The following is a 41,136-nucleotide window of genomic DNA, read 5'->3' as shown; positions in this document are numbered from 1 at the left end:
GGTGTGTCGAAGAAAATGTTCTACGGCACCAACCCGCACGGCGACACCGAAACCCTCACCGACGCCACCACCGGCGCCACGACGTCGACGTACCGCTACACCGCCTACGGCCAGCCCGACAAGATCGGCACCACCGGCGACGACAAGATCAAGGACAACGACCCGGCCGCCAACGCCGACATCGTCAACCCGTACCGGTTCAACTCCAAGCGGTTCAACGGCGCCACCGGCACCTACGACATGGGCTTCCGCGAATACAACCCCAGCCTCAACCGGTTCCTGTCCCGCGACTACTACGACGGCGCCCTCAAGGACCTCGCCCTCGGCACCGACCCATGGAACACCAACCGGTACATGTTCGCCGGCGGCAACCCCATCACCGGTGTTGAACTCGACGGCCACTGCACGATGGCCGACGAAGGCGGCTGCGACACCGACGCCAACTACACCGGCCCCATCCAGCCCCAGACAGCCACCGCGACGCAGACGCAGGCCAGGGAGCCTTCGGAGCCGGAGGCACGACCCCACCCGGACCGCTACTTCGAGATGGCGCGATGCAACGGCGGCCCTAGCTGTGTAATGCCCGAGGGCTACGTCGGCAAGTACGGGGCGTACCGCCCTATTCCGGACCATGGGATTCCTGAGGCGCTCCTCACAGTCTTGCCGTTGCCCTCACCCACGAAGGTGCGCGTGCTCGGCCAGTTCGGCAGGACCCTCCTCGGCAGATTCTTCGGCAGGCCCGCGCGACCGACCGAGGTTCCCCTTATTCTTCGGAACAAGGCTATCGGGGATGCCGCTTCCGACGCGATTGCGGCTCGGTTCCCCGGGGCGAGGCGAGAAGTGACCCTCCAAGCGGCGAGCGGGCCGCGGCGGTTGGACGTCCTGACTCCTAGCGGGCAAGCTATCGAGTCGAAGGTCGGCCGCACGTCGCTGGACGATCGCACACGTCAGGAGCTTGCAAGAGATGTGGAGTTGTTGAAGGATCCCGACAGTCCCGTAACGTCGGTGGTCTGGGAGTTCGCGGTGAGCCCGACTACGGGATTGGCCGGGCCAACGGCGCCGTTGGCTGAGGCGCTCAGGAAAGCAGGTATACCATGGGTGTTTGGGTGATAAATCGATGATGACTGTCCTATGGGGGGACTACTCGGCTTTCGATCCGGGTGTATCCAGTCCGTTGCATGAGGTGTCCAAGCGTCAGGCTCGTGCCGCCTTCAATCGGTTGATGGCGGACAAAGACGAGCGGGTGGCTGAATTGAGACGCCTCTTGCAGCTTAATGGAATCGACCTGGAACCCTCAGACTTCGGTCTTCAAAAACTCAATGATTGGTTCCGCGCAGCGGTCGAGGGCGATCCCGCCACAGGGCGCCTGCGCTCGATCTGGTACGGGGTAGTCAATGACCTAGCCCTATTTCTTGGGGATGTCATGATTCAGCGATGTCCGACGCTACATTGGACTTTCTACGATAAAGGCGCCAAAGATCTTTCGTTCCAGCGTCACGTGATCATGGGATTCTCCAAAGTGCCCAATCCAAAATACAATGTCGACATTGACTTTCTGCTCGGAAGCTATGCCCATCGAATCGTCGCCAATCAAGAAGAGGAGCGTGACGCCTTCGTGAGGTGGGTGAGGGGCGCCCAGGAGAAGGCCTGAAATTGGGTGATCGGCACGACGGCGGCGACGATGTGATCACCGGCGCGGCAGCTGAAGCAGGTGTCGAAGACCGGGGTGGAGAGGGGCGACAGCGAGTCGTACGTGTATGACGCGGCCGGTAACGTCATCGTGTAAGCGTCCTGCCCGGTCAACGCCAACGCGACGACAGCAGCGACGTACACGATCAACCACTCCACCGGCGCGGCGACGAAGACGGTCGACCAAAAGGCGTGCACCGCGGCCACGCCGTGGATTAACCTGGGCAGCTACAGCTTCCCGAACGGTGTCGCCAAGACGATCACCCTGAAGCCGTCCACCACCGGCGTGGTCGTCGCCGACGCGATCAAGCTCGTCTCGACCAGCCCGGTGGAGTCGCGGTCGTTCACCTACGACTATGACCAGAACGGCCAGCAGACCGAGCTCAAGGACACCAACCCGAACGCGCAGGCCGACACGTTCAAGATCACCACCGACGGCCTCGCCCGCACCACCCAGGTGCAGGAGTTGAAGGCGACCCAGAACCGGGCCACGACCGACTACACCTACGACCTGAACTCGAACGTGTTGTCGACGCACGCCCAGCGCCCGGCCGGCACCAACAACCTCCAGGTGTCGCCGCTATACCGGCTACACGTGGGATGTCCGGAACCTGGTGGACACCGTCAAGGCGGGTGAGTCGCCGACCGGGTCTTTGGACACGTGGAGTTACACCTATGACCCGCGCGGTCTGCGGTCGACGGTCACGAAGCCGAACGGGAATGTGACGACGCAGACGTATCACGAGGATGGTCTGCTGCGGACGTTGGTGGAGCGGACCAAGCCGGTCAGCGGTAACCAGTTGGTGTCGTCGCATTCGCTGCGGTTCAACGCTGACGGTGACCCGTTCCCAGGATGTCGAGAAGGTCCTCAAGGCCGGCACGTCGGACTACCTGGACCAGGCGTCGAACTACACCTACACGCCGGCGCGTCAGTTGAAGCAGGTGTCGAAGACCGGGGTGGAGAGGGCGACAACGAGTTCGTTCTACGGCACCAACCCCCACGGCGACACCGAAACCCTGACCGACGCGACGACCGGCACAACCACGTCAACGTACCGGTACACCGCCTACGTGCCAGCCCGACAAGATCGGCACCACCGGCGACGACGAGATCAAGGACAACGACCCGGCCGCCAACGCCGACATCGTCAACCCGTACCGGTTCAACTCCGCTCGTTTCGACGGCGCCACCGGCACCTACGACATGGGCTTCCGCGAGTACAACCCCGGCCTGAACCGGTTCCTCACCCGCGACATGTTCAACGGCGCCCTGACCGACCTCGGCCTCGGCACCGACCCCTGGAACGCCAACCGCTACATGTTCGGCGGCGGCAACCCCATCAGCCGGATCGAGTCCGGCGGCCACAGAAATGAGATGGACTACCACGGCCGCAAGGATCGCTCGGGTGGGAAAGCGGTGACCCAGAGGCTGGGTAGCCGCGATGTGACCGCGGAGGACGCCGGCGACTTCTCCGCGGCGTATGACGTGGCGGCGTCGAAGCACATCGGTGAAGGAGGCGGCCAAGGTCACGCGGAGATCGTTGAGTGCAACGATATGGAGACCTGGAAGGTAGAGAACGGCCGAAAGGAGACCTGCGGCCAGAGTGATGTCCGGTTCTCCAAGCTGTTCGCTGAGGAGATGTGCCGGCAACCCGGCATCGTGTGCGGCCCCTACAGCCCTACCGGCCCGACAGTAGTGGGCCTCGGCCACGACAGCGGAGCAGTTCGGCTCACGGGTGGACCGGAGGCACCGACCGGCCGCCGCGCCACAGGCGGTGGTGGTTGTTTCCGTAGCTTCAGCGGCGAAACCAACGTGTTGATGGCGGACGGATCCGTGAAGCCGATCAGCGAGGTCAAGGCCGGTGACATGGTCATGGCCACCGATCCGGACACAGGCGAGCGGGGCCCCCGGGAGGTGACCAAGCTCTGGGTCCACGAAGACACGGTTGTCAATCTCGAGGTCGACGGTACGGCCATCACCACCACCGAGGACCACCCGTTCTGGAACGCCACCGACGGTGAGTTCCAGCGCGCGGACGAGCTCGACCGAGGCGATCAGTTACTCGCCGCGGACGGGCGGACCGTGCGCGTCGGTGGCATCCACCCCGGATCCCAGCGTGCCGCGACCGCCTACAACCTCACCGTCGACGACATCCACACCTACTATGTACTCGCTGGCAACACGCCGGTTCTCGTCCACAACACTGCAGGGTGTTCGGGCGACAGATGGACAAGCCGTCGGAACCTCGATGATCACTATGATGCCCACGGCGAGCAGATGGGTTTTGCAACGAAATCCGAGTATGACTATGCTGCCCGTGATCTGATGTGCACCTGTGAGGGGCGGCGTCCCGGGATGCTGATCAAACAAGATGGCACAACTCGGTACTATTTCGATCCAAAGACCGGCGAGTTCGGCATTACCGTCGACAGGGGGATCGTCACATACTTTAACGCTGACAAAGCGTACTTTAATGGACAGCCTGGAACGTTGGTGCCATGATGATTAAGCGCTACCCGTGCCCGTGCTGTGGTCATCTCGTGCATACCGGTTCGCCTGGTTCCTATCATGTCTGCCCTGTCTGCCTTTGGGAGGACGACCAGGTGCAACTACGGTGGCCGCTCTACCCGGGTGGTGCGAACGAGTTGTCCCTTGTGGATGCCCAGCAGACGTACAGGGCGATCGGAGTCAGCGCATCTCGCCTTTCAGGAAGTGCTCGGCCGCCAACGGGAAACGAACCGATCGACGAGAATTTTCGCCCAATAGATCTGAGCGTTGATAGCTTCGAAGAAACATTGGTGCAGGAGGTGCCTTGGCCTGAGGATCGCTCCGTCCTTTACTGGTGGCGGCCAACGTTTTGGAGGCAGGATAAGGATCAGTCGCCAAGTAGCGCCTGATCGGAACGACCCGGCGCCTGGTACGCGTGCAGCCGGCAGACCCAGGGTCGCGGTGCCCTACTCGTATGGTGCGGGCGTTGAGAACCTCGTCTTGGTTGATACTCCGGTCAACACGACCACCACGAAGAAGTCGTTCTACGGTGTCAACCCCCACGGTGACGCGAGACCTTGACCGACGCCACCACGGGCGAACCACCTCGACGTACCGGTACACCGCGTACGGACAGGCCGCCAAGGTGGGTACCACCGGCGTCCTGGCGACTGAGCCTGACACCGGCGAGCGGGGCCCCCGGGAGGTGACCAAGCTCTGGGTCCACGAAGACACGGTTGTCAATCTCGAGTTCCACGGTACGGCCATCACCACCACCGAGGACCACCCGTTCTGGAACGCCACCGACGGTGAGTTCCAGCGCGCGGACGAGCTCGACCGAGGCGATCAGTTACTCGCCGCGGACGGGCGGACCGTGCGCGTCGGTGGCATCCACCCCGGATCCCAGCGTGCCGCGACCGCCTACAACCTCACTGTCGACGACATCCACACCTACTATGTACTCGCGGGAAAGACTCCGGTGTTGGTGCACAACACCGGGCCGGGTTGCAGGGGGATCGCACTCGGACTTAGCGAGGTCGCTAACAACCCGATGGCCCTTCATGAATTTGCGGATTCGCTTGGCGCTAGGTCGTACCATGATTGGCCCTCTCGCGGCGACAAATGGGTCAGCGAGTTCAAGGGCTATGTCAATGACGGGAAGACTTCGATCCACTTCAACTTGAATGGCATCGACGATCCGGTTGCGGCCGCTCGCACCGGCAGGGGGTGGATCCGATCTTCGATGGGCATGCGACTGCGTGGGAGCTAAGCTACATCCAGGCCAACCCGAGCGCGTGGTCTCGCGTGACCTTCTACAGAAACGGAAATCCCGTTGCCAACCCATTCGATCCCTGACGAGGAGTCGCCACAGCCAACTGCGAGGCTTCCCATCTCCTTCGATCGGAAGTTCCGGACCTGGCGATACGGTGTCAGCCATTCGGAGTTCAAGCTGCGAAGCGTCGATCCAGCTTCGGTGCGCGAGTTCATTGAGGTGACATTCTATGGCGTCGTTGGAATGAAGCTGAAAACGGTGTACCAGCCGCTCACCATTTCCATCGCGGAGCCGGTGCAGGTTGAGGAGATGTTGAAATTCTCCGACGTGCAGGAATCTAATTCCTCGCGGGTTCGCTGCTTGGCGCTGAAATCGGACAGCGGTGACGGCCTTGTGGCATGCCTCAGTTACAGCATCTGGTCGCACCCCAGGAGTTCAGATTATGACATGTCGGGGGTCCAGCATCGGGATTCTGTGTTAATTATCAGAGGGTAGCGAGGAACCCCGCCGGAAGATATCCGGCGGGGTTCTTTGCGTCTTGACGGCAGCGGTTGACGGCAACGTCAGTGGACAAGGTTCCTTCGGGTTTTTTTTGTATCGCAGGAACTCGCTTGGGTCCCTTCGCCCGAATGTGCGACTGCGCTCGGTGATGGAGAAAATAGGTATCGGATTCTCGTGAACAGGTACGGCGGCGACATGGGCTAGGTAGATAATCACAACTACAAGAACATCAGGACACATGAGCCGACGTGTTATTGAATTCGGTGATTGTATGTCAGGTTGGCCTGGGCCAGGCGACTCTGGCCTGTGGCCGACCTTGTAGGCCTGCGTCGCCGTCGGTAGTGAACGGCGTTCGGCCATGCGCTAGGACATTTCCCTGCCCATTTCGCCTGCGTGGGAGCCGACGAGTTCGACACGCTCCATTTCGTTGTGACCAGCCAGCGTGCCGCTAGTGTCTTGAGTCAATAATTCTGTGTTGGTTGGTAGGCTGTGGCGGTGCCGAGCCCGAAGGTTGATCCGGTGGTGTTGTCCGATGAGGAGCGGTCGGCGCTGGCCGGGTGGGCGCGGCGCCGCTATACCGGCTACACGTGGGATGTCCGCAACCTGGTGGACACGGTCAAGGCGGGTGAGTCGCCGACCGGGTCGCTGGACACGTGGAGCTACACCTACGACCCGCGTGGGCTGCGGTCGACGGTCACCAAGCCGAACGGCAATGTGACGACGCAGACGTATCACGAGGACGGCCTGCTGCGGACGCTGGTGGAGAAGCGTGGTCAGCAACTGATCACGTCGCATTCGCTGCGGTTCAACGCTGATGGTGACCGTTCCCAGGACGTGGAGAAGGTCCTGCAGGCGTAGATCGGCAGGGGGATGTTGTCGGCGCTGAGGATGCGCCACCCCCGGCGATGGCTATCGGTGTAACAAACACCGGTACAGGAGCGTCCAGGCCCTGCTAACAGTTGACCTGGCCATCGGTGCTGGCGGACCGATCTGACCATTGTGCGCGGGGCCTCATGTCCGATCCTGGCGGTATCGCAGCGACTCCCGACCACCTGACCGGATGCCTGGCCGGACCGCCCCATATCGAGGGGCGGTCCGGGGCCGAGTCAGGTTCGACCGACGGCCAGGCCGTCGATTTGGATGAGTTTGCCGCTTGAGGCACTGACGAATTTGAGGGTGCCGCTGAACAGGGTGGTTTGGACCGGGAGGCCGAGGACGACCTGGCGGTGGGTGGTCGGGTAGGCGAGGTTGACAGTGGTCAGGTACTTGTTCCCGGCGTACACCGCGACGGAACCACAGGTCGGGCAGCGGGTCGCGATCAGGAAGAAGCGCTTGCCCTGCACGGTCCGTGTCAGCGACTTGCCGTACGTCGTCGTCTGCGTCGTCGTCCCGTAGTAGAACGTCGACCCGGTCGCCCGCGTCCAGCCGGTCGAGGCCAACGTCAACGACCGATCGTCCAGCGGCCGCGAGAAACACCGCTCAGCACTCCACTGACCGACGTTCCCGAGCTTGTCCTTCGCCCGCACCGAAACGCAGTACTCGTACCCCGCCGCAACCGTGAGATTCATCGACGTATCAGTCGTATTCGTCCAGGGCAGCACATAGTCGCCATACGGCCCAGCAGACGTCGCCCGGCGGTAGCGCACGTCGTACGACGCAACCCCATTGGCATCCGTCGCCGACACCGCCAAGCTCGCCGTCGCGGCCACCGAAGACTGATAAGTCGGCGCCACCATCCGCGCCACCGGTCCCGTCGTGTCCGCGGTCAGAATCCGGTACGCCTTGGTGACCCGGCCGTCAGGCTCCGTCGAAGTGATCGTCACGAGGTTGTCCCCGGAGCTCAGGTTCGGCGCGGTGTACGGCGACTGGCACGGACTGACCGTGTTCCCGTGGACCGAGCAGGTGAACGTCGTCCCCGGGAGCAGCGCCGAGCCGTCGAACGCGACCGAGGCCTCCCGGCCCACGACCGCCGGCGTCGGCGCGATCGTCACGCCGAGCCGCTGCCAGGCCAGGTCCAGGTCGCCGCCGCGCAGCAAGCCGGTCGGGAGCGCCAGCGGAGTGAGGTACAGGATCTCGCTGTCCAGGCGGTACAGGCCGCCCGCGCCCGTCGCAGCGACCACGACACTGCTGTCCGGGTCCCAGCTGAGCGAGCGGATCGCCCCCTCCAGTGGCTTGCTCGACGTCACCTGGTCCGTGCTGAAGTCGACGTACTTCACGGTGTCCCCGGCGCCGAATGCGACCTTGCGGCCGTCGGGTGAGACCCGCGCCGGCATCCCGTCCGCGGCGGCTGTCGGCGCCGGCAGGGTGGCGACCCGTGCACCGCCCGCCGCTGCCCGCACCCGGGTGAACCGATCGTCGCCGTCGAATCGACGGTCGACCACGACGAGGGTGGTGCCGTCGGGCATCCAGCTCGGGCTCGCGAGGTCGCAGGCGACCTTCTCCGGGGTCCCACCAGTGGCCGGGATCACGTACACACAGGGGGTCCCGTTTTCCGGCGCCTGGAATGCGATCCGGGTTCCGTCCGGCGACCACGACAGGTGCGTGATCGCCACCTGGGGTGTCCACAGCTTCACCGGCTCACCGACACCGCCCGGCTCGACGCGTTGCGTCCACAGCGACTTGTCGGAGCTGGTCGCCACCCATGCAAGCGTCCGTCCGTCCGGCGCGGCAGCGACGGGCCCCTTCGGTTCGACTGAGTTGCCCAGATCCTGCTGTACGACGTACCCGCCGAGACTCGCTGCCAACAGCTCGGTCGACACCCTGTCGGTGAGGGCGATCTGCGCTGTCGGTCGAGGCAGCGCCCGGCGTTGGCCGACCGGTCCGTCACCGAGCTCATTGACGATCGACAGCGCGTATTCGGTTCCAGCCGTCGGCTCGAGCTCGTTCCACGACATCGTCGGGCGATTCGGATCGGCATCGACCCACTTCGTGGTCTCCGCGCCGTCGACGTACCGGTGGACGTAGTAACCGCGGACCGGGGTGCCACCGGCGGTCTTCCAGGTCGGCCACGAGACGGTGACACCTCGGTAGGTTCGGGGGACGCCCGGGGCGGCTGGAGCCGGCGGCAGGGAGGTGCCGATTCCGGTCATGAGCACCTGGTGCGACGACAGCGCGGTGGAGTCATCGATCGTCAGCCTCGCCGCGAAATCGCCCGCTCTCTCCGGCTCGAAGGTCAGCGTGAGCAGGCATGAAGAGCCGGGCGGCAAGTACTGGTCGCAGTTCCGCGTGAGCTTGAACTGCGCGGTGGCGGTATTGAGCGTCATGTTGCCGAACTGCACCCGCTCGCTGCCGGTGTTCTTCAGCGTCAGGGTCAGGTCCTTGGAGGTCCCGACCATCACCTGGCCGGCGTCCAGGGTGTCGGGCGTCACGGAGAGAGCCTGGTAGTCGACCGCGCTCTTGTAGCGGATCTCGAACCACGCGACCGGGGTGGCGTCGGCACAGGTTCCCGCCGCCAGCCAGGCGGCGAGCGTCTCGAGTTGGAGGTCCGCGGTGTACGTCACCGCGGTGACGCGGAGCGTCGCGGCCGAGGTGCAACTGCGGTCGCCTTGCGACAGCGTGACGGCAGTCGGGGACGGCAGGTCGTAGTACCCGGGACCGGCGACGAAGGCCGGCAGCTTCACCTTCAGTGAGCCGGCCGTCAGGGTGCGTGCGCCGTCGGCGGGCGCTGAGGCCGTGACCGGGCTCGCTGTCTCGTCCTGGAGCCAGGTCGTGCCCCGGCCGCGGTTCGCGTCGAGCGACAGTACGTCGATGTCGCCGACGGTCGGGGCTTCGGCTGCGCGGGTGGCTTTGACCTCGGGGCTGGTGGTTGGGGTGTCGGAGGTGGCGACGACGCGGTAGTCGGCGGTGGCGCCGGGGGCGATCGTCTCGTCGATCCAGGTGGTCGTCGCGTCGGACAGAGCGCCGCTGATGTCTTGCCAGTCGGTGGTCTGTTTGCGTTCGACTCGGTAGCCGGTGGCGTTGTCGATGTCGGTCCAGGTCACGCCGATGCCCTGGCGGGTCGGGAAGACCTGGGCGACGGGGGTGGTGGCGGACTCTTCGCCGAAGGAGGCGTGGGCTATGAAGGGGATGGTGATGGCCGCTAGGGCTGCGGCGAGGGCATAGCGGAACAGGGCGGATCTGCGGGCGCGGCGCATTGGATCTCCAGGCAGGGGATTCCGGCGCGCCCCGAACACACCGGCGAGAAAGGAAACAGATATCGCGATTCCGGGCCTGACCGCAACCTACTTGCAGGTTTATGCAGCGAGGCGGGATTGGGCCAGGCGGGTGTGGAGGGCGAGCATGCGGTCTACGCAGGTCTGCCAGTCGTAGAGTTCGGCTCGGCGGCGGGCGGCGGGGCGGCGGCCGGGGAGTTGCGCCAGGGCGAGGGTGGCGTCGGCGAGGTCGGACGGGTTCGCCGGGGCCCAGCGGCCGCAGGATTCGTCGACGAGTTCGCGGGCGCCGCCGGTGTTGGCGGTGACGACCGGGGTGCCGGAGGCCAGGGCTTCCAGGACGGCCAGGCCGAAGGTTTCGCCGGGGCAGACGGACAGGGCGAGGTCGGCTTCGGCCAGGTGACGGGCGAGGGTACGGCGGCCGTCGACGTACCCGTGGAAGGTGACGGGGGCCGAGCCTGCGATCGCGATCAGCTCGTCGAGGTGTGGGCCGGAGCCGTAGACGTCCATTCGCATCCGAATGCCCCGGCGGTGGAGCTCAGCGGCGGTGGCGACGGCCAGGTGCGGGCTCTTCTCGCGGGACAGGCGGCCCGCGTGGACCAGCTTGAGTACGCCGTCATCCGCCGGCTCGGCCAATGACGGGTGGAAGGTGTCCAGGTCGACGCCGAGCGGGATCCGGACCAGCGGTGTGGTCACCTCGTCGAACTCGGCCGCCGCGTAGCGGGACGTCACCACGACAGCGTCGTACGTGCGGCTGAGCAGCTTGTAGAGGGCGCCGACTCCGGCGGCAACGCCGAGCTGGCGGCCGGTGCGGAGTGAGAGCATCGCGTCCAGGCGCTCGTGGCTGAACAGGATCGCGCCGATGTCGTTCTTGCGCGCCCAGCGGGCCACCGGCAACAACGTCGACTTGTCCGAGATCTCCACCGTGGTGGGCCGGAAGCGCTCGAGGATCTCGATGACGCGCCACGGGTCGGTGATCAGCCGGTAGCCGCCGCCGACCTTCGGCGCCTTCATCCGGATCACGGTGCCGGCCTCGGTCTCGATCACGGTGTCGCGTTCGCCGGGGGTGATCACGATCCGTTCGGCGCCGGCGTCGGCGTACCCCTGGCCGAGGTGCTCGATCGCGGTCCGCATCCCACCGGAGGTCGGTCCGACGAAGTTGGCCAGCTGGGCGATGCGCAGTTGCGTCATGCGGCCCGCCGTACGGCCGCCGCCTCGCGGAGGACCTCGGTGTAGTGCCGGTCCACAAGGTCGTCGACCACCGCCGGCCAGGTCCGGCTCTGCACCCGTTCCAGGCCGTTGGCAGCCATCCGGCCGCGGGCGGTGGGGTGGTCGAGCAGGGTCTTGACCGCGTTCCGTAGCGAGCCCGGCTGGCCGGGCTCGAACAGCAGGCCGTTGGCACCCGGACGGATCAGGTCGAGTGGACCGCCCGCCGCCGGGCCGACTGTTGCGACCCCGGAGGCCTGTGCCTCCTGGATGGTTTGGCAGAAGGTTTCGTGCTCGCCGGTGTGCACGAACACGTCCAGCCCGGCGAAGATCGACGCCAGGTCGGCGCCGCGGCGCATCCCGAGGAACGTTGCGTTGGGCAAGGAGTGCTCCAGGGCGGCGCGGTCCGGACCGTCGCCGACGACCACGATCCGGCAGTCCAGGTCGGTCAGCTCGGCGAGCCGCCGTACCTTCTTCTCCGCGGCCAGCCGGCCGACGTACCCGACGATCGGCTTGCCGTCCGGAGAGATCTCCCGGCGCCACGCCTCGTCGCGGTGGCTGGGATCGAAGAGGTCGAGGTTCACGCCGCGGCCCCACAGGTGCACCCGCGGTACGCCGCCCTGCACGAGCTGCTGCACCGACGCAGTGGACGGCGCCAGCGTGCGGTCGGCGCGGGAGTGCACCCGCCGTACCCAACGCCAGACCCCGCGGTCGGCGGCCGCGAACCAGGGGTACTGGCGGGCGAAGCCGGCGATGTCGGTCTGGAAGATCGCGACTGTCGGCAGGCCGAGCTTCCGCGCGCTGCGCAGGCCGTAGGCGCCGATGATGAACGGCGAGGCCAGGTGCACCAGGTCCGGCCGGAACTCGGCCATCGCCCGCTCGATCGAGGGATCGGGCAGCCCGACCGGAAACTCCTTGTACCCCGGGATCCCGAAGCTCCGCGCCCGCAGCACGGGCACGTCGCGGTAGGTGTCGGGACCGGGCCCGGCGGCAATGATCAGCAGCTCGTGCCCGCGGGCGAGCAGCCGGTCGGCGACATGGCGAACCGTGTTCGCCACGCCATTGATCTGCGGCAGGAAGGACTCAGCGACCATCACGATGCGCACGCTCCGAAGGTTCCCCAGCGTGCATGAACCCTCGGCGACACTCTCGTGACACCGCGTCGATTCCCTGTCGACGCGTACAGAGACGTGAAGTGTCCTTCAGGTTGCCACCAAGCGCCCGTTCGTTAGTGCCGTGCGAACACTGGGATTTCTGTCCGCCCACACCGATACCCTCGCGAGCGACACAACCGAGAACGGATCGAGGTCCCGACGTGCCCGTAGACCTGAGTGCCTCGCTGCCGGGAGATCTGCCGCCGGGCCGGTTGGTGAGGGTGGCCGACGGGCCGGAGCTGTTCTGGCTGAGCGACGCCTCGCCGGACCTCGACCTGTACCGCCGGCTGCTCGCGGCGCATCCCGGCAGCGGGCTGTGGCCGGTGATCACCGCGGCGGACCCCTGGATCGACGGGCTCGTGCCGGAATCCGTGGCTGACGCCGATGCGCTGGATCTTCTGACGGTGATGCGGGGCTTCTGGGCCGACGTACTCCCGGTCGAGGGTGAGGAGGAGCTGTTCGGCGAGGACGGCCTCGCGGACTTCGAGCCGTTCGGCCGGGAGTTCCCCGGTCTGGCCGCCGCCGGGACGCCGATGGCAGAGCCCCAGCAGGTCGCCGACTGGTTCGCCGGCGAACTCGACCTCGGCGCCGCGCCGCGTCTGATGCTCGCGCCTGCCGCCCGCGGCGCGGATGTGCCGGCAGTCGTCGGCTGGACTGGCCCGACCAATCACACGAACCAGGTCGCACCTCTGGTGACGATCCTGCGCAGTTGGGAGGACCGCTTCGGCGTACGACTCGTGGGCCTGGGCTTCGACACTCTCGAACTCAGCGTCGCCGCTCCGCCGACGACACCTGAACACGCGGTCCAGGTCGCGGCCGAGCACCTGATGTTCTGCCCGGACAACGTGGAGCAAGGACCAGGAAGTCTTCGTGAGTACGCCGCAGCGATCCTCGGGGTGAATTCCTGGTCCTTCTGGTGGGATTGATTCGTCAGGAACCTGGTGGAATGGCGAGGTAGGCCTTCAGGCTGCCGCAGTCTTGGCTCGCCGCCTGTTGGGCGGACTTGGACAGCGGAGTGGTCACAGTCTGCAGGGTGGGGATCGTCATGACGCCAAGCTCGGTCGCCGCCAGGGCCTGTTGTGGTTGTCCGTCGGGTGGTTGGTTCCAGTGGATGCAGACGATCCCGACGGTGATGTCCTCGGTGTTCAGATTTCGCACCTCGACGGCGGTGAACGGACCGAACTTCGTCGTCGGGCGCCGGTACCCGTTCATGGCCTGCGGATCGGCGACCTCGATCGGGATGACGTAGTTCACGGGGACCACGTCCCGAACCTTCACCCGGACGTCGGCCAGTCGGGCGACGTCGGCACCGCTGAAGGCGAGAACGTCGAAACCCTCTCCCTGGGACGAGACGACCACCTTGCCCCGATCCGTTCCGTAGGCCGTCCGCACGGTGATGCCCGGCACCGGTGCCCCGGTGCTGTCCAAAGGCGTGATCTCCAGGGTCGGGGCGGCGGCGGACGGGCCTTTGTTGAGGATCGTCAGAACCTGGTCCATGTACCCCGACGGCCCGTGCCGCTGATAACTGATGAACAGCTGGTCCGGCTTGGTGGTCATCGGGCGCTCCGGAGCCCTCGAGCAGCCGGTGATGCCAACGGCAATCGTGAGAAGTGCCAAGCTGCCCAGGATCAGGCGACGCATCGTCATCGGCTGAGGGTAGTGGTGACGGTCGCTGCGGGGTACCAGTTCTCGAAGTCTTTGTACTGGGCGGTGAACGTGGTGGTGCCGCGGGGCAGGGCGTACGTGGCGGTGAAGGTGCCTGCGGAGGTCAGCTCGGGGTTGCCGATCGAGCGGGGCGTCGAGCCCGCCGGAGTGGCGAAGAGCTGGAGGAACTGCTGGTTGGTGGAGCTGCCCGGGCGGGACATCGGCGAGGTCCAGGTGACGGTGACGTAGGCGGTCGACTTCTCCTTGCCCGAACCGGTCCGTGCCGTGACGTTGATGTCGGTGACCGGTGCCTTCGGAGTGTGGGATGGGCCGAACGAGTGCAGCAGCTGGACGTTCTGGTACGTGTCGTCGTACGTGATCGCCCACGCCCGGGTGCCGGCGGAGTTCAGCAGCAGCGTGCCCTTCCAGATCTCGTCGCTGCGCCGGAAGTCCACCGCGTACGTCGGGGTGGTGCTGCCCTTGGCGTAGAAGAGGACGTCGGCGTCGTTGGAGCCGGTGCTCGAACGAGCCACCGCGACCGTGGAGCCGTCGGCGGACCACGCCGCGTCGGCCGGGTAGACGCCGCTCGGGTAGGTGGTGGAATCGGCGAGGTCCGGCAGCTTGTACGAGTGGTGCTCGTACGGGTAGCCGGTCGTCTCGATGACCTCGGTCCCGTCGGGGCTGACCGTGTAGTCGATGAGATTCTCCCCGGTCTTCTCGCGTCGCCCGACGATCGCCGGTGTCGCGCCCGAGACGTCGATGACGTACGTCGTGACCGGCGAGATCCCGGTGTCCCCGGCGACCAGGAGGCCGTTGGCGGCGCCGGAGATGATCGGGTGGTAGTCGGGCCCGTCGGTGTAGACGATCGGGGTCGTTCCGGGCGCGGACCAGATCAGCAGGCCGGACTTGCCGGTGCCGCAGTCGAGGAAGGCGGCGACGACCTTGCCCCCGGTCGGTTCGGCGGCGTAGACGCAGGCGCCGGGTGGAGCGTCGTACGTTGCCGAGGGCACCAAAGTGTCCGCGTCCAGGGCGGTCACCCGATCGTAGTCGTGGGTGACGAGGAGCTGCTGACGGTCGGCGCTGAGGATCACGTCGGAGGCGCCGGTCACGGCCGCGACCTTGGTTTGCAGTACGCCGTCCAGATCGGTCACGACGAGCGGGAGTTCGCTCCCGGCGCCTTGGGCGAGATAGAGCCTGCCGCGGGCCTCGTCCAGCTCCATCGCGCGGAGATCCTGCACCGGCAGCTGGGTCCCGACGCTCTTCGCAAGCACCGGCTCGTCGGCCGAGCTGGGGTCGGCGATCACCACACCGACAGCGGACAGAGTGATCAGGGCGAGGCCACCGAGGGCCAGTCCACGCGCACGCATTCGAGTACTCCGGGGTTCGGCGGAAAGTCCTTCCCCCGAAGCCGGGTCAGCCTAGAAGGAATTCACCCGACGGCCAAATCGACCGGACGACTGTGTCGGAGCCCACGCGCCGCGTGCGCGATGTCACCCAGGCGGTGCATACCAGTGCGGGTGTGGTTCGGCCTACCGTTGGGGGATGAGTCGTCGGAGTGAGTCGGGGTTCGAGGTCGCGCCGGTGTACGGCCCGGAGGCGCTGGACGGGTTCGCGGCGGACGCGAAACTGGGGGAGCCCGGGCGGTTCCCGTTCACCCGCGGGGTCTACCCGACGATGTACACCGAGCGGCCCTGGACGATGCGTCAGTACGCCGGTTTCGGTACGGCGGCCGAGTCGAACCAGCGGTATCACCAGCTGATCGAGCACGGCACGATGGGCCTGTCGGTCGCGTTCGACCTGCCCACCCAGATGGGCTACGACTCCGACGCCCCGATCGCGCACGGCGAGGTCGGCAAGGTCGGGGTGGCGATCGACTCGATCGACGACATGCGGGTGCTGTTCGACCGGATCCCGCTGGACCAGGTGTCCACCTCGATGACGATCAACGCGCCCGGCTCGGTGCTCCTGCTGCTCTACCAATTGGTCGCCGAGGAACAGGGGGTCCCCGGCGACAAGCTCACCGGCACGATCCAGAACGACGTACTGAAGGAGTACATCGCCCGCGGCACCTACATCTACCCGCCGAAGGAGTCGCTGCGGCTGATCAGCGACATCTTCGCGTACTGCAAGGCGGAGCTGCCGCGCTGGAACACGATCTCGATCTCCGGCTACCACATGGCCGAGGCCGGAGCCACGCCCGCGCAGGAGATCGCGTTCACGCTGGCGGACGGGATCGAGTACGTCCGGGCCGCGGTCGAGTCCGGCCTGGACGTGGACGAGTTCGCACCCCGGTTGTCGTTCTTCTTCGTCGCCCGGACCACGTTGCTCGAAGAGGTCGCGAAGTTCCGCGCCGCCCGCCGGATCTGGGCCCGGGTGATGCGCGACGAGTTCGGCGCGAAGAACCCCAAGTCGATGATGCTGCGGTTCCACACCCAGACCGCCGGCGTCCAGCTCACCGCGCAGCAGCCCGAGGTCAACCTGGTCCGGGTGGCGATCCAGGGCCTGGCCGCCGTACTCGGTGGAACGCAGTCCCTGCACACCAACTCGTACGACGAAGCCATCGCGCTGCCCACCGAGAAGGCGGCCCGGCTCGCGCTGCGCACCCAGCAGGTGCTCGCCTACGAGACCGATGTGACCGCGACGGTCGACCCGTTCGCCGGTTCGTACGTCGTCGAGTCGCTCACCGACGAGGTGGAGGCAGCCGCGCTCGAGCTGATGGAGCAGGTCCAGGAGTACGGCGGCGCGGTCGCGGCGATCGAGAAGGGCTTCCAGAAGCAGGAGATCGAGCGGTCGGCGTACCACATCGCGCAGGAGATCGACTCGACCGAGCGCGTTGTGGTCGGGATGAACAAGTTCAAGATCGCCGAGGAAGAGCCGTACGAGCCGCTCCGGGTGGATCCGGCCATCGAGGCCCAGCAGGTCGAGCGGCTGGCCAAGCTCCGGGCCGAGCGGGACCAGGCGGGCGTGGACGAGGCGCTGGCCGAGCTCCAGGCGGCGGCTCGGGGGTCGGAGAACTGCCTCTACCCGATGAAGAAGGCGCTGCGGGCCCGGGCCACGGTGGGTGAGGTGTGCAACGCCCTGCGCGACGTGTGGGGCGTGTACGTGCCGGCCGACACCTTCTGATTCTCGCCCGGTCTGGACCGCTCGGCCGCTAGCGTTGGGCGACTGCCGGTCGAGAGAGGGCTGCCGATGCGTCGTGTCTACGGGGGTGTCACCGCGCTGCTGACCGCCGTACTGCTGGGCGGTTGCGGCGGTGGCGACGACACCGGCGGTCTCCCACCGCTCTCGCAGGAGTCCGGCACCCCGTCACAGAGTGTGACCACCATGTTCCCGGCCTTGTCCACGTCGACCGCTGCAGGGTCACGCCGGCCCGGGCAACCTGGCCCGCCCGTCCGGGGCGGAGATGGACCGGGTGACCGCGGAGTCGAAGGCCGGTAAGGCCTACCGCTGGTACAAGGTGGAATGCCAGGAAGGCGTGGACCCGAGCCTGACGGGCTACACCAGCCTCGGTGGCACGGCGTACGGCCAGCGGATCTGGCTCGCCTACCGGGCCTTCCTGCCCGGTCAGGTCCCGGAGCCGCTGATTGCGGTCGAGGACCTCGCCGAGACGCTGTGGGACGAGGCGCAGCAGCAGATCCTCGCGCCGACGCTGGACCGCAACCCGAAGATGACCGGGACCAACGCCGCGACCGTGGTGAACCTGCCGACCTGGTTCTGGGTGACCAACCCGGGCAACTCGCTGGCCGACGACGGCACGCTGACGCTGACCGCGTCGGTTCCAGGGACGCCGGTGAACATGACGCTGGTCGCGAGGTCGAGTGACGTGTCGATCACCTCGGTGGCCGGATCCAACACCTGCCCGGTCGCTCAGGCCAAGTACGCGTACGGCGCGGGCAAGTCCGACGCCAACGCCTGCACGGTGACCTTCGACCGGGCGAACGCGGGCTGGCCGGTGACCGCGACCGTCACCTGGACGGCCAACTGGACCGGTAACGACGGCACCGGCCCGCAGACCGGTACGGCGTCGCTGACCCGCTCCACCACGATCAACGTCCCGGTCGTCGAGGTCCAGGTCCCGAACCGCTGACCCTCAGTCCAGCAGGGCGCAGGACGCCAGCACCGTCATCCCGACGGCGATGGCGTCCTCGTCCGGGGTGAACCCGGGCGTGTGCAGGTCGGCTGCGTCCTCCACGTCGGGCGAGCGCACCCCGAGCCGGGCCATCGCGCCCGGAACGTGCTCCAGGTACCAGGCGAAGTCCTCGCCGCCGAGGCTCTGATCCGTCGGAGCCACCGCATCGGGCCCGACTGACAACTCGACCGCCCGCTGCAGGACGCCGATCGTGTCCGCGTCGTTCATCACCGGCGGCACGCCATGCGTGACCTCGGTGCTGACTTCCACGCCGTACGGCGCGATCAGCTGCCCGGCCAGCGTGGGAATCAAGTCGGCGGCCAGCTTCCAGGCGTTCACGTCCAGGCAGCGCAGCGTGCCCTCGGCCTCGCCGCGGGACGGGATCGCGTTCGCGGCCGAGCCTGCGGTGATCCGGCCCCAGACGAGTGACATCCCGGCCCGCGGGTCGACCCGGCGGGACAGGGCAGCCGGCATCTCGGTGACCAGGGTGGCGAGCGCGTAGACGAGGTCGCCGGTCAGGTGCGGCCGGGAGGTGTGGCCGCCGGCGCCGGTCAGCCGGACCAGGACCCGGTCGGAGGCGGCGGTCAGGGCGCCGACCCGGAGGCCGACCTGACCGACCGGGAGCCGCGGATCGCAGTGCAGGCCGTAGATCCGCCGTACCCCTTCCATCCCGCCGGCCGCGATCACGCCGAGCGCGCCGCCGGGCATGACCTCCTCGGCGGGCTGGAAGATCAGCCGGACCCGGTGGTTCAGCAGGCCGTCGGCCGCCATCTGGGCGAGGACCACGGCGGTGCCGAGCAGGACCGCGGTGTGGACGTCGTGACCGCAGGCGTGGGCCACACCCTCGTAGGTGGAACGACAGGGCGCGTCGCTACCGTCCGTGACCGGAAGCGCGTCGATGTCGGCCCGCAGGGCCACGCAGGTGTCGCCGGAACCGATGTCGCAGATCAGTCCGGTCCCGGTCGGCAGCACCTGCGGGGAAAGCCCGGCGTCCACCAGCCGCTGCCGGATCAGCTCGGTTGTCCGCACCTCGTGCCAGCCGAGTTCCGGGTGGGCGTGCAGATCGCGACGTACCGTCACGATCTCGTCCCGGACCGCGGCGACCCGGCTCTGCAGATCGCTGAGCAGCACCTGCTGCGAAATCGTCATTGCGCGATTCTCGCATTTGCACCGCGAGACGCCGGTCCCAGGCTCCGAGACCGGACCGATCCGGTCAGGCCCAGCTCACCCGGCGCGTTGGCAATCTGGCGGAGCGTCACGGCGGAAACTACGATTGAGTAACGAGCATTTCAGTCACGCATTGTCAGTGGCTGCGCGGTTTGCCCGGGTCTATGGTGTCGCTGCGAACGCCTGCACGGGGCGGTCTGGAACGAGGAGGCATCTTGCGGCACACGACGAAGCTGGTGGCACTTGCCGCCACCGTGGCGCTGGTGGTGGCGGGCTGCGCGAAGAAGGAAGAGACGGGCGCCGCCACGAGCGACGAGCTGTGCGCCGACAAGTCGGGGGCGGGACCCAAGGTCGGCCTGGCCTACGACATCGGCGGTCGCGGCGACAAGTCCTTCAACGACCTCGCTGCGGCGGGTGTCAAGAAGACGCTGGACGAGCTGGACGCCACCTGTGAGGAGTCCGAGGCCGCGCTCGACGAGCCCGACTCCGCGAAGGAAGAGCGGCTGCGCACGCTGGCCGAGGCCGGCTACAACCCGATCGTGGCGGTGGGCTTCGTCTACACCGAAGAGGTCAACAAGGTCTCCAAGGAGTACCCGGACATCAAGTTCGCGATCGTGGACGGCTTCGGTGAGGGGCCGAACATCACCAACCTGGTGTTCTCGGTCGAGCAGGGCTCGTTCCTGGTCGGTGTCGCCGCGGCGCTGAAGTCGAAGGCCAAGAAGGTCGGCTTCATCGGCGGTGTCCGGGGTCCGATCATCGACCCGTTCGCGGCCGGCTACCAGGCCGGGGTGAAGGCGGTCGACCCGAGCATCACGGTCGACATGAAGTGGCTGTCCGACAAGGCCGACGCGACCGCGTTCGCGAACCCGGCCGGTGGCAAGACCGCCGCCACCGCGCTGTACGACGCCGGTTCGGACGTCGTCTTCCACGCCGCCGGCCTGTCCGGTGGCGGCCTGTTCGACGTAGCCGCCACGAAGCCGGATGGCACCTGGGCGATCGGGGTCGACGCCGACCAGTACCAGACCGCGACCCCGGAGCAGCAGAAGCACATCCTGACGTCGTCGCTGAAGAAGGTCGACGTCGCGGTGTTCGACTTCGTGAAGGCGTTCAAGGACGGTACGGCGAAGGCCGGCTACGACCTGTACGACATCAAGCGGGACGGGGTCGGGTACGCCACCAGCGGCGGTTACCTCGACGACATCACCGCGCAGATCGACGAGTACAAGGCCAAGCTCGTGTCCGGTGAGCTGAAGGCGCCGTCGAAACTCTGACGACTGAAATCTCGGGCTCGGGCCGGCGACGCGGTAGCGTTCTGGCCCGAGCCCGAAGCTCGTCCGGCGACAACGGGGTCGCCGCGCAGATCTGGGAGCGTGCGACATCGACACCATGACTCAGACGATGGCCGTCCGGCTGAGGGGAATCGGCAAGAGTTTTCCCGGCGTGGTGGCCAATCACGACGTGGACATCGACGTACGTTCCGGCACCGTGCACGCCCTGGTGGGGGAGAACGGCGCCGGCAAGTCGACGTTGATGAAGATCCTGTACGGCGTGCAGAAGCCGGACGACGGGTCGATCGAGATCAACGGCGACCAGGTCGTCCTGCACTCACCGGCCGACGCCATCAAACAAGGTGTCGGCATGGTCTTCCAGCACTTCATGCTGGCCGACAACCTCACCGTGCTGGAGAACGTCGTCCTCGGCGCCGAGACGCTGTACGGCATCGGCGACAAGGCCCGGGCCAAGATCAAGGAGTTGTCCGACGCGTACGGTTTCGGCCTGTCGCCGGATCACCTGGTCGAGGACCTCGGTGTGGGCCAGCGGCAACGGATCGAGATCCTCAAGGTTCTGTACCGCGGCGCCAGGATCATCATCCTGGACGAGCCGACCGCCGTCTTGGTGCCGCAGGAGGTCGACGCGCTGTTCGGCAACCTGCGCGGGCTCAAGGCCGAGGGCTACACCCTGCTGTTCATCTCGCACAAGCTGGACGAGGTGCTCGCGGTCGCCGACGACATCACGGTGATGCGGCGCGGCACGACCGTCGCGTCGGTGCACCCGAAGGATGTCACCGCGCGGCAGTTGGCCGAGCTGATGGTGGGCGCCGAACTGCCGTCGCCGAGCACCGAGGAGTCGACCGTCACCGAGGACGTCCAGCTCACGATCGAGAACGTGACGCTGGCCGGCGCCGGCGAGCGGAGCCTGCTGGACGACGTGTCCCTGCGGATCCACCGCGGCGAGGTGCTCGGCGTCGCCGGGGTCGAGGGCAACGGTCAGACCGAGCTCGTCGAGCTGATCATGGGGATGCGTCCGGCCACGTCCGGGCGGGTCCTGCTCGGCGAGAAGGACATCACCGCGTGGAGCACCGCGGAGCGCCGCAACGCCGGCCTCGGGTACATCCCGGAGGACCGCCACCGGCATGGCCTGCTGCTGGACTTCCCGCTGTGGGAGAACCGGATCCTCGGTCACCAGGACCGGTCGCCGAGCGTGCGCGGACCGTGGATCAACCGGACCGGGGCCCGGAAGGACAGCGAGCGCATCGTCGAGAAATTCGACGTCCGGACGCCGTCGATCGAGACCACCGCCCGGGCGCTGTCCGGCGGTAACCAGCAGAAGTTCATCGTCGGCCGTGAGATGAGCGGCGACCCGGTGCTGCTGATCGCGTCCCACCCCACCCGGGGTGTTGACGTCGGCGCCCAGGCCGCGATCTGGGACCACATCCGGGAGGCCCGGCGGCAGGGACTGGCGGTGCTGCTGATCTCCGCCGACCTGGACGAGCTGATCGGCCTGTCGGACCAGATCCAGGTCATCCTGCGCGGCAAGCTGGTCGGCGAGTTCGACCCTGACACGGTCACCCCGGAGCAGCTCGGCTCCGCGATGACCGGTGCCGGAGAAGAGGAGTGATGGGCAAGCTCGACCTGCGCCGGATCGGCCTGGCGCTCGCCGCGCCGGTGCTCGCGATCGCCGTCGCCCTGGTGATCACCTGTTTGGTCCTGGTGGCGGCCGGGAGCTCGGTCTCCGGCTTCCTCAGCACGATCTTCTCGGCACCGGCCGAGCGCAACGTCATCAACATCCTGAACAACGCCTCGATCCTCTACCTGTCCGGCCTGGCGGCCGCGATCGGGTTCCGGATGAACCTGTTCAACATCGGGGTCGAGGGGCAGTACCGGGTGGCCGTGTTCACCGCGGCCGTGTTCGCCGCCCAGGGCTGGCTGCCCGGGCCGCTCAACGTGATCGTCGCGATCCTGCTGGCGATGCTGGTCGGCGCCGCCTGGGCCTCGATCGCCGGTCTGCTGAAGGTCACCCGCGGCGTCAGCGAGGTGATCTCGACGATCATGCTGAACGCGATCGCCGCCTCGCTCACGGCGTACCTGTTGCGCCAGGTCGGTGTCACCACCGGCAGCAACCTGGCCACCGAGGAGCTCCCGCGGGACAGCTGGGTGCCCGGCATCCCGCTGTTGCCCGGGGCCCCGAACGAGTTGCTCGGCCTGTCGCTGGTGGCCGTGCTCGCCGGCATCGGGTACGCCGTCCTGCTGAACCGGTCGAAGTTCGGCTTCAACCTCCGGGCCACCGGCACGTCGGCCAGCGCGGCCGTTGCCAGCGGCATCGACGTACGGCGGATGGTGGTCGTCTCGCTGATGATCTCCGGCGCCGTCGCCGGCCTGATCGGATTGCCACTGCTGTTCGGCAGCTCGCACAGCTACGGCACCACGTTCCAGGCCGGGATCGGCTTCGCCGGGATCGCGGTCGCACTGCTCGGCCGGAACAACCCGATCGGTATCGCGTTCGGCGCGTTGCTGTTCTCCTACCTGACCGAGCAGAGCAACCTGCTCGAGATCAACGCCCGGGTGTCGCCGGACATCGTGGCGATCAGCCAGGGCGTGATCGTGCTCGCCGTCGTCATCGCCTACGAGGTGGTCCGCCGGTACCGCAACGCGCTGGAGCAACGGCAGGTGGCAGCGGAACTCAGTAGCTCGGCCCCGTCCGAGGCGACCCCGGAGGCGACCCGATGACGATGGCACCCGAAGAGCTCCGGCCGGCCGGAGCTCCGTCCGAGGCACTCGTGCCGCGGCGCCGGATCAGCATCTGGATCTGGCTGCTCATCGGTCTGGCGCTGATCTCCGCGGTCCGGGTGCTGACCGGGGCGAACGAGGTGGACTCGGCCGGCACCATGCGCGAGGCGGTCAACGCCACGGTCCCGATCGCCCTGGCCGCGCTGGCCGGTCTGTGGTCCGAGCGGGCCGGCGTGGTCAACATCGGTCTCGAGGGCATGATGATCCTCGGCACCATCGGCGCCGGGTACTTCGGCTACTGGTACGGCCCGTGGACCGGCGTCGTCGGCGCGATGATCTTCGGCCTGCTCGGTGCCGCGCTGCACGCGCTGGCGACAGTGACCTTCGGGGTCGACCACATCGTGTCCGGTGTGGCGATCAACATCATCGCGGTCGGCGTCGCCGCCTTCCTGGCCGACACCTGGTTCTCCGGGCTGCAGGGTGGCGGTCCGACCCAGTCGCCACCGATCGACGCGCCGCTGTCGATCACGATTCCCGGCGTCTCGGAGGCGATGATCGACCTCCAGAACAAGCACTGGTTCATCGTCTCCGACCTTGCCTCGCTGGTGGCCGCGGTGACCACGGAGCTGTCCACCATGACGATCCTCGCGGTCGTGTTCATCGTCGGCAGTGCGCTGCTGTTGTGGCGTACGGCGTTCGGCCTGCGACTGCGGTCCTGTGGTGAGAGCCCGGTCGCGGCCGAGACCCTGGGCGTCAACGTCTACCGCTACAAGTTCATCGCCGTCCTGACCTCCGGTGCGATCGCCGGCGCGGGCGGCGCGTTCATCGCGCTGGTCTCGTCCGGGATCTACCAGAACGGGCAGACCGGTGGCCGGGGCTACATCGGCCTGGCCGCGATGATCTTCGGCAACTGGCGCCCGGGCGGCCTGGTGATGGGGTCGGCGCTGTTCGGCTACACCGACGCGCTCCAGCTCCGGGCGGGTGGCGAGGCGGTGCACGCGCTGCTGATCATCGTCGCGATCATCCTGATCGGCGTCGCCGTGCTGCAGTACCGCCGGGGGCTCAAGCTCGCCGCGGCCACCTCGCTGGTGCTCGCGGTCGCGTTCGCGATCTGGTTCTTCACCACCGACGCGGTCCCGGCCGACTTCACCCGGATGACGCCGTACGTGACGACTCTGCTGGTGCTCGCGCTGGCGACCCAGCGGCTCCGGATGCCGGCTGCCGACGGGCTCCGATATCGACGCGGTCAGGCAGGTTAGCGCTGTGCCGGGCGAAGCTTCGACCGTCGACTGGCCGGCTCTGCGGTCGGCGGCGGTCGAGGCGATGGGCCGGGCGTACGCGCCGTACTCGCACTTCCCGGTCGGCGCCGCGGCGCTCGTCGACGACGGCCGGGTGGTGACCGGCTGCAACGTCGAGAACGCGTCGTACGGGTTGGGGCTGTGCGCCGAGTGCGGGCTGGTCTCGGAGCTGATGAACACCGGTGGCGGCCGCCTGGTCGCGTTCACCTGCGTGAACGGGCACGGCGAGCTGCTGGCCCCGTGCGGCCGGTGCCGTCAGCTGCTGCACGAGCACGGCGGTCCCGCACTGTTGCTCGAGACAACAAAGGGGATCCGGCCGCTGCGCGAGCTGCTCCCGGACGCGTTCGGGCCGGAGGCCCTGGAGGAGGAGAAGTGAGCTTCGACGCTGTCGACGTGATCCGCGCCAAGCGGGACCGCGGTGAGCTGAGCGACGGCCAGATCGACTGGGTGATCGACGCCTACACCCGCGGCGACGTCGCCGACGAGCAGATGTCCGCGCTGGCGATGGCGATCCTGCTGAACGGGATGAACCGCCGCGAGATCGCCCGCTGGACCGCGGCGATGATCGCGTCCGGCGAGCGGATGGACTTCGCCCGGCTGTCCCGGCCGACCGCCGACAAGCACTCGACCGGTGGTGTGGGCGACAAGATCACGTTGCCGCTGGCGCCGGTGGTGGCGGCTTGCGGGGTCGCCGTACCGCAGTTGTCCGGGCGCGGTCTCGGCCACACCGGCGGGACGCTGGACAAGCTGGAGTCAATCCCGGGGTGGTGTGCCGCGCTGTCCAACGAGGAGCTGATGCGCCAGCTGGAGGAGGTCGGCGCGGTCATCTGCGCGGCCGGTGACGGGCTGGCGCCGGCCGACAAGAAGCTCTACGCGCTGCGGGACGTGACCGGCACGGTCGAGGCGATCCCGCTGATCGCCAGCTCGATCATGAGCAAGAAGATCGCCGAGGGCACCGGCGCCCTGGTGCTGGACGTGAAGGTCGGCTCCGGCGCCTTCATGAAGGAGCTCGCCGACGCCCGCGAGCTGGCCGAGACGATGGTTGCGCTCGGCACCGACGCGGGAGTGAAGACGGTTGCCCTGCTCACCGACATGTCCGTCCCGCTCGGCTTGACCGCCGGCAACGCCCTGGAGGTCCGCGAGTCGGTCGAGGTGCTGGCCGGCGGCGGTCCGGCCGACGTCGTCGAGCTCACCGTCGCGCTGGCCACCGAGATGCTCGCGGCCGCGGGCGTCACGGACGTGGACCCGCACGAGAAGCTTCGCGACGGTACGGCGATGGACGTCTGGCGCACCATGATCGCGGCCCAGGGCGGCGACCCGGCGGCGGAACTCCCGGTCGCGCCCGAGCAGCACGTCGTACCGGCGCCGTCGTCGGGAGTCCTGTCGAAGCTCGACGCGCTGGCCGTCGGCGTCGCCGCCTGGCGCCTCGGCGCGGGACGGGCCCGGAAGGAGGATCCGGTGTCCGCCGTCGCGGGCGTCGAGTTGCACGCCAAGCCCGGCGACCAGGTCACCGAAGGCCAGCCGCTCCTCACCCTCCACACCGACGACCCGGCTCGGTTCGACCGCGCCCTCGAGTCCCTGACCGACGCGGTCGAGGTCTCCACGTCGTACGAACCGGCCCCGCTGATCATCGACCGCATCACCGCCTGACGCCGGGCGTCAGCGCTGTGCACCCGCCGGGCTGGGTGACGTCTAGCTGGACTTGGCGGTCAGGCGGGACTTCTGCTGGGCCGCCAGCGTGGTGAGGAGGGCCGTGTCGGGACGCGGGTTGGTGCCCAGGGCACCGGTTTGGCGGACGGTCAGCTCGGCGACGAGCGCTCCGACCACGATGCTGACCTGGGCGACCGCCTCGGACTGACCGGTGCCGCCGTCGAAATCGACCCGCGCGTCACTCAGAGCATTCGGTACGCCGAACGGGCGCTCGTGCGTGTCCTGGCTCCAGAAACCCTGCTGCAGCGTCTTCGCCTTCGCCGGTGACGCCGCCCGGAACAGTTGCACGGTGAACTGCTTCTTCTTGTCCGGGCTCAGCCGGCTCGCGCGGTACCCCTCGACGAACCCGGCGTTGAGCAGCAGCGCCCGGTCCAGCGCCGGGTCGGCCGACCAGCTCTCCAGGAACACGGTCGAGGTGAACGCACCACTGGCGCTGCGCGGATCGGCGACGTACCCGCGGGGCAGCACAGCCAGTCCGGCGAGCGTGGTCTTCGCGGTCTCGTCCCGCACCGCTGCCGGAGCTTTGGTTGCCGAGGGCGTCTGTAGCGTGCCGACCGCTCCGGCGTCGTTTCCGCAGCCGGTCAGCCCGAGCAGGAGCGCGATCACTACAGCGGCAACGCCTGGCGCAGTCCGCTTCACGGTTGTCTCCGTCCGACTTCTCGCCCCGAGATCATCAGAAGGCTTTCGGGCGAGATGCCATCAGACCAAGGTGAACTCCGGGCGAACGGACTGCGAATCAGCGGGAGCGCGCCTCCGTGAGAAGCGCCTCGATCCGGCGCCGGGCCGCCTTCGGGTGCAGGGGTTCACAGCCCGCGTCCAGGCAGCGGCGGACCACCTGCGGGTCGTCACGGAGCAGCAGCAGACCGCGGCGTAGCAGCGTGAGCGGTGGCTTCCGGTGCTCTCGCAGGTCGCGCTGGAACCGCCGGACGAAGGTGACGAGCCGATGGTGCCGGACGCAGATCGCGGCGGCGAGCAGCCCGCGGTCCCGCAGCGCTCCGACGATCTGGTCGGCGAAGATGCCCTCGGCAATGATCAGCGGGGATCCCGCGCTGGAAACCGGTCGGTGCCCGACCGTCCCGTCGGCCGCGATGTCGTAGATGGGGAGGTCGGCGACACCCGCCGTACACAGGGTCTCCAGGGCTGCGACGGCCCGCTCGCCGTCCCACGACCGCGGGTCGTCCCAGTCCACGATTCCGAGTGGTGAGCGCGGCATCGCCTCGTCGTCGCCGTCGCGGTAGAAGTCGTCCAGGCGTACGACGGGCAGCCCGACCAACTCGGCCAGATGCGACTTCCCCGTCCCCGAAGGCCCCGCCAGCAACACCACACGCGCACTCACCGGCTCATTGTGTACCGAAGAACAGGAGGTAGTGCCTTCGGGAGGCTAGCCAGCGACCCCGACAGGCGGCGCCAAGGCATATACGTGCACGCCTACGTCCTGTTGTCCGGTCCGCGGTAACAGCCGAGCCTCTCCGCGCGATAACCGACCAGAGCCACCTCCGAGGAGCCGATGTGCCGAAGCTGAAACTGGGCGCCCTGGTGTACGCCTTCGTCGCGATCTGTCTGGGGTTGTCGTCCGTGGCCGTGCTCCAGCACTGGGGTGCGTACGGCGGAGTGCACGGCTGGCCTATTCCCGCGACGGCGGTCGTGGATGCGCTGTCGGCGCTGTTGCTGGCCGTAGGTGCGGTGACTCGCTGGGGGATCATCGCCGATGACGGTCCCTGGATCTGCCGGAACGGCTGGCTGGTCCTGGGCGGACTGACTGTCGCGGGGATCGTGGTGGCGGCGCTCAGCGGCCAAGACATGCCGATTTGGCCGACCGGGCCAGCCGTCTTCTTGCCGCATTTCGTGCGAAGGCTGCAGGAGAAGTACTACGAAGGGATCGCCGAGGCCGAGTTGGAGATCACTGCAGGGCGTGACGGAGGGCGGTCGCCTGGGTCTTGAACCAGTGGTTGGTGCGGTCGGTCAGGGCTGCTTCGCCGGTGGTCCAGCGTTGGTGGAACCACGGGTGGCCGGTTTCGGAGCCGCGGCGGACGTAGTCCATGCACCAGACGTGGTTGCGGGCGGTGGCGTCGATCAGGCGAGCGCGGTCGGCCTCGTCCAGGCCGTATGCATCGGCGAAGCGCCGGAGGCGTGTCAGTGTGCGGCCTCGTCGTACGTCGGCGATGTCGGCCTCGGGTCGCAGGGGTGCCCACAGCCGGACGGCGGTGGCCACGTCCCACAGCGCGGAGCCAGGCCCGGCCAGGTCGAAGTCGATCAGGGCAATCGCCACCCCGTCCCGGAACACCACGTTGTCCAGGTTCGGATCGTTGTGACTGACGAGATCCTCGACGTACTCCGCCGGCACCGGCTCGGCCCAGTCCAGGCCAGACGGCGCGAAACCCGCGACCGCGTGGTGGTACTCGCGAAGCAGTCGGGCCACGCTGTCGAGTGCCGCATCGGTCATCGACCAGGCCGGGTACGGCTGAGTCACCGTCTCGCCCGGCAGGTAGGACAGCACCTCGCGTTGCTGGGAATCCACCCCCAGGAAGGTCGGCGCACCGGTGAAGCCCACGCTCTCCAGGTGCTCGAGCAGCGCGTGCGTGGCGGTGCTGCTCGCGCGCAGGGGCCGCCGTACGGTGTCGCCCACGCGCACCACGAGCCCACGGTTGGCGGTACCGCCGAGCAGGAGGGTCTCGACCTCGGACATCGGGCGTCAGTGTGTCTCGTCCAGCAGCGCTTTCGCCAGGGGTGAGTGGGTAACGATCCCGTTGACCAGGCCGCTGCGGATCGCGGCCCGGACCGCGTCGACCTTCGCCAGGCCGTACGGGATCGCGATCACCTCGTCGATGGCATTCATCTGCTCGGCGTTGATCGCGACCACCCGGTCGGTCACCCGGCTGTGCACCGGCTGCCCGTCCGCGTCCACGAACACCCCGGAGATGTCCGCGACCACGCCCCGCTTCAGCAGTTGGTCACAGGCCTTCTCGTCCATCGCGTCGTACAGGGTCGACTGGCCGGCCGCCCAGGACCCGAGCCCGACCACGGCCTTGGTCACCGAGTCGAAGTGGCTGATCGCCTCGGCCACCTCCGGCTGCTGCCGCAACGCCCGCGCGGTGGCGGCGTCCGGCACCACGAGCGGCGCGTAGAAGAGGTACGCCGGTCCGCCGGAGAGCCGGGCCGTGTGCCGCACGAGCTCCACCGAGTTCGCCTCGACGTCCGGCCGGGTGAGTGCACCGGTGAGTTGTACGACGGGAACCCGCGCGAGCGTCGTCAGTTGTTCGGTCATCGCGGTGACCGCGCGGGCCCAGGCGAGCCCCAGGACATCCTCGGCGGTGACGATCTCGGAGAGCAGGTCCGCGGCCGCCTTGCCGAGCTGGAGCCGGAGCGCGGCCGGGTCCTCCTCGGGGGTGTCGACCACGATTGCGCGGCGCAGGCCCAGCGTCTCCTGCAGCCGGGCGGACAGGTCGATGTCGATCGCCCCCGGGTGGCTGATCTCGATCCGCACCAGGCCGCTGTTGCGCGCCTGGTCCAGCAGCCGGGCCACCTTGAACCGGCTCAGCCGGAACTCGTCGGCGATCTCCACCTTCGACCGCCCGTCGACGTAGTAGCGGCGCGCGATCGACGCCGTCAGCACCAGCTGAGCCGGTCCGAAGGTGCTGCTCGACTCCATGAAGCCTCCCCGCCTCTGCAGCCCGCTCATATGAGCATGTCTGCGCCCTAGTGTTGCACAGACCCTTGACAGGTCAAGGCCCTTCCCGGTTCACTTCTGGAGTGAGCAGCCTCCTGCTCAAATGAGCATCCCCTCGACAGCGAAGGAGCGGCTCGTGCGGAAACGGCTGATGGTGGTCGCGATCGCATTCCTGGTGAGTGCGGTCAGCGGCTGTGCCGGGTGGGGCGGCGGTGCGGGCGGCGGCGGGGCCGACAGCATCAACGTGCTGATGGTGAACAACCCGCAGATGGTCGACCTGCAGAAACTGACCGCCGACCACTTCACCAAAGAGACCGGGATCAAGGTCAACTTCACCGTGCTGCCGGAGAACGACGTCCGGGACAAGATCAGCCAGGAGTTCTCCAGCCAGGCCGGCCAGTACGACGTGGCCTCGCTGAGCAACTTCGAGATCCCGATCTACGCGACCAGCAAGTGGATCGCGCCGCTCTCGGACTACATCGCGAACGACCCGTCCTTCGACCAGGACGACGTGCTGAAGCCGATGACCGAGTCGCTGTCCGGTGAGGACGGCAAGATCTACGGCGAACCGTTCTACGGCGAGTCGTCGTTCCTGATGTACCGCAAGGACGTGCTGGCCTCGAAGGGCCTCACGATGCCGGCCAAGCCGACCTGGCAGGAGGTCGCGGACATCGCGGCCAAGGTGGACAACGCCCAGCCCGGGATGCGCGGGATCTGCCTGCGCGGCCAGCCCGGTTGGGGCCAGCTGTTCGCGCCGTTGACCACCGTGGTGAACACCTTCGGCGGCACCTGGTTCACCGAGGACTGGCAGGCGAAGGTGGACGCGCCGGAGTTCAAGGAGGCGACCAACTTCTACGTCGACCTGGTCCGGGCGCACGGCGAGCTCGGCGCACCGCAGGCCGGGTTCACCGAATGCCTGAACAACACCATCCAGAGCAACGTCGCGATGTGGTACGACGCCACCTCGGCAGCCGGATCACTCGAGGCGCCGAACTCACCGGTCAAGGGCAAGATGGGCTACGCCCCCGCGCCGGTGGTGAAGACCGACAGCTCGGGCTGGCTGTACGCGTGGGCCTGGGGCATCCAGGAGGCCAGCAAGAAGAAGGACAACGCCTGGAAGTTCATCTCCTGGGCGTCCGGCAAGGACTACGAGCAGCTCGTCGGCGAGCAGCTCGGCTGGTCCCGCGTCCCGGCCGGCAAGCGGGCGTCGACGTACCAGAACGCGCAGTACGTCAAGGAGGCCGGTGCCTTCGCGGAGCCGACTCGGCAGGCGATCGAGACCGCCGACCCGCGCAACCCGGGCACCCAGCCGCGGCCGGCGATCGGGATCCAGTTCGTCGACATCCCGGAGTTCCCGGATCTCGGCACCCAGGTCAGCCAGGACGTGAGCTCGGCGATCGCCGGGCGGATGAGTGTGGACGAAGCGCTGGATCGCGGGCAGGAGCTCGCCGACGACGTCGCCGAGCGCTATCGCTCGCGCGAAGCGAAGTGAGGGGAGCTGGTCATGTCAGTCGAGACGAAGACCCGGCCCGGTCGTGACGCCGCGGCGCCGCCCGGCTCCGAAGGCACGATGATGCGCAAGGCCGGCGACTGGGCCCGGCGGGCGCCGCTGATGCCCGCGCTGGTGTTCATGATCATCGTGACCCAGCTGCCGTTCGTGGTCACGATCATCGTGTCCTTCATGGACTGGAACGCCTACTACCCCGACGAGCGCGGGTTCGCCGGCGTCGACAACTTCCGCCGGGTGCTGACCGACGCGAACACCCGGCACGCGATCTGGGTGACGATCGTGCTGACCGCGGGTGTCGTGCTGATCAGCCTGGTGCTCGGGCTCGCGATCGCGTTGCTGCTGGACCGGAAGTTCCGCGGTCGCGGCGCGGTCCGGACGATGATGATCACGCCGTTCCTCGTCGTACCGGTGGCCGCGGCGCTGCTGTGGAAGCACGCGCTCTACAACCCGACTTACGGGCTGTTCAACGGGGTGCTGAAGTGGCTGTTCGGGGAGAACGCGCCGCAGCCGGACTGGATCAGCAACCAGCCGTTGTGGTCGATCATCTTCGCGCTGGTCTGGCAGTGGACGCCGTTCATGATGCTGATCCTGCTGGCCGGGCTGCAGAGCCGTCCGCTGGACGTGATCGAGGCCGCCGGGATCGACGGCGCGAACCAGTGGGAGATCTTCCGCTACATGACGCTGCCGCACCTGCGCCAGTACCTGGAGCTGTCCGCATTGCTCGGCTCGATCTACGTCGTACAGAACTTCGACGCCGTCTTCACCATCACCTCCGGCGGCCTCGGTACGGCGAACCTGCCCTACACGATCTACCAGACCTTCTACACCGCGCACGACTACGGCCGGGCCTCCGCGGCCGGCGTGATCGTGGTGATCGGCACCATCGTGATCGCGACGCTCGCGCTGCGGTCGGTGTCCACGCTGTTCCGAGAGGAGACCGGGCGATGAGCGGCCAGGTGACTATGGTCAAGGGACATCAGCGTCGCGGTGGCGGGTGGGCGCTGAGCGGGCTGGCCTGGATCGTCGGGATCCTGTTCGTGCTGCCGGTGCTGTGGATGCTGCTGACGTCGTTCCACTCCGAGGAGGACGCGGCGAAGAACCCGCCGGACCTCGCGGCGCCACTGACGCTGGACGGCTACCGGTCGTTCTTCGACACCGGACCTTGGCCGTCGCTGCTCAACTCGCTGACCGCGAGCATCCTGTCCACGGTGCTGGTGATCCTGCTCGCGTTCCCGGCGGCGTACGCGTTGTCGATCCGGCCGGTGCGCAAGTGGACCGACGTGCTGTTCTTCTTCCTGTCCACCAAGATGCTGCCGGTGGTGGCCGGCCTGCTGCCGATCTACCTGTTCGCCCAGTCGGTCAACTTCCTGGACAACATCTGGCTGCTGATCATCCTCTACACCTCGATGAACCTGCCGATCGCGGTCTGGATGCTGCGCAGCTTCCTGTCCGAGGTGCCGGTGGAGATCCTCGAAGCCGCGTCGGTCGACGGCGCCAACCTGACCCGGACGCTGCGGTCGGTGGTCGCGCCCGTGGTGACGCCGGGGATCGCGTCGGCGGCGCTGATCTGCTTCATCTTCAGCTGGAACGAGTTGCTGTTCGCCCGGGTGCTGACCGGCACGGTGGCGCAGACGGCGCCGGTGTTCTTGACTGGGTTCGTGACCAGTCAAGGATTGTTCCTCGCCAAAGTCTGTGCCGCGTCCATCGTGGTGTCGCTGCCGGTGCTGATCGCCGGGTTCGCCGCCCAGGACAAGCTCGTCCAGGGCCTGTCGCTGGGGGCGGTCAAGTGACCCTGCTGACCACGGACGCTTTAGGTGCTCTCGGCAACGAGGTGGCGGTGCCGGGCTACGATCGTACGGCGGTCCGCCCGGGCATCGTGCACTTCGGGGTCGGCGGTTTCCACCGGGCCCACCAGGCGATGTACCTCGACCGGCTGATGACCGACGGCAAGGCGCTGGACTGGGGCATCGTCGGCGTCGGCGTGCTCCCGCACGACCGGCGGATGTACGACGTCCTGTCGGCCCAGGACCACCTGTACACGCTGGTGATCAAGCACCCGGACGGGACGCTCGAGCCCCGGGTGATCGGGTCGATCGTCGGCTACCTGTTCGCGCCGGACGACCAATCCGCCGTGCTCGATCGGCTCGTCGACCCGGCGACCCGGATCGTCTCGCTGACGATCACCGAGGGCGGGTACCACGTCAACCAGGTGACCGGGGAGCTGGACACCTCCGACCCGGCGCTCGCCGCCGACCTGGAGCCGGGGGCGATCCCAGGGAGCGCGTTCGGCTTCATCGTCGAGGCGCTGGCGCGGCGGCGGGCGGCGGGGGTACCGCCGTTCACGGTGATGTCGTGCGACAACATCCCTGGGAACGGGCACGTGGCGCGCAAGATGCTGGCTTCGTTTGCCCGATTGAAGGATCCCGAGATCGCCGAGTTCCTCGAGACCGAGGTGCGGTTCCCGAACTGCATGGTGGACCGGATCACGCCGGTTACCGCGGACGCCGATCGGGAGGCGCTGGCGCAGCGGTTCGGGATCGAGGACGGCTGGCCGGTGGTGTGCGAGCCGTTCACGCAGTGGGTGCTCGAGGACGACTTCGGTGGCGACCGGCCGCCGTACGAGGATGTCGGCGTCCAGATCGTCGACGACGTCGAGCCGTACGAGCTGATGAAGCTGCGGCTGCTGAACGCGAGCCACCAGGCGCTCTGCTACCTCGGGTATCTGGCCGGCTACCGCTACGCGCACGAGGTGTGCCAGGACAAGCTGTTCGTCGACTTCCTGCTCGGCTACATGGACGTCGAAGGTACGCCGACCCTGCCGCCGGTGCCCGGGGTCGACCTCGACCGCTACAAGCACCAGCTGATCGAGCGGTTCGCGAACCCGGAGGTGCGGGACACGCTGGCGCGGCTGTGTGCGGAGAGCTCCGACCGGATCCCGAAGTGGCTGCTGCCCGTCGTCCGGGAGCAGTTGGCGGCCGACCGCGAGATCGAGCGGTCGGTGCTGGTCGTGGCCTCCTGGGCCCGGTACGCCGAGGCCGTCGACGAGCAGGGGCAGCCGATCGAGGTGGTCGACCGGCTGCGCGACAAGCTGATCGAACGGGCCCAGCACAACCACGAGGACCCGCTGGTCTTCATCTCCGATCCGGACCTGTTCGGCGAGCTGGCGTCCGACGACCGATTCGTCTCGCAGTACACCGCGGCGCTGAAGTCTCTGCACGAGTACGGCGCCCGCGCGACTCTCGAGGCACGCAGCTGACCCCTCCCGATGCCCGACCCCTGCTGGGTCCGGGCGCGGCACCCGCAGCCACCACCCGGTCCGGCTGCGGGTGCCGCTTGTGGACAACGCCGTACGGCGTCCGGCGCGGGCGGCTAGGGTGGGTTTCCCGCGCTCACGAGGAAGGCCGACCATGAGTGAATCAAGGCTTGTTGCCGGTGTGGACTGCTCCACCCAGGCGACCAAGGTCGTCGTGTGCGATGCCGAGACCGGAGCGGTCCTGCGGGAAGGCCGCGCACCGCATCCGGACGCGACCCAGGTGGATCCGGCCGAGTGGTGGCGGGCCTGGGAGATCGCGTCGGACGGGTTGCTCGACGGGGTCGAGGCGATCTCGATCGGCGGTCAGCAGCACGGCATGGTCCTGCTGGACGAGGCCGGTGCGGTCGTCCACCCCGCAGTGCTGTGGAACGACACCTCCTCGGCTGACGCGACCGCCGAGTTGGTCTCCGAGCTCGGTGGGCCCGGTGCGTGGGCCGACGCGGTTGGTTCGGTGCCGGTGCCGAGTTTCACGGTGACCAAGCTGCGGTGGGTGCGCGGGGCTGCCCCGGAGGCGGCCGGCCGGGCGGCTGCCGTCGTACTGCCGCATGACTGGATGACGCACCGGCTCGCGGCCGACCGCCAGGGGATCGGGGGCATCACCACGGACCGGGGCGACGCCTCAGGGACGGGCTGGTGGTCACCGGCCACCAACAGCTACCGCGCCGACCTGGTCGAGCTCGCCTTCGGGCGCTCCCTGGAGTTGCCGCGGGTCGCCGGACCGGCCGAGATCGTTGGCCACACCGCGTCCGGCGCCGCGCTCGCGGCGGGCACGGGCGACAACATGGCGGCGGCGCTCGGCCTCGGGCTGGAGCCTGGTGACGTCGCCGTCTCGTTGGGGACGAGCGGTACGGCGTTCGCGCGGTCCGCCAACCCGACCGCCGACCCGTCCGGACTGGTCGCCGGCTTCGCTGGTGCCACCGGCGACTACCTGCCGCTGGTCTGCACGCTGAACGCCGCCCGCGTGCTTTCGGCCACCGCCGAGTTGCTCGGCATGGATCTCGAGACGTTCAACGATGCCGCCCTCAACTCCTCGGGCAGTGACGGTCTGGTCCTGCTGCCGTACCTGGACGGCGAGCGTACGCCGGACCTCCCGCACTCGACCGGTCTGATTTACGGCCTCACGCGCGCCACCGCCAAGCCGGCCACGATGGCACGCGCCGCGGTCGAAGGCCTGCTGTGCGGGCTGGCCGACGCGGTCGACGCCCTCCGCGCGCAGGGCCTCCCGGTCCGCCGCATCCTCCTGCTCGGCGGCGCCGCCCGCTCTCGTGCCGTCCAGGCCCTCGCCCCGGCCCTGCTCGGCGCCGAGGTCGTCCTCCCCGAACCAGCCGAGTACGTCGCCCTCGGGGCCGCCCGCCAAGCCGCCTGGGCCCTAGCCGGCGCCGACACCCCACCCACCTGGCCCGTCCCCACCGGCAAACCCGAGCCCTCCATCCTCACCGACGCCGAAGCCACCAAGATCCGCAGCCTCTACGCCCACGTCCTCACCAACACCGAGCCCGTCCTCTCCAAGCCGTACAACCGCTAGGAGCGGACGGACCCACGCGCACGTCGTACCGGGCGTGACAAAAGCAGGCGGCGCGGCCCGGCGGGCCCGACCCCGCGATCGCAGGCCAAGGACGCCACGGCGCTGGCGCTTCGAGCTCGAAGGTGTCATGTGCCTGGTCGCGGCCGTGGCGGTCGCAGGTTTCGGCTACGGCGAACTGGAGGACCTGTACTGGCTGCAGCATCGCGGTGAGGTCGTCCAGGCGACTGTTCTCGACGAGTACGGTTTCCGGACCGCACGCATCGAGGTGCGGTTCGTGACGCGCGCGGGCGAGACCGTCACCGGCGAGACCGCCAACTACGTGGACGCCGAGGTGGGGCGGACGATCGACGTCGTCTACGACCGCGAGGACCCCAGCCGCATGCAGGCCGCCGACTGGGGCTTCGACTACTGGATCCCAGCCGCCATCTTTGGCGCCGGAACCGTCCTCTTCCTCGGCTACGGACTCAACCGGCTGTGGCGCCGATGATCGCGGGCAGGCGGTGGCGGGTTGCGCCCGAGGGAGTGATGTTCGTCTTCGTGGCTGTGATGTTGGCCGGAGTCGGCTACTCCGAGGTCGCGGACAACCTTGCGCTGGAGCGGCGGGGGGTGGTTGTCGTGGCGACCGTGTTGCACAAGGAGACGGCGCCGCGGTCCGGCGAGCCGATCGACATCCGGTTCGTGACGAGGGACGGCCAGACCGTCGAGACCACGACCGAGAACTACTCGGAAGCTGAAGTCGGGCAGCGGATCCAGGTGGTCTACGACCCGATGAAGCCCACCCGGGTGCAGTCCGCCGACCTGGAGTACGACTACCGAGAGCCAGCCATCGCGTTCGGCGGCGGGGCTGTCGCAGTCCTCGTCGTCAGCCTCTTCAGATTCTGGAGCCGGCCAGCGGAGGCCGACAGATCAACGGGCACACCAGGGTGAGCTGAGCGCGTGCTGGGACAACCCTTCCGCCACGTCGCCATGCGGAAATCCGCCAGTCGGTGTGCGCGCCATGGCGAGGCCTGGCGTCAGCAACGGGCACGGATCAGAACGGCGGGGGATCGCTCGCCGCTGTTCGGCCGTCGGCGGCCGACTGGCGTCGAAGCTCATGGGGGGACAGTTCGACCGTGGGACCGGGACCGGGTCTGCGCAGGCATTGTCCGAGGCTGGGACCCGTGTCGGGTGGTCGCGTGATGGGACCGCGGGCGAGTGGGACGGTTGTGTAGCGGTGACCGGTGGGGGTGGTCAGGGTGATGGAACCGTCGGGATGGCTGGTGCTGGTCCAGCCCCATGCGGGGGTGTCTTTGATGACGTGGTGATATTCGCAGTACGGCGCGAGCCCGGCGAGGCTGGTCGTGCCGGTTTGGGCGAATGAGGTGGTGTGGTCGCGGTCGCAGTCGCGGGACGCGCGGTTGCAGCCGGGCCACGCGCAGACGGGGTGGCGGGCGAGGAGGGTCTCGGTCACCAGCGTGCCGGGGTCGTGGCGGGTGGTCGAGGCTTCGAGGACAGCGCCGTTGACGGGATCGGTGAGGAGTCGTCGCCAGGTGCCATCGGTGGCGATGCGACGAGCCAGCCCGGCCGGGATGGGTCCGTAGCCAATCAACTCAGCGGGGTCGTCGTCCAGGCCGAGCAGGGTCGAGGCAGGGACTACGACCTCGATGTGTGGGCGGCGGCGGTGCTGGTCGGGGAGTTTGCGGCCGAGCCAGTCCAGGCCGTTGCGGAGGATGTGCTCGAACAGGTCGGCGGCCACGTCGGCGCGGCGCTGTTCAGCGGTGCGGGCGTCCTTCACGCAATCGGATGTGGCGTCCGCCGTCGCGGTTGTGCCGGCGGGGTGTGGTTCGGTGGTCGGGGCGTGGCTGGTCGCACCCCCACCGGTGGCGATGGTGGTGGTGTGGTCGGGGTCGCCTTGACCCGGTGGGGCAGGCGGGGGTGCTGTGGGTGGTTCGGCATCAGCGGTTGCGAGTCCGGGTCTGGCGTCGGTCGCTGTCGGATCTCCGCTAGTGGGGGTGTGGCGTTTGGCGAGGGTGGCCATGGCGTGGATGGTGACCCAGATCTGCTGGATCTTGTCTGCGGTGTGCACGATCCACAGCCCGGCCATGCCGTTGGCGAGGGGGACGATCTTGCAGGTGCGCTCGGCGACAGCGGCGTGGTGCTCATCGGCTTCCTCCGCCGCGCGGTGCTTCGCGACCTGGCGGCGCAGCGACTCCAACAAGTTCTTGTGGGTCTGCGCCGCGGCCCGCTTCAGCACATGCGCCTCGACGGCTCGTGCGGCCTGATCCGGCAGGTCGGCTGTGGCCTCGGAAATGGCCAGGGCCTTACCCCAGGTGAGGGCACCGCACTTCAACGCCGTACGTGTGGACTGCAATGGGCCGGTGAGGCGCAATGCGGTGGCGACGCGGCGGGCGACGGTGTCTTTGGACAGGCCCAGAGCCAAGGCGATCTCGGCGTGCCACGAGCGTTCGGGGTCGATCGGGCGGCCGCTGGCGTCGACCTGGGACGGGCGCGGCGAGGCCGCATGTTCGGCCTGGCGTTGCCGGTAGAACGAGGCCATGGCGGTGATCTTGATCGCCTCGACCCACCCCGACAGCCGGGATGCGGCTTTCACGAGTTCGATCAGTACGATCGGTGACATCGCCTGCGGCCGCGTGCTTTCCAGGGCAGTTGCCAGGTCGCCGCCGGGTGGCAGGGACACCCAGGCCGGCGCGTCGCGGCGTAGCATCTCTCGCTCGGCGTCGTCTTGGTCGATGCCGTGCCATTCCTCCCACTCCAGGTCGTCGACGCGGGAGAGACGGTTGCGCCCCAGCAGTTCGTCGAGCTCGGCGTCCACGTGGTCCTGCGCGGTAATCACCGGCGGACCACCCGGGAGGTCGGGGTCCGTGGGGTAGTAGAGGTCCTCCGGCGGGAAGTCGTCGTCCGGAGGGATCCAGTCCCAGGACGAGCAGTGCACGCACGCGCCGACGCGCTCAGCGATGGAGAGCGTCGCCGTGCAGCGGTCGGAATGGTCCAGATCGGCAACGTTGCCGCGCCCGGCGGTCAAGGCCCTGTGGTCGACTGTGCTAGGCCCGTCGTGGGCCTGTGGAAGATTGGCGGCCGCGGCGGCGGCGCAAAGGCCCGTTTCGTCGGGGACCGGGTTGGTACCGACGGTCTGGGTGGCTGCCAGCTCGCTCATTCCAGAATATTAGAACAAGCATTCGATCACCCGCAAGCCGGCGCTTCCTGTGGAGTGGGTCGTGGATTCGTTGCAGGTCTCGGGATTCGACGGCATTAGTTGCTATTGACAACTGAAACCGGATCGGAATTCGGCCGCTGCTCACTCAGAGGCGGGGGCCGAGGGGGTCCTCGTCGGGTGGGATCGGGGTTCGGCGGGTGGTGTTGGTGAGGGAGCGTTCGGGGAGCCAGAGGATGAAGGTGCTGCCCACGCCTACCTCGGAGTGCAGCGCTACCGTGCCGCCGTGGGACTCGGCGATCTGGCGGACGATGGCCAGACCGAGGCCGGTACGGCGTTGACCGGTCGACGGGACCGTGGCCGGGGGCTGGCGCTGACCGGAGCGGAAGAACCGGTCGAAGACGCGGTCGGCGTCCTCGGCCGCGATCCCCGGCCCCTCGTCGCGTACGGCGATCCACGCCCACCCGCTGCGGCTACCGACAGCCAGCACCAGCTCACTCCCACCGCGAGCCAGCCGGACCGCGTTGGAGAGCAGGTTGTCGACCGCCCGCCGGAGCGCGGACGCGTCCCCGGCCGCGATCGGTCCGGGCGACAGCCGCCGTACGACGTGAAGTTCGCGGTCGGCCGCGAGCAGCTCGTACTCCTCGGCCGCCTCGCCCGCGATCGCGGCCAGATCCACGTCCGCGTCGACGAAGGCCGGTGACGAACGCCGGGCCGACGCGAGCAGATCCTCGACCAGCCGGGTCATCCGCTGGATCGCCCGGCTGACGATCGCGGTGGCCTGGGCCCGGTCCTCGGGTGGGGTGTCGTCGTGCGCGAGTACGGCGTCCACGTTCGCCTGGATCACGGCCAGCGGATTCCGCAGCTCGTGCGACGCGTCGTCGACCAGTTGCCGCTGCGACATGAACGCCGACTCGAGCCGGCCGAGCATGTCGTCGACTGTGTCGGCCAGGTTGCGCAGCTCGTCTCGCGGACCGTCCAAGGCGATCCGGCGGGACAGGTCGGTGGCCGAGATCTCCTGCGCTGTCGTGGTGATCCGCCGTACCGGGCGCAATGCGCGACCCGACAGCCACCAACCGGTGCCGAGACTGACCAGGAGCAGCGCGCCCATGCCCGCGGCCGAATAGTTCCGGAGCGTCTGCAGCGTCTGGTAGTTGACCGCGGACTCGATCGACGAGATCTCCGCGGCCTCGATCACGTGGCCGGGCTTCACCTTCAGGTTGCCGTTGGCATCCTTGTAGACCTTGTTCACCGTGATCGGGCTCAGCGGCTTCGGATCCAGGAACGCCGACAAGGCGACGTACACGCCACCGAGCAGCAACGCCGACAACGCGATCAGCACGGCCGAGTAGGTCACCGTGAGCCGGAACCGGATCGTCTGGGTCCACGGCGGGCGCTTGAGTTTCATGAGTCACCTCGGAGGCGGTATCCGCGGCCGATCACGGTCTCCAGGACGGGCTCCTCGCCCTCCTGGGTGAGTTTGCGGCGGAGGGTGCCGACGGTGACGCGGACGCTCTGGGTGAAGGGGTCCGCGTTCTCGTCCCAGACGTGTTCGA

39 protein-coding genes (1 of these 39 only partly in view) are annotated in these 41,136 nt (G+C 68.1%); 25 read left to right on the top strand and 14 right to left on the bottom strand.

The window, feature by feature from the left end; translation table 11 throughout:
• On the top strand, positions 1-1,110 hold a 1,110-nt coding region (locus ACIBL3_RS26985; RefSeq protein ID WP_396356367.1), incomplete at its 5' end, for an RHS repeat-associated core domain-containing protein.
• The gene (locus tag ACIBL3_RS26980; protein ID WP_396356366.1) at positions 1,103-1,651 is read left to right on the top strand and encodes a hypothetical protein; all 549 of its coding nucleotides are present in this window, start codon (positions 1,103-1,105) and stop codon (positions 1,649-1,651) included. The genes ACIBL3_RS26985 and ACIBL3_RS26980, both read left to right, overlap by 8 nt.
• On the opposite strand, the gene ACIBL3_RS26975 is transcribed toward ACIBL3_RS26980, so the two are convergent.
• Complete coding sequence (locus tag ACIBL3_RS26975; protein ID WP_396356365.1) at positions 1,591-1,896, bottom strand: hypothetical protein; 306 nt, start codon at positions 1,894-1,896, stop codon at positions 1,591-1,593. The genes ACIBL3_RS26980 and ACIBL3_RS26975 overlap by 61 nt on opposite strands.
• Positions 1,897-1,975: 79 nt before the next feature.
• On the opposite strand from ACIBL3_RS26975, the gene ACIBL3_RS26970 reads away from it, so the two are divergent.
• From ACIBL3_RS26970 to ACIBL3_RS26945, 6 genes are all read left to right on the top strand, one after another.
• Complete coding sequence (locus ACIBL3_RS26970; protein ID WP_396356364.1) at positions 1,976-2,326, top strand: hypothetical protein; 351 nt, start codon at positions 1,976-1,978, stop codon at positions 2,324-2,326.
• A 450-nt stretch (positions 2,327-2,776) separates the two neighbouring features.
• The gene (locus tag ACIBL3_RS26965; RefSeq protein ID WP_396356374.1) at positions 2,777-4,192 is read left to right on the top strand and encodes a polymorphic toxin-type HINT domain-containing protein; all 1,416 of its coding nucleotides are present in this window, start codon (positions 2,777-2,779) and stop codon (positions 4,190-4,192) included.
• Positions 4,189-4,587 (top strand): CPCC family cysteine-rich protein, encoded by a 399-nt coding sequence (locus ACIBL3_RS26960; protein ID WP_396356363.1) that lies wholly within the window; start codon positions 4,189-4,191, stop codon positions 4,585-4,587. The genes ACIBL3_RS26965 and ACIBL3_RS26960 overlap by 4 nt, the downstream gene beginning before the upstream one ends.
• Positions 4,588-4,727: 140 nt before the next feature.
• Positions 4,728-5,447 carry a polymorphic toxin-type HINT domain-containing protein gene (locus ACIBL3_RS26955; RefSeq protein WP_396356362.1) on the top strand — a complete coding sequence of 240 codons (720 nt, stop codon included), beginning with the start codon at positions 4,728-4,730 and terminating at the stop codon, positions 5,445-5,447.
• A 204-nt stretch (positions 5,448-5,651) separates the two neighbouring features.
• A complete protein-coding gene (locus tag ACIBL3_RS26950) occupies positions 5,652-5,945 on the top strand; it encodes a hypothetical protein (protein ID WP_396356361.1) in 294 nt (97 codons plus the stop codon).
• 501 nt (positions 5,946-6,446) lie between these two features.
• Positions 6,447-6,809: a hypothetical protein gene (locus ACIBL3_RS26945; RefSeq protein WP_396356360.1), complete on the top strand. Its 363-nt coding sequence runs from the start codon at positions 6,447-6,449 to the stop codon at positions 6,807-6,809.
• 248 nt (positions 6,810-7,057) lie between these two features.
• Here the strand turns inward: ACIBL3_RS26945 and ACIBL3_RS26940 are convergent, their stop codons facing one another.
• The 3 genes from ACIBL3_RS26940 to ACIBL3_RS26930 form a co-directional block, all read right to left on the bottom strand.
• A complete protein-coding gene (locus ACIBL3_RS26940) occupies positions 7,058-10,084 on the bottom strand; it encodes a choice-of-anchor D domain-containing protein (protein ID WP_396356359.1) in 3,027 nt (1,008 codons plus the stop codon).
• 99 nt (positions 10,085-10,183) lie between these two features.
• Entirely contained in the window at positions 10,184-11,290 is a 1,107-nt protein-coding gene (locus tag ACIBL3_RS26935) for a glycosyltransferase (protein ID WP_396356358.1), read from the bottom strand.
• Positions 11,287-12,411 carry a glycosyltransferase family 4 protein gene (locus tag ACIBL3_RS26930; protein ID WP_396356357.1) on the bottom strand — a complete coding sequence of 375 codons (1,125 nt, stop codon included), beginning with the start codon at positions 12,409-12,411 and terminating at the stop codon, positions 11,287-11,289. The genes ACIBL3_RS26935 and ACIBL3_RS26930 overlap by 4 nt, the downstream gene beginning before the upstream one ends.
• A gap of 209 nt (positions 12,412-12,620) precedes the next feature.
• Between ACIBL3_RS26930 and ACIBL3_RS26925 the strand changes: the two genes are divergently transcribed.
• Positions 12,621-13,385: a DUF4253 domain-containing protein gene (locus ACIBL3_RS26925; protein ID WP_396356356.1), complete on the top strand. Its 765-nt coding sequence runs from the start codon at positions 12,621-12,623 to the stop codon at positions 13,383-13,385.
• Between the two features lie 4 nt (positions 13,386-13,389).
• On the opposite strand, the gene ACIBL3_RS26920 is transcribed toward ACIBL3_RS26925, so the two are convergent.
• Both ACIBL3_RS26920 and ACIBL3_RS26915 read right to left on the bottom strand, forming a co-directional pair.
• Positions 13,390-14,106, bottom strand: coding sequence for a hypothetical protein (locus ACIBL3_RS26920; protein WP_396356355.1), 717 nt, complete (start codon positions 14,104-14,106; stop codon positions 13,390-13,392).
• Positions 14,103-15,470 (bottom strand): hypothetical protein, encoded by a 1,368-nt coding sequence (locus tag ACIBL3_RS26915; RefSeq protein WP_396356353.1) that lies wholly within the window; start codon positions 15,468-15,470, stop codon positions 14,103-14,105. The genes ACIBL3_RS26920 and ACIBL3_RS26915 overlap by 4 nt, the downstream gene beginning before the upstream one ends.
• Before the next feature lie 175 nt (positions 15,471-15,645).
• Here ACIBL3_RS26915 and ACIBL3_RS26910 point away from each other — a divergent pair, with 175 nt between their 5' ends.
• Both ACIBL3_RS26910 and ACIBL3_RS26905 read left to right on the top strand, forming a co-directional pair.
• Positions 15,646-17,226 carry a methylmalonyl-CoA mutase gene (locus ACIBL3_RS26910; protein ID WP_396356352.1) on the top strand — a complete coding sequence of 527 codons (1,581 nt, stop codon included), beginning with the start codon at positions 15,646-15,648 and terminating at the stop codon, positions 17,224-17,226.
• Positions 17,227-17,515: 289 nt separating this feature from the next.
• The gene (locus ACIBL3_RS26905; RefSeq protein ID WP_396356351.1) at positions 17,516-18,190 is read left to right on the top strand and encodes a hypothetical protein; all 675 of its coding nucleotides are present in this window, start codon (positions 17,516-17,518) and stop codon (positions 18,188-18,190) included.
• Positions 18,191-18,193: 3 nt separating this feature from the next.
• On the opposite strand, the gene ACIBL3_RS26900 is transcribed toward ACIBL3_RS26905, so the two are convergent.
• Positions 18,194-19,381 (bottom strand): amidohydrolase, encoded by a 1,188-nt coding sequence (locus ACIBL3_RS26900; protein ID WP_396356350.1) that lies wholly within the window; start codon positions 19,379-19,381, stop codon positions 18,194-18,196.
• 233 nt (positions 19,382-19,614) lie between these two features.
• On the opposite strand from ACIBL3_RS26900, the gene ACIBL3_RS26895 reads away from it, so the two are divergent.
• From ACIBL3_RS26895 to ACIBL3_RS26870, 6 genes are all read left to right on the top strand, one after another.
• Entirely contained in the window at positions 19,615-20,670 is a 1,056-nt protein-coding gene (locus tag ACIBL3_RS26895; RefSeq protein ID WP_396356349.1) for a BMP family protein, read from the top strand.
• A gap of 115 nt (positions 20,671-20,785) precedes the next feature.
• Positions 20,786-22,297, top strand: a complete 1,512-nt coding sequence (locus ACIBL3_RS26890) for an ABC transporter ATP-binding protein (RefSeq protein WP_396356348.1) — start codon at positions 20,786-20,788, stop codon at positions 22,295-22,297.
• On the top strand, positions 22,297-23,406 hold the full coding sequence (locus ACIBL3_RS26885) for an ABC transporter permease (RefSeq protein WP_396356347.1): 1,110 nt from the start codon (positions 22,297-22,299) through the stop codon (positions 23,404-23,406). The genes ACIBL3_RS26890 and ACIBL3_RS26885 overlap by 1 nt, the downstream gene beginning before the upstream one ends.
• Positions 23,403-24,665 carry an ABC transporter permease gene (locus ACIBL3_RS26880; protein WP_396356346.1) on the top strand — a complete coding sequence of 421 codons (1,263 nt, stop codon included), beginning with the start codon at positions 23,403-23,405 and terminating at the stop codon, positions 24,663-24,665. Before ACIBL3_RS26885 ends, ACIBL3_RS26880 begins: the two co-directional genes overlap by 4 nt.
• A gap of 4 nt (positions 24,666-24,669) precedes the next feature.
• Positions 24,670-25,080 carry a cytidine deaminase gene (locus ACIBL3_RS26875; RefSeq protein ID WP_396356345.1) on the top strand — a complete coding sequence of 137 codons (411 nt, stop codon included), beginning with the start codon at positions 24,670-24,672 and terminating at the stop codon, positions 25,078-25,080.
• Complete coding sequence (locus tag ACIBL3_RS26870; RefSeq protein ID WP_396356344.1) at positions 25,077-26,354, top strand: thymidine phosphorylase; 1,278 nt, start codon at positions 25,077-25,079, stop codon at positions 26,352-26,354. The genes ACIBL3_RS26875 and ACIBL3_RS26870 overlap by 4 nt, the downstream gene beginning before the upstream one ends.
• A 42-nt stretch (positions 26,355-26,396) precedes the next feature.
• On the opposite strand, the gene ACIBL3_RS26865 is transcribed toward ACIBL3_RS26870, so the two are convergent.
• Positions 26,397-27,053 carry a hypothetical protein gene (locus ACIBL3_RS26865; RefSeq protein ID WP_396356343.1) on the bottom strand — a complete coding sequence of 219 codons (657 nt, stop codon included), beginning with the start codon at positions 27,051-27,053 and terminating at the stop codon, positions 26,397-26,399.
• Positions 27,054-27,150: 97 nt separating this feature from the next.
• On the bottom strand, positions 27,151-27,750 hold the full coding sequence (locus tag ACIBL3_RS26860; RefSeq protein WP_396356342.1) for an ATP-binding protein: 600 nt from the start codon (positions 27,748-27,750) through the stop codon (positions 27,151-27,153).
• A gap of 173 nt (positions 27,751-27,923) precedes the next feature.
• Here ACIBL3_RS26860 and ACIBL3_RS26855 point away from each other — a divergent pair, with 173 nt between their 5' ends.
• Entirely contained in the window at positions 27,924-28,355 is a 432-nt protein-coding gene (locus ACIBL3_RS26855; protein ID WP_396356341.1) for a hypothetical protein, read from the top strand.
• Here the strand turns inward: ACIBL3_RS26855 and ACIBL3_RS26850 are convergent.
• Positions 28,315-29,100 carry a phosphotransferase gene (locus ACIBL3_RS26850; RefSeq protein WP_396356340.1) on the bottom strand — a complete coding sequence of 262 codons (786 nt, stop codon included), beginning with the start codon at positions 29,098-29,100 and terminating at the stop codon, positions 28,315-28,317. The two genes, ACIBL3_RS26855 and ACIBL3_RS26850, sit on opposite strands and share 41 nt — an antisense overlap.
• 6 nt (positions 29,101-29,106) lie before the next feature.
• On the bottom strand, positions 29,107-30,063 hold the full coding sequence (locus ACIBL3_RS26845; RefSeq protein ID WP_396356339.1) for a sugar-binding transcriptional regulator: 957 nt from the start codon (positions 30,061-30,063) through the stop codon (positions 29,107-29,109).
• A 154-nt stretch (positions 30,064-30,217) separates the two neighbouring features.
• Here ACIBL3_RS26845 and ACIBL3_RS26840 point away from each other — a divergent pair, with 154 nt between their 5' ends.
• From ACIBL3_RS26840 to ACIBL3_RS26810, 7 genes are all read left to right on the top strand, one after another.
• Positions 30,218-31,573, top strand: coding sequence for an ABC transporter substrate-binding protein (locus ACIBL3_RS26840; protein ID WP_396356338.1), 1,356 nt, complete (start codon positions 30,218-30,220; stop codon positions 31,571-31,573).
• 12 nt (positions 31,574-31,585) lie between these two features.
• A complete protein-coding gene (locus ACIBL3_RS26835; protein WP_396356337.1) occupies positions 31,586-32,539 on the top strand; it encodes a carbohydrate ABC transporter permease in 954 nt (317 codons plus the stop codon).
• Entirely contained in the window at positions 32,536-33,381 is an 846-nt protein-coding gene (locus ACIBL3_RS26830) for a carbohydrate ABC transporter permease (RefSeq protein ID WP_396356336.1), read from the top strand. Before ACIBL3_RS26835 ends, ACIBL3_RS26830 begins: the two co-directional genes overlap by 4 nt.
• A 47-nt stretch (positions 33,382-33,428) precedes the next feature.
• Complete coding sequence (locus ACIBL3_RS26825) at positions 33,429-34,847, top strand: mannitol dehydrogenase family protein (protein WP_396356335.1); 1,419 nt, start codon at positions 33,429-33,431, stop codon at positions 34,845-34,847.
• Positions 34,848-34,998: 151 nt separating this feature from the next.
• Positions 34,999-36,429, top strand: coding sequence for a xylulokinase (gene xylB / locus ACIBL3_RS26820; RefSeq protein WP_396356334.1), 1,431 nt, complete (start codon positions 34,999-35,001; stop codon positions 36,427-36,429).
• 127 nt (positions 36,430-36,556) lie between these two features.
• Positions 36,557-36,916 carry a DUF3592 domain-containing protein gene (locus tag ACIBL3_RS26815; RefSeq protein WP_396356333.1) on the top strand — a complete coding sequence of 120 codons (360 nt, stop codon included), beginning with the start codon at positions 36,557-36,559 and terminating at the stop codon, positions 36,914-36,916.
• 38 nt (positions 36,917-36,954) lie between these two features.
• On the top strand, positions 36,955-37,356 hold the full coding sequence (locus tag ACIBL3_RS26810; RefSeq protein ID WP_396356332.1) for a DUF3592 domain-containing protein: 402 nt from the start codon (positions 36,955-36,957) through the stop codon (positions 37,354-37,356).
• 103 nt (positions 37,357-37,459) lie between these two features.
• Here the strand turns inward: ACIBL3_RS26810 and ACIBL3_RS26805 are convergent, their stop codons facing one another.
• The 3 genes from ACIBL3_RS26805 to ACIBL3_RS26795 all read right to left on the bottom strand — a co-directional run.
• A complete protein-coding gene (locus ACIBL3_RS26805) occupies positions 37,460-39,583 on the bottom strand; it encodes a hypothetical protein (RefSeq protein ID WP_396356331.1) in 2,124 nt (707 codons plus the stop codon).
• A 145-nt stretch (positions 39,584-39,728) separates the two neighbouring features.
• On the bottom strand, positions 39,729-40,988 hold the full coding sequence (locus ACIBL3_RS26800; protein WP_396356330.1) for a sensor histidine kinase: 1,260 nt from the start codon (positions 40,986-40,988) through the stop codon (positions 39,729-39,731).
• A protein-coding gene (locus ACIBL3_RS26795) for a response regulator transcription factor (protein ID WP_396356328.1) crosses the window boundary here: on the bottom strand, positions 40,985-41,136 show its 3' end. It continues 541 nt past the right edge of the window; the window shows 152 of its 693 coding nt (coding positions 542-693); its start codon lies off the right edge, out of view — the gene reads right to left on this strand; it ends in the stop codon at positions 40,985-40,987. The genes ACIBL3_RS26800 and ACIBL3_RS26795 overlap by 4 nt, the downstream gene beginning before the upstream one ends.

Source organism: Kribbella sp. NPDC050124, from assembly GCF_044460355.1.
Classification (GTDB): Bacteria; Actinomycetota; Actinomycetes; order Propionibacteriales; family Kribbellaceae; genus Kribbella.
This window is presented reverse-complemented; position numbering and strand designations above follow the sequence as displayed.

What these genes read in the sequence shown, in the direction of transcription:
- ACIBL3_RS26960 (WP_396356363.1), top strand. Translation starts at nt 4,189, where the DNA reads ATGATGATTAAGCGCTACCCGTGCCCGTGCTGTGGTCATCTCGTGCAT.
- ACIBL3_RS26940 (WP_396356359.1), bottom strand. Translation starts at nt 10,084, where the DNA reads ATGCGCCGCGCCCGCAGATCCGCCCTGTTCCGCTATGCCCTCGCCGCA.
- ACIBL3_RS26935 (WP_396356358.1), bottom strand. Translation starts at nt 11,290, where the DNA reads ATGACGCAACTGCGCATCGCCCAGCTGGCCAACTTCGTCGGACCGACC.
- ACIBL3_RS26920 (WP_396356355.1), bottom strand. Translation starts at nt 14,106, where the DNA reads ATGACGATGCGTCGCCTGATCCTGGGCAGCTTGGCACTTCTCACGATT.
- ACIBL3_RS26915 (WP_396356353.1), bottom strand. Translation starts at nt 15,470, where the DNA reads ATGCGTGCGCGTGGACTGGCCCTCGGTGGCCTCGCCCTGATCACTCTG.
- ACIBL3_RS26910 (WP_396356352.1), top strand. Translation starts at nt 15,646, where the DNA reads ATGAGTCGTCGGAGTGAGTCGGGGTTCGAGGTCGCGCCGGTGTACGGC.
- ACIBL3_RS26900 (WP_396356350.1), bottom strand. Translation starts at nt 19,381, where the DNA reads ATGACGATTTCGCAGCAGGTGCTGCTCAGCGATCTGCAGAGCCGGGTC.
- ACIBL3_RS26890 (WP_396356348.1), top strand. Translation starts at nt 20,786, where the DNA reads ATGACTCAGACGATGGCCGTCCGGCTGAGGGGAATCGGCAAGAGTTTT.
- ACIBL3_RS26885 (WP_396356347.1), top strand. Translation starts at nt 22,297, where the DNA reads ATGGGCAAGCTCGACCTGCGCCGGATCGGCCTGGCGCTCGCCGCGCCG.
- ACIBL3_RS26880 (WP_396356346.1), top strand. Translation starts at nt 23,403, where the DNA reads ATGACGATGGCACCCGAAGAGCTCCGGCCGGCCGGAGCTCCGTCCGAG.
- ACIBL3_RS26850 (WP_396356340.1), bottom strand. Translation starts at nt 29,100, where the DNA reads ATGTCCGAGGTCGAGACCCTCCTGCTCGGCGGTACCGCCAACCGTGGG.
- ACIBL3_RS26845 (WP_396356339.1), bottom strand. Translation starts at nt 30,063, where the DNA reads ATGGAGTCGAGCAGCACCTTCGGACCGGCTCAGCTGGTGCTGACGGCG.
- ACIBL3_RS26835 (WP_396356337.1), top strand. Translation starts at nt 31,586, where the DNA reads ATGTCAGTCGAGACGAAGACCCGGCCCGGTCGTGACGCCGCGGCGCCG.
- ACIBL3_RS26830 (WP_396356336.1), top strand. Translation starts at nt 32,536, where the DNA reads ATGAGCGGCCAGGTGACTATGGTCAAGGGACATCAGCGTCGCGGTGGC.
- xylB (WP_396356334.1), top strand. Translation starts at nt 34,999, where the DNA reads ATGAGTGAATCAAGGCTTGTTGCCGGTGTGGACTGCTCCACCCAGGCG.
- ACIBL3_RS26815 (WP_396356333.1), top strand. Translation starts at nt 36,557, where the DNA reads ATGTGCCTGGTCGCGGCCGTGGCGGTCGCAGGTTTCGGCTACGGCGAA.
- ACIBL3_RS26810 (WP_396356332.1), top strand. Translation starts at nt 36,955, where the DNA reads ATGTTCGTCTTCGTGGCTGTGATGTTGGCCGGAGTCGGCTACTCCGAG.
- ACIBL3_RS26805 (WP_396356331.1), bottom strand. Translation starts at nt 39,583, where the DNA reads ATGAGCGAGCTGGCAGCCACCCAGACCGTCGGTACCAACCCGGTCCCC.
- ACIBL3_RS26800 (WP_396356330.1), bottom strand. Translation starts at nt 40,988, where the DNA reads ATGAAACTCAAGCGCCCGCCGTGGACCCAGACGATCCGGTTCCGGCTC.